This window comes from Chryseobacterium binzhouense, assembly GCF_007474545.1.
Lineage (GTDB): Bacteria > Bacteroidota > Bacteroidia > Flavobacteriales > Weeksellaceae > Chryseobacterium > Chryseobacterium binzhouense.
Genome location: NZ_VKOG01000005.1, coordinates 1 through 57,671 on the forward strand (window position 1 = coordinate 1; position 57,671 = coordinate 57,671).

The 57,671-nt window shown below is 35.3% G+C and carries 44 protein-coding genes (1 of these 44 running past the window's edge); 31 read left to right on the top strand and 13 right to left on the bottom strand.

The genetic code is table 11. From position 1 onward, the window contains the following. The first annotated feature begins 205 nt into the window (after nt 1-205). The 4 genes from FNE73_RS12815 to FNE73_RS12830 all read left to right on the top strand — a co-directional run bounded on the left by FNE73_RS12815 (nt 206) and on the right by FNE73_RS12830 (nt 7,676). Nucleotides 206-1,132 (top strand): tyrosine-type recombinase/integrase, encoded by a 927-nt coding sequence (locus FNE73_RS12815; protein WP_143884978.1) that lies wholly within the window; start codon nt 206-208, stop codon nt 1,130-1,132. A 101-nt stretch (nt 1,133-1,233) separates the two neighbouring features. Then, nucleotides 1,234-4,125: a type I restriction endonuclease subunit R gene (locus FNE73_RS12820; protein WP_143884979.1), complete on the top strand. Its 2,892-nt coding sequence runs from the start codon at nt 1,234-1,236 to the stop codon at nt 4,123-4,125. Nucleotides 4,126-4,206: 81 nt separating this feature from the next. Then, nucleotides 4,207-6,438, top strand: a complete 2,232-nt coding sequence (locus FNE73_RS12825; RefSeq protein WP_143884980.1) for an McrB family protein — start codon at nt 4,207-4,209, stop codon at nt 6,436-6,438. Between the two features lie 2 nt (nt 6,439-6,440). Beyond that, nucleotides 6,441-7,676 (top strand): McrC family protein, encoded by a 1,236-nt coding sequence (locus tag FNE73_RS12830; RefSeq protein WP_143884981.1) that lies wholly within the window; start codon nt 6,441-6,443, stop codon nt 7,674-7,676. Between the two features lie 40 nt (nt 7,677-7,716). On the opposite strand, the gene FNE73_RS12835 is transcribed toward FNE73_RS12830, so the two are convergent. Further along, a complete protein-coding gene (locus FNE73_RS12835; RefSeq protein ID WP_143884982.1) occupies nt 7,717-8,070 on the bottom strand; it encodes a hypothetical protein in 354 nt (117 codons plus the stop codon). Between the two features lie 519 nt (nt 8,071-8,589). Between FNE73_RS12835 and FNE73_RS12840 the strand changes: the two genes are divergently transcribed. From FNE73_RS12840 to FNE73_RS12860, 5 genes are all read left to right on the top strand, one after another. Beyond that, nucleotides 8,590-8,850: a DUF1294 domain-containing protein gene (locus FNE73_RS12840; RefSeq protein WP_143884983.1), complete on the top strand. Its 261-nt coding sequence runs from the start codon at nt 8,590-8,592 to the stop codon at nt 8,848-8,850. 517 nt (nt 8,851-9,367) lie between these two features. Further along, nucleotides 9,368-9,916: a type 1 glutamine amidotransferase domain-containing protein gene (locus FNE73_RS12845; protein WP_143884984.1), complete on the top strand. Its 549-nt coding sequence runs from the start codon at nt 9,368-9,370 to the stop codon at nt 9,914-9,916. A 234-nt stretch (nt 9,917-10,150) separates the two neighbouring features. Continuing rightward, a complete protein-coding gene (gene typA, locus FNE73_RS12850; RefSeq protein ID WP_143884985.1) occupies nt 10,151-11,956 on the top strand; it encodes a translational GTPase TypA in 1,806 nt (601 codons plus the stop codon). Nucleotides 11,957-12,297: 341 nt separating this feature from the next. Further along, the gene (locus tag FNE73_RS12855; protein ID WP_185147343.1) at nt 12,298-13,407 is read left to right on the top strand and encodes a M23 family metallopeptidase; all 1,110 of its coding nucleotides are present in this window, start codon (nt 12,298-12,300) and stop codon (nt 13,405-13,407) included. Nucleotides 13,408-13,514: 107 nt separating this feature from the next. After that, nucleotides 13,515-15,107 carry a glycoside hydrolase family 10 protein gene (locus tag FNE73_RS12860; RefSeq protein WP_143884986.1) on the top strand — a complete coding sequence of 531 codons (1,593 nt, stop codon included), beginning with the start codon at nt 13,515-13,517 and terminating at the stop codon, nt 15,105-15,107. Between the two features lie 45 nt (nt 15,108-15,152). Here FNE73_RS12860 and FNE73_RS12865 read toward each other — a convergent pair whose 3' ends face one another. Then, the gene (locus tag FNE73_RS12865) at nt 15,153-15,713 is read right to left on the bottom strand and encodes a hypothetical protein (RefSeq protein ID WP_143884987.1); all 561 of its coding nucleotides are present in this window, start codon (nt 15,711-15,713) and stop codon (nt 15,153-15,155) included. Nucleotides 15,714-16,324: 611 nt separating this feature from the next. Between FNE73_RS12865 and FNE73_RS12870 the strand changes: the two genes are divergently transcribed. From FNE73_RS12870 to FNE73_RS12880, 3 genes are read left to right on the top strand one after another with little or no spacing between them, the layout of a single operon-like run. Then, nucleotides 16,325-16,696 (top strand): hypothetical protein, encoded by a 372-nt coding sequence (locus FNE73_RS12870; RefSeq protein WP_143884988.1) that lies wholly within the window; start codon nt 16,325-16,327, stop codon nt 16,694-16,696. Nucleotides 16,697-16,700: 4 nt separating this feature from the next. After that, nucleotides 16,701-17,264 carry a hypothetical protein gene (locus FNE73_RS12875; RefSeq protein WP_143884989.1) on the top strand — a complete coding sequence of 188 codons (564 nt, stop codon included), beginning with the start codon at nt 16,701-16,703 and terminating at the stop codon, nt 17,262-17,264. A gap of 9 nt (nt 17,265-17,273) precedes the next feature. Then, entirely contained in the window at nt 17,274-17,795 is a 522-nt protein-coding gene (locus tag FNE73_RS12880; protein WP_143884990.1) for a hypothetical protein, read from the top strand. A gap of 69 nt (nt 17,796-17,864) precedes the next feature. Here FNE73_RS12880 and metG read toward each other — a convergent pair whose 3' ends face one another. Then, nucleotides 17,865-19,898: a methionine--tRNA ligase gene (metG, locus tag FNE73_RS12885; RefSeq protein WP_143884991.1), complete on the bottom strand. Its 2,034-nt coding sequence runs from the start codon at nt 19,896-19,898 to the stop codon at nt 17,865-17,867. Nucleotides 19,899-20,227: 329 nt separating this feature from the next. On the opposite strand from metG, the gene FNE73_RS12890 reads away from it, so the two are divergent. From FNE73_RS12890 to FNE73_RS12975, 18 genes are all read left to right on the top strand, one after another. Continuing rightward, nucleotides 20,228-23,107 carry a SusC/RagA family TonB-linked outer membrane protein gene (locus tag FNE73_RS12890; RefSeq protein WP_185147344.1) on the top strand — a complete coding sequence of 960 codons (2,880 nt, stop codon included), beginning with the start codon at nt 20,228-20,230 and terminating at the stop codon, nt 23,105-23,107. A gap of 10 nt (nt 23,108-23,117) precedes the next feature. Continuing rightward, complete coding sequence (locus tag FNE73_RS12895; RefSeq protein ID WP_143884993.1) at nt 23,118-24,671, top strand: RagB/SusD family nutrient uptake outer membrane protein; 1,554 nt, start codon at nt 23,118-23,120, stop codon at nt 24,669-24,671. Nucleotides 24,672-24,689: 18 nt separating this feature from the next. Next, nucleotides 24,690-25,757 carry a SusF/SusE family outer membrane protein gene (locus FNE73_RS12900; RefSeq protein WP_143884994.1) on the top strand — a complete coding sequence of 356 codons (1,068 nt, stop codon included), beginning with the start codon at nt 24,690-24,692 and terminating at the stop codon, nt 25,755-25,757. Between the two features lie 78 nt (nt 25,758-25,835). Further along, on the top strand, nt 25,836-27,995 hold the full coding sequence (locus FNE73_RS12905; protein ID WP_143884995.1) for a glycoside hydrolase family 97 protein: 2,160 nt from the start codon (nt 25,836-25,838) through the stop codon (nt 27,993-27,995). A 59-nt stretch (nt 27,996-28,054) separates the two neighbouring features. Further along, nucleotides 28,055-28,534 (top strand): DoxX family protein, encoded by a 480-nt coding sequence (locus tag FNE73_RS12910; RefSeq protein WP_143884996.1) that lies wholly within the window; start codon nt 28,055-28,057, stop codon nt 28,532-28,534. After that, nucleotides 28,531-28,890 carry a hypothetical protein gene (locus FNE73_RS12915; RefSeq protein ID WP_143884997.1) on the top strand — a complete coding sequence of 120 codons (360 nt, stop codon included), beginning with the start codon at nt 28,531-28,533 and terminating at the stop codon, nt 28,888-28,890. Before FNE73_RS12910 ends, FNE73_RS12915 begins: the two co-directional genes overlap by 4 nt. 34 nt (nt 28,891-28,924) lie before the next feature. Further along, entirely contained in the window at nt 28,925-30,778 is a 1,854-nt protein-coding gene (locus FNE73_RS12920) for a glycoside hydrolase family 13 protein (protein ID WP_143884998.1), read from the top strand. A 137-nt stretch (nt 30,779-30,915) separates the two neighbouring features. Next, on the top strand, nt 30,916-31,431 hold the full coding sequence (locus tag FNE73_RS12925; protein ID WP_143884999.1) for a nuclear transport factor 2 family protein: 516 nt from the start codon (nt 30,916-30,918) through the stop codon (nt 31,429-31,431). Further along, on the top strand, nt 31,431-32,837 hold the full coding sequence (locus FNE73_RS12930) for an MFS transporter (protein WP_143885000.1): 1,407 nt from the start codon (nt 31,431-31,433) through the stop codon (nt 32,835-32,837). Before FNE73_RS12925 ends, FNE73_RS12930 begins: the two co-directional genes overlap by 1 nt. Nucleotides 32,838-33,035: 198 nt before the next feature. Then, nucleotides 33,036-33,764, top strand: a complete 729-nt coding sequence (locus FNE73_RS12935) for a pirin family protein (RefSeq protein WP_143885001.1) — start codon at nt 33,036-33,038, stop codon at nt 33,762-33,764. Between the two features lie 125 nt (nt 33,765-33,889). Beyond that, on the top strand, nt 33,890-34,441 hold the full coding sequence (locus FNE73_RS12940) for an NADPH-dependent FMN reductase (RefSeq protein WP_143885002.1): 552 nt from the start codon (nt 33,890-33,892) through the stop codon (nt 34,439-34,441). 247 nt (nt 34,442-34,688) lie between these two features. After that, complete coding sequence (gene purM / locus FNE73_RS12945; protein WP_143885003.1) at nt 34,689-35,681, top strand: phosphoribosylformylglycinamidine cyclo-ligase; 993 nt, start codon at nt 34,689-34,691, stop codon at nt 35,679-35,681. 76 nt (nt 35,682-35,757) lie between these two features. Further along, nucleotides 35,758-36,330 carry a phosphoribosylglycinamide formyltransferase gene (purN, locus tag FNE73_RS12950; protein WP_143885004.1) on the top strand — a complete coding sequence of 191 codons (573 nt, stop codon included), beginning with the start codon at nt 35,758-35,760 and terminating at the stop codon, nt 36,328-36,330. A 190-nt stretch (nt 36,331-36,520) separates the two neighbouring features. Beyond that, the gene (gene purH, locus FNE73_RS12955) at nt 36,521-38,038 is read left to right on the top strand and encodes a bifunctional phosphoribosylaminoimidazolecarboxamide formyltransferase/IMP cyclohydrolase (protein ID WP_143885005.1); all 1,518 of its coding nucleotides are present in this window, start codon (nt 36,521-36,523) and stop codon (nt 38,036-38,038) included. An 85-nt stretch (nt 38,039-38,123) separates the two neighbouring features. Continuing rightward, entirely contained in the window at nt 38,124-39,362 is a 1,239-nt protein-coding gene (gene purD / locus FNE73_RS12960; RefSeq protein WP_143885006.1) for a phosphoribosylamine--glycine ligase, read from the top strand. Nucleotides 39,363-39,515: 153 nt separating this feature from the next. Further along, nucleotides 39,516-41,045: a glutamine-hydrolyzing GMP synthase gene (guaA, locus tag FNE73_RS12965; protein ID WP_143885007.1), complete on the top strand. Its 1,530-nt coding sequence runs from the start codon at nt 39,516-39,518 to the stop codon at nt 41,043-41,045. Between the two features lie 108 nt (nt 41,046-41,153). Then, nucleotides 41,154-41,831 (top strand): potassium channel family protein, encoded by a 678-nt coding sequence (locus FNE73_RS12970; protein ID WP_143885008.1) that lies wholly within the window; start codon nt 41,154-41,156, stop codon nt 41,829-41,831. An 88-nt stretch (nt 41,832-41,919) separates the two neighbouring features. Further along, the gene (locus tag FNE73_RS12975; RefSeq protein ID WP_143885009.1) at nt 41,920-42,324 is read left to right on the top strand and encodes a DUF805 domain-containing protein; all 405 of its coding nucleotides are present in this window, start codon (nt 41,920-41,922) and stop codon (nt 42,322-42,324) included. A 67-nt stretch (nt 42,325-42,391) separates the two neighbouring features. Here FNE73_RS12975 and FNE73_RS12980 read toward each other — a convergent pair whose 3' ends face one another. From FNE73_RS12980 to FNE73_RS13025, 10 genes are all read right to left on the bottom strand, one after another. Beyond that, the gene (locus tag FNE73_RS12980; protein WP_143885010.1) at nt 42,392-44,170 is read right to left on the bottom strand and encodes an acyl-CoA dehydrogenase family protein; all 1,779 of its coding nucleotides are present in this window, start codon (nt 44,168-44,170) and stop codon (nt 42,392-42,394) included. A 33-nt stretch (nt 44,171-44,203) separates the two neighbouring features. After that, the gene (locus tag FNE73_RS12985) at nt 44,204-44,749 is read right to left on the bottom strand and encodes a hypothetical protein (protein ID WP_143885011.1); all 546 of its coding nucleotides are present in this window, start codon (nt 44,747-44,749) and stop codon (nt 44,204-44,206) included. Between the two features lie 11 nt (nt 44,750-44,760). Continuing rightward, nucleotides 44,761-45,939, bottom strand: a complete 1,179-nt coding sequence (locus FNE73_RS12990) for a thiolase family protein (protein WP_143885012.1) — start codon at nt 45,937-45,939, stop codon at nt 44,761-44,763. A gap of 102 nt (nt 45,940-46,041) precedes the next feature. Beyond that, a complete protein-coding gene (gene tnpA, locus FNE73_RS12995) occupies nt 46,042-46,506 on the bottom strand; it encodes an IS200/IS605 family transposase (protein ID WP_143885013.1) in 465 nt (154 codons plus the stop codon). Nucleotides 46,507-46,590: 84 nt separating this feature from the next. Further along, nucleotides 46,591-48,984, bottom strand: coding sequence for a 3-hydroxyacyl-CoA dehydrogenase/enoyl-CoA hydratase family protein (locus FNE73_RS13000; protein ID WP_143885014.1), 2,394 nt, complete (start codon nt 48,982-48,984; stop codon nt 46,591-46,593). Nucleotides 48,985-49,050: 66 nt separating this feature from the next. Beyond that, complete coding sequence (locus FNE73_RS13005) at nt 49,051-49,500, bottom strand: MarR family winged helix-turn-helix transcriptional regulator (protein WP_089743772.1); 450 nt, start codon at nt 49,498-49,500, stop codon at nt 49,051-49,053. 163 nt (nt 49,501-49,663) lie between these two features. After that, on the bottom strand, nt 49,664-50,587 hold the full coding sequence (locus FNE73_RS13010) for an ABC transporter ATP-binding protein (protein WP_143885015.1): 924 nt from the start codon (nt 50,585-50,587) through the stop codon (nt 49,664-49,666). Between the two features lie 42 nt (nt 50,588-50,629). Beyond that, nucleotides 50,630-52,825: a B12-binding domain-containing radical SAM protein gene (locus tag FNE73_RS13015; RefSeq protein WP_143885016.1), complete on the bottom strand. Its 2,196-nt coding sequence runs from the start codon at nt 52,823-52,825 to the stop codon at nt 50,630-50,632. Between the two features lie 87 nt (nt 52,826-52,912). Further along, nucleotides 52,913-54,187 carry an aminotransferase class I/II-fold pyridoxal phosphate-dependent enzyme gene (locus FNE73_RS13020; RefSeq protein WP_143885017.1) on the bottom strand — a complete coding sequence of 425 codons (1,275 nt, stop codon included), beginning with the start codon at nt 54,185-54,187 and terminating at the stop codon, nt 52,913-52,915. 74 nt (nt 54,188-54,261) lie between these two features. Then, nucleotides 54,262-55,299, bottom strand: a complete 1,038-nt coding sequence (locus FNE73_RS13025) for a PLP-dependent cysteine synthase family protein (RefSeq protein WP_089743779.1) — start codon at nt 55,297-55,299, stop codon at nt 54,262-54,264. A gap of 221 nt (nt 55,300-55,520) precedes the next feature. Between FNE73_RS13025 and FNE73_RS13030 the strand changes: the two genes are divergently transcribed. Next, nucleotides 55,521-57,671 carry the 5' portion of a glycosyltransferase family 117 protein gene (locus FNE73_RS13030; RefSeq protein ID WP_143885018.1) on the top strand. It continues 1,335 nt past the right edge of the window, so the window shows 2,151 of its 3,486 coding nt (coding positions 1-2,151); it begins with the start codon at nt 55,521-55,523; its stop codon lies off the right edge, out of view.

Genomic DNA, 57,671 nt, shown 5'->3' on the forward strand with positions numbered 1-57,671 from the left:
TTCTTCTGCACATTTTTACATCTCCCACATCACCCAACTTTTTCATTTCCCATTCCCCTTCAAACTCCGGAAATCGTAAATTAGGAAACATAAAGTTCAATTTTCCCCAAGTACATTAGGGAGTTTTTATCTCATTAATTCTCAGTCTTGACGATTTTATGGTAAAGGCTCTAACTTTAGGATTTTAATCTAAACCAAAAAAATTATGACAAGAAAGAAAACATTGGCAGAAATCGCTGAATTATGGAAGAATGACAAAAAGCTGTATGTGAAAAAATCAACCTTTTCGGCTTATGTGCTGTTGCTGGAAAACCATTTATTGCCTGTATTTAAAGACTATTCTGAGATTGAAGATGAAGATGTACAGAAGTTTGTATTTCAAAAACTGGAGCAGGGATTGAGCCAGAAAAGTATCAAAGATATTCTCATTGTTTTGAAAATGGTGCTGAAGTTCGGGGCAAAGAATAAATGGATTGAGTTTATCAATTTCGATGTGCAGTATCCCACAGTTCGCGAAACTCACACCATTGAAGTGTTAAGCAGAACGCATCAGAAAAAAGTGATGAACTATATTCAGGAGCATTTTACTTTTAGAAATCTGGGAGTTTATATCTGTCTTTGTTCGGGAATGCGCATTGGGGAAATCTGTGCCCTGACTTGGGAAGATATTGATACGGACAACGGAATTATCAACATCCGCAAAACCATTCAGAGAATTTATGTGATTGATGGAGGAGAAAGAAGAACAGAATTGTTGATTGATTCACCTAAAACCAAAAATTCCATCCGGGAAATCCCAATGAGCAGAGATTTGCTAAGAATGCTGAAACCCTTTAAGAAAATTGTAAATCCGGCTTTTTATGTACTGACCAATGATTCTAAACCCACAGAACCCAGAACTTACCGAAGCTATTACAAAAACCTGATGCGTTATCTAGAAATTCCGGATATTAAATTCCACGGTTTGAGGCACAGTTTTGCGACACGATGTATCGAAAGCAAATGCGACTATAAAACAGTGAGTGTTTTACTGGGACATTCCAATATCAGTACCACTTTAAATTTGTATGTGCATCCCAATTTGGAACAGAAGAAAAAAGCCATCGACCAGATGTTTAAAGCGCTAAAATAGTTGCAGTTATCACGGATTATTTCTTACATTTGGGAAAACTAAAAAAACTTTGTCAGGGGTTCTGAAGCTTTGACAAAGTTTATAACCAAATTAAAAACCAAATGTCAAGTCAGCCGGAATATATTTTAGAGCAAAAATTAGTAGAACAATTACAACAATTAGGTCATAAAAAAGTTACGATATGTAATGAGGCAGACCTTATTAAAAACCTAAAGAATCAGCTCGAGATTCACAATAAAAAAACATTCTCAGATTCTGAGTTTGAAAAAATCCTCAATCATCTTTCCAAAGGAAATGTTTTTGAAAAGGCTAAAACATTACGTGACCGTTTTCATTTTTTTAAAGATGACGGTACTTCGGAATGGATTGAATTCATCAGTCAGGATCATTGGTGCCAGAATCAATTTCAGGTAACGAATCAAATTGCTCAGGAAGGAAATTTTAAAAACAGATATGACGTAACCATTCTCATCAACGGATTACCTTTGGTGCAGATTGAGCTGAAACGCCGCGGTCTGGAAATGAAAGAGGCTTTTAATCAAATTGACAGATACAGGCATCAATCATTTAATTCAGGGTATGGATTGTTTAACTACGTTCAAATTTTTGTTATCAGTAATGGAGAAAATACAAAGTATTATGCCAACAGCATCAATACCCGTCAACAAATAAGTGAAAGCTTTGAACAAACCTTTTACTGGTCTGATGAAGAAAATAATAATATAACCAAAATTGATGAATTTGCTTCAGCTTTCTTAGAGCCTTGTCATTTAGCTAAAATGATTACAAAATATATTGTACTTAATCAAGCTCATAAAGTTTTAATGGTTTTAAGACCCTATCAATATTATGCTGTTGAAAAAATCGTAGACCGCGTAAAGAATACTAATAAAAATGGTTTCATATGGCATACTACGGGTTCGGGAAAAACATTAACTTCTTTTAAAGCAAGTCAGATTTTAAAAGAAATTCCTAATGTAGAAAAAGTAATTTTTGTAGTTGACCGAAAAGATCTGGATTACCAAACCCAGATTGAATTTAATGCATTTGAAGAAGGAAGTGTAGATACAACAAATAATACAAAAAACTTAGTTCAAAAGCTTTCGGGTAATACTAAATTAATTGTTACAACACTCCAAAAGCTTAATACTGCTATAACGAAAGAAAAACACGGAAATAAGATTGAGCATCTGAGAAATAAAAAGGTAATCTTTATTTTTGATGAATGCCATAGAAGCCAATTTGGAGAAACCCACCAAAACATTAAAAAGCATTTCCAGAAAGCACAAATGATTGGCTTTACAGGAACTCCAATTTCAGAGGTTAATTCTGTTGGATTATTGGATGGAAAACCTGCTACAACCAATCGGTTATTTGAAGAACCATTACACAAGTATGTAATTACTGATGCAATTGGTGATGGAAATGTTTTGAAATTTTCTGTAGAATATGTTGGTCGATATAAAGAAAAAGAAAACAGTAATAATTATATAGACACCGATGTAGAGGCAATAGATACCCGGGAACTTTTAGAGAGTCCACAAAGAATTGAGAAGATAACAGATTATATTATTTCTCAATATAATCGAAAGACAAATAACAGAATGTTCAATGCTATGTTCTGTGTAAGTAGTATTGATGTTTTGCAACAATATTATGACTTGTTTCAAAAGAAAAAAGAAGAGGGAAAGCATAATCTAAAAATAGCAACGATATTCAGCTATGGAACTAACATTCCTGAAAAAAATGCAACCGGAAATTTTAAATTGGAAGATGAAGATGATTTTGTACTTGTTGCTGAGCCAAGAGCTAATTACGGAGATTCTCACGACAGAGTAGTCTTGGAAGGATATATTGGGCATTATAATGAAATGTTCAGTATGAATTACACTACAAAAGATAGCCAAAGCTTCTATGAATATTATAATAATGTTTCTAAAAGAGTTAAAAATAAAGAAATTGACTTACTGATAGTTGTAAATATGTTTTTAACAGGATTTGACAGTAAAACATTAAATACACTATTTGTTGATAAAAATTTAAAATATCATGGGTTGATTCAGGCATTTTCAAGAACTAACAGAATTCTGGACAAGAGTAAATCCCAAGGTAATATTGTTTGCTTCCGCAATCTGAAGTCTGCAACAGATGATGCAATAACGCTTTTTTCAAACAAGAATGCTATTAAAGATATTATTATTCTTCCAATAGAAGACTATGTTGAACTTTTTAATGATGCATTAGAAAAACTAAAGGTTGTTGCACCTGAAATACAAACTGTCAGTACTTATAAATCTGAAGAAGAAAAATTAGAATTCATAAAAGCTTTCCGTGAGGTAATGCGTGTTCTGAATGTATTAAAATCATTTGCAGATTTTAGTTTTGATAAGATTGAAATAGATGAAGATGAATTTGAAGGATATAAGGGTAAATATCTTGATTTATGGAATGAAGTTAGAGTAGGACTGAGTAATGGAAATGGAAAAGTGAGCATTCTTGATGATGTGGATTTTGAGCTAGAACTTATTCATCGTGATGAAATTAATGTAAATTACATCCTATCTCTTTTAGCTAATCTTACCGAATCAAATCTAAAAGGTGATAAATTAGAAAAAAAGAAAAAAGAAATCCGAGATATCCTTTCCGGCGATGCCAAGCTTCGAAGTAAAAAAGAACTGATAGAAAAATTCATTGAAGAAAACCTGCCACATATTTCTGACGGAGATAACGTCAATGAAGAATTTGAAAAATACTGGAATAAAGAAAAAAACTTTGCTTTTGAAAAAATAGCAACCGAAGAATCTTTAAATAAAGAAAAGTTCAGAGATGCTATCGACGATTTTCTTTTTACTTCCAAAACACCCAAGATAAGTGACACCTTAAAACTCCTTGAAATAAAGCCAAAGCTTACTGAACGTAATAATATCGGAAGAAGAATTATTCAGAAAGTGCAGGATTTTGTGGAGGTGTTTATTGATGGGGTGGCAAGTTAAATGGGATACAAAACTATAACAATTATTAAAGATCTAAAAATATCTACAAATTAAACTAAAAGTTAAAAAGAAATAGTATATATGGCAAGTCTACCAAACCAATTGACTAAAGAACAGGTTATTACAGCTTTAGAATATATTATTACTAATAATGTTGATTTAAAAGGTTCTACTAAGTATGATTTAGAATATAAAGGTAAAGCTTATCCTCCAAAAGAAGTTGTCAGATGGGCTGCCAGATTAGCCAATATTAAAGACTGGCAAAAGAAAAGGTTTTATGGTGGCGATAATACTAATGCACCGTTAAGAAAAATGGGTTTTACTATTAAAAACAAACTTAATGAAGATGTTAATCTGAATATAATTAAAAAATATAAAAGCATTGTTTTAGAAGACAATAGAAATGAAATCTATAAATGGAAGTTAATAAACAGTTTTAAAGGACGACCAGATATATTAGCTGATAATTTCGCTTCAGAAATCACATCAGTAAATTATAACAATTTAATTTATCATAGTGGTATTGCTGTAAGAAATCATATCTCTAAGGAGTTTCCAGAAGATTATAGAAATGCATTTAGAATACTATTTAATGAAGATATTCTCTTGCAAGAAAGAATCGTAGAATTTCAAAATGAAGTTTCGGAAATTTATAAAAAGATGGGAGAGAATCTAAATCATCATCACGACGAGCGTACAATTTCTACCTATCTGACTTTTAAATATCCTGAAAAATATACTTTATATAAAAGCTCTTTTTATAAATCTTATTGTGATTTATTAGGAATACCGACAGAAAGTAAAAATAAAAAATATTTACATTATCTCAGCTTAGTTGATAATTTAATATCTAATTACATTGTTAAGGATCAAGAATTACTCAATCTGAAAAATAGATTTTTAACTAAGGATTGTTTTTCTGATAGCAATAATTTAATATTTGCTCAAGATATACTTTACCAAGTTCTTAACTCAATTGATGATACTAACGATGATATTATACCTATTGAAATGATTAATAAAATATCAACACCTCTCAACCAAATCCTCTACGGTCCTCCCGGAACTGGAAAAACATATAACACCATCAACAAAGCAATAAGCATTGCAAATCCTGAATTTAATGTCAATCAAAGCAGAGAAATCTTAAAAGCTGAATACAATCGATTGGTAGAAGCCGGACAAATTGTTTTTACAACGTTCCATCAAAGTATGAGCTATGAAGATTTTATTGAAGGAATAAAACCTGTAATGAATGAAGATGAAGGTGAGTTAAATTATGAAGTTCAAAATGGAATTTTTAAAGAAATATGTAAACATGCTGGAGAAATAAAGGAAGCAATAGTTGTTGATGATTTTGATGAAAGTTGGGAAAAGCTAATTGAATTAGTAAAAGAAAAGATTGCAGATGAAAAACTGCTTAAAATTGGATCGTGGGAATATGGATTATCATCAAAAGAATCATTAAAATACTCGTCATTAAATTCTCCCTCCCAGTATACTTTTACAATTACCAAACAAAATATTCAGGATGCCTATCAAAATAAACAGGCTAGACCTTCGGGAGCATTTCAAAAGGATATGGGTGATATTGTTCAATTTATGAAAGTGAGTTGTGGTTTGCCAGATTATGAACAAAGAGAAGAAAAATTTATAAGCAAACATCAGAATAAGAATTTCGTTCTAATCATCGACGAAATCAACCGTGGCAATATCTCTCAGATTTTCGGTGAATTAATTACCTTAATCGAGGATAGCAAACGCTTAGGAAATGCAGAAGAAATACAGGTTACTTTACCTTACAGCAAAACAAAATTCGGAGTACCATCCAATCTCTACATTATAGGTACAATGAACACCGCAGATCGAAGTGTAGAAGCGTTAGATACAGCTTTGAGAAGACGGTTCAGCTTTGTTGAAATGATGCCAAATTCAAATATTGTGGCAAATGAAACTTTTCAGGATAGCTTTCTGAGAGTTGATGTGATGCAAAAGATTAATCAAAGACTAGAACTGCTTTTAGATAAAAACTATACTTTGGGACATTCTTATTTTCTGAAAGATAATTTCAGGTCATCCTTCAAAAACGAAATTATCCCTTTGCTACAGGAATATTTCTACAACGATTGCGGCAAGATAGGCTTGATTTTAGGAAAAGGTTTTGTAAGAGAAAAAGAAATTTCTAAAGCTAATCAGCACAGTGTATTTGCAGATTTTGATACAAGAAACGAAATTGAAATCATGAAGTCCTATGAACTTATTCCATTTGAAGAAGTTGATTTTGAATTTGCTTTACAATTATTATTAGCGTAGAAATGTTAAAAAAAGATTCTATTCAGGTTTTTGAACACAGTTTTTTGCCAATTGGAGAAAAAGGATTTGAACAACGTCATTTTGTGGCGTTGTCCAAACTCAATGCTCTGCACGATTATCAATATTTTGATTTGAAATATAATGGAGTAGTGTTCAAACAATTTGTAGGTGTCATTCAGGTTGATGGTTTGACGATAGAGATTCTTCCAAAGATAGACCGTAATGAATCTGAAGAGCATAAATCCAAATGGCGGGACGTTCTCATCGAAATGCTTCGGGTTACCAAAAAATTAAAAATCCAGCAGGTCGGTCAGGCGAATGTTTCAAGGCAATCCATCCATCTGTTGGATATTTATTTTGAATGGTTTATAAATGAAGTACAGTTGTTGATTCATCAAGGTTTAATCAAACAATACTACAGAGAAACTGGAAATGTAAAAGCTTTAAAAGGCAAGTTGGAGTTTGCTGGTCATATCAATAAAAATTTGGTTCATAAAGAAAGATTCTACACCACGCATCAGGTTTACGACAAAGACCATTTGATTCATCAGATTTTAGGACAGGCTTTAGATATTATTGAACATCTTTCAAAAGGTACTTACCTCTACAGCAAATGTAAAACTGTACAGCTGGATTTTCCGGAAGTCAAAGTAATAAAAGCTGATAAAACTACTTTTTCCAAAATTCTGAAGTCGAGAAAAACTGCACCTTACGAAACAGCACTATCCATCGCTAGATTGATTATATTGAATTATGCTCCCAACATTTCAAGCGGTTCAGAGAAAATGCTTGCTTTGCTTTTTGATATGAACAGTCTTTGGGAAGAATATGTTTTGGTAAGATTGAAGCAGAGTGTGCAGGAAAGCGATGCCGGGATCGAATTGTACGGGCAGGATTCAAAAGTATTCTGGAATGGAATTAAGATTCGCCCTGACATTGTTTTGAAGAAAAATGGAGAGGTTGTTTTAGTTATTGATACCAAGTGGAAAAATATTGATCAATCACAACCTTCCACGCACGACTTGAGGCAGATGTATGTATATAATGAATATTGGAGAAGTACACAATCTATATTACTATATCCTTCTAAAACTAACAATTTGAATGATTTTAAAAGTTTTGAAAAAATCGGAGAATTAAAAAAACACCAGTGTGCTTTGGCTAGACTGAATATTCTAAATTCTGACAGTAAACTAGATGATACAATTGGATTTCGGTTATTGGAAACTATTGAATAAGCACTACTTTAAAATTAGATATTGCATTTTAAATCACTTTTCAATTCAACAACCCCGACTCCCTAATCCTCACCGCATACTCACTCCCCAAAAACCTCGGATCACCATGTTTCTCAGACCAGAAACCATCCAGCGTATTGGCATTAAGGCAGCGGTAAACCGCAACTCCTTTATATATTTTCTGGTCATCACCTTCGTAGCTGAAATTGATGACCAGAATCTGATCTTTATAGAAGCCTGTGCCATGCTGAACGTGGTCACCAATGATCCATCGGGCAATAATGCGGTTGTTTTTATCAACTTGTAAAGTCAGAAAACCGTGATAGGTACTGCTGTTTTCTTCCTGATTGCTTCCCTGTATCGAATAGTTTCCTGCAAGATCGTGTATAGTCATGCTATTTATTTAAAAATAACAAATGTACTTATCTTTTTATTTAACCTGAGTTCGGGATAACATTATATAAAACGCAAAGCTTAACAAAAGTATTGATCACATGATTTTAAAGATTTAAGATATACAAAGGCGTATAACTTATCGAAGTAATACAAAATTCTTGTATTACTTTGATAAACGAAGTGGCATTGTTTAGCTTGAAAGCATTTCAAAAAAGTAATATTTCTTTGTTTTTCCTTGCGATAAATTAATTTTATTTTGAAAATCAGTCAGTTAAAAATATCTCTTATCTCGAGTTCACGCTATTTAACCTAAATTCAGAAAAAGCAAATATTATAATACTTCTGAGCTTTGTAAATAACCTTTGTCTCCGTTTTGGTGAAAAATGTTGTTAAGTGTAATGCCATTGTCGGTGTTAACGAATTGCAAATCTAATTTCTTTGCTTAACATTGCAACCATCAATACTATGAAATCATTTTAAATAAATCGGCTCTTTCAGGTTGTGTATATTTGCAGCTATGATTTATTATGTATCTGTGATCAGTCTCATTAGTTTTGGGCTGTTTGGATTTGACAAAAGGAAAGCGGTAAAACGTCAGAGAAGAATTTCGGAATCTACTTTATTAGCTGCAGCATTACTGGGAGGAACCATCGGTGCGCTTCTGGGTATGATCCTTTTCAGACATAAGATCTCTAAAAAATCTTTTCTTTTCAAAATAGTATTCGTTATCGCTATACAAATAATGGCTGTAGTGGCTTATAATAAATTACAGAAGTAATCATCAGTAAGTAACTTTTTTCCTCCATTTTCAAGGACCTGCTGATACATTAATTGGATTTGTTCTGAAGAAGTATACGAATAACTTAATCAAACCTGAGTTGGGGATAAGTTTTCTTAAACGCAACGTTAAGCAAAGAGATTCAATTATCAAGAATTCAGCTTTTAAGATATACAAAAGCACTTCGACTACGCTCAGTATAAACTTTAACTTATTAAAATAATACCATTTTTGTCTTTTTTCAATAAACGGAGTGCCTTTGTTTAGCTTAAAAACTTTTAAAAAGTAAAAAATCTTTTGTTTTTCTTTGCAATAAATTAATATGATGCTATAAATCAATTATTTAAATTTATTTCTTATCCTCGAACTGAGGTTAATCAAAGACAATCTATAGAAACTAATGAAAAGTTCAAGAATTAACTTTAACAGTGCATTAACAAAGTTTTAGCATTTCATTTTGGCTGACGGCATTATTTTTTCAAGTCTATGACTAGATAACACCAAAAAATTTAATAGTATGTCAAAAAAAATTGCCATTTTAGCAACACACGGATTTGAAGAAAGCGAACTGAAATCACCAAAAGAACACATTGAGCAGCAGGGATGGACTGCCCACATCATCAGTCCGGAATCGGGAAGCATCAAAGCATGGTCTGAGAAAAACTGGGGAAAAGAATACACTGTAGATAAAACATTAAGCGAAGCATCGGCATCAGATTATGATGCGCTGGTTTTGCCGGGCGGTGTCATCAATCCTGATCAGTTAAGAACCAATGAAGATGCTTTGTCATTTGTTAAAGATTTTTTCAGCCAGCATAAACCGGTTGCTGCAATCTGCCACGGACCGCAGATTCTCATCAATGCTGGTGCGGTTGAAGGAAGAAATCTTACTTCGGTAAAAGCCATTAGCCAGGATTTGAAAAATGCAGGAGCCCAATGGGAAGACAGTGAAGTAGTGGTAGACAGTGGTTTGGTGACCAGCAGAACTCCCGAAGATTTACCGGCATTCAATGCAAAACTTGTAGAAGAAGTAAAAGAAGGGAAACATCAGGAGCAGACGCTGTAAAACAGTAAGGTACACTATACGTTATAGTAAACAGTAAAGGTTTAAGTCCAAATGGATTTAAACCTTTTTTAGTAAAGGTGAAAAATTTAATCTGTATGATTATTTTCAGAATACAAATCTTCCATGTTTTTATTTCTTCCGAATAACTTCTTCATTATTAATTTGTTAAATAATAGACATTGTTGATGTTTAATTCATTAAAAATCACTAATTTCGCACCCGTAAAAATCATTCATGCAAAACATTAGAAATATTGCGATTATCGCACACGTTGACCACGGTAAAACTACCTTGGTTGATAAAATTATTCATGCTACAAACATTTTCAGAGAAAATCAGGAAAGTGGAGAATTAATAATGGATAACAACGATCTTGAAAGAGAAAGAGGAATTACCATTTTATCAAAAAATATTTCTGTTACTTATAAAGACACAAAAATTAACGTAATCGATACTCCTGGTCACGCCGATTTTGGTGGGGAAGTAGAGAGAGTATTGAAAATGGCAGACGGAGTTATTTTGTTGGTGGATGCGTTCGAAGGACCAATGCCACAGACAAGATTCGTATTGCAGAAAGCTTTGGAATTGGGATTAAGACCATTGGTGGTAATCAACAAAGTAGATAAGCCAAACTGTCGTCCGGACGAAGTTCACGATCAGGTTTTTGATTTATTCTTCAACCTGGAAGCGACTGAAGAGCAGCTGGATTTCCCAACATTCTACGGTTCTTCAAAACAGGGATGGTTCAACACATCACTGGAACAGACTGAAGATATTTTGCCATTACTGGATGGTATTTTACAATATGTTCCGGCTCCGAAAATAGAAGAAGGAAACCTTCAGATGCAGATTACTTCTCTTGATTATTCTTCTTTCCTGGGAAGAATTGCGATCGGAAAAGTGACAAGAGGTGAGCTTAAGGAATCTCAGTGGATCGGTCTTGCTCAGGCAGACGGAAAAATTGCAAAAGGAAAAATAAAAGAATTATACGTTTTCGAAGGTTTAGGAAAGAAAAAAGTAACTGAAGTTCAGGCAGGAGATATCTGTGCCGTAGTAGGTTTTGATGCTTTCCAGATCGGAGATTCTTTTGTAGATCTTGAAAACCCTGAACCGTTGGAAAGAACAGCTATTGATGAGCCTACGTTGAACATGACGTTCTCTATCAACAATTCACCTTTCTTCGGTAAAGACGGTAAATATGTAACTTCTAATCACCTGAAAGAAAGATTACACAAAGAATTAGAGAAAAATCTTGCATTGAGAGTTCAGCAGACAGATGATGCCAATACATTCCTTGTATTCGGTAGAGGTATTCTTCACTTATCTGTTTTAATTGAAACCATGAGAAGAGAAGGATATGAAATGACCATCGGTCAGCCGCAGGTAATCCTGAGAGAAATTGATGGTGAAAACTGTGAGCCTTACGAATCTTTGGTAGTGGATGTACCTGAAGAATATGCTTCAAGAGTTATTGATCTGGCTACTCAGAGAAAAGGTGATCTTCACATTATGGAAACAAAAGGTGAAATGCAGCACATGGAGTTTGAAATTCCTTCAAGAGGTTTGATCGGGTTGCGTTCTCAGATGTTGACAGCAACTGCAGGAGAAGCAATTATGGCACACCGTTTCACAGAATACAAGCCTTTCAAAGGAGCAATTCCGGGAAGAAACAATGGGGTATTGATCAGCAAAACTCAAGGTCCTGCTACTGAATATTCAATCAATAAACTACAGGACAGAGGTAAATTTTTCGTTGATCCGGGTGAGGAAATCTATGCAGGAATGATTATAGGTGAACAGAACAAGCCGGGAGATTTGGTGGTAAACATTGTTGAAGCTAAGCAGCTGAACAATATGCGTGCAGCCGGAAAAGATAAAGATACCGGTGTTGCACCAAAAATCTTGTTCTCTCTGGAAGAATGTATGGAATATATTCAGGCAGATGAAGCAATTGAAGTTACTCCTAATTTCATAAGAATGAGAAAGAAAATTCTTTCTGAAGAAGAAAGAAAAAGAGTGGAAAGAACGGCGAAAGCATAAATTTCACACCTATATAAATCAAGCCTCGGAATTCCGGGGCTTTTTTTATGAATGGAGTTTTACTAATCATACCTATCATTAGCGGCTGAATATTTGCATAAAAGTTTTTATCATTTCAGATGATTGAATGTTTCTAATTAAGTTGAATATCCGCAATGAATCATTATAGATTCTGAGTTTACTTCTGTTAAAAATTTTAATACAATTAAAAGCAGACAATCATCATTAATGAAGCGAAATTTATCAATCAGCATAGATTATCTCTTTCCTGACTTGTTTTAGCCTTAAATGTTAAAGATAAGAATAAAATTAATCTGACCAAAAATATACTGACATAGCGTATGAAAATATTCCACTCCTTACTCATTCTTTCTCTTCTTTTTATTCTTCTCATATCATGTGACGGATTAAAAAAAGCGAGAAATATTTTTGAAACTTCAGAACGTATAAAGTATGAACGAAACTTCTCAGGTGCAGACAGTCTTATGACACAGTGGAAAAGCAATTTTGCATCTGCCGCAGATAATCAGCTTGTTGTAAAAGATGGTGATGTATTTTCTGTTCAGGTCAATGAAATCAGCATTCCTGCGTTGGGCTATTCTGTGGAACTTCAGCAGGGACGGCTTTTAGTGGTAGAAGCCATTGCCGGTGATCCCAATGCAAAGATCTTTGTTGATATCAGCAAAAAGGTTTATTCTAAAGAAAAAGCAGAAAGTGCACTCATCAGTAAAGGGAGATTTACAAAAAGAATTGAAAATACAGGATCGTATAAAATTATTGTGCAGCCGGAAATCAATTTTGCCGGAACATTTGTATTGAAGATCTATACGCAACCTTCGCTCAGTTTTCCTGTGGCAGGAAAAGGGAACAGTGATGTTCAGAGTTTTTGGGGTGCAAGCCGTGACGGTGGTGGCAGAAGTCATGAAGGAATAGATATTTTTGCACGAAGGGGCACTCCTGTAACAGCAGTAATCAACGGAACGGTCACAAGAACCGGAAATCAGGGCTTAGGCGGGAAGCAGGTCTGGATGAGAGATCCGGAAATGAATTATTCTTACTATTATGCACATTTAGACAGTATTATTGCAAATAGCGGTCAGCGGGTAAAAGCGGGTGACACATTAGGATTAGTGGGAAGTACAGGAAATGCAGCCGGAGGTTCGCCACATCTTCACTTCGGAATTTATACCTTGGGTGGAGCAGTAGATCCCTATCCTTTTGTAAAAAAGACTAAATTACCTGAATCTGTTTCTCCGCCGTTGAAAATACTTTCTGCAAAGTTTGCCAAAGCGGGATCTGTGATAAGATCCGGACCGGGTACAGAATATACGACTCTTAAAAAATTAGCAGGTAGAACAGCCATAAAAATTCTCGCTGCAGGGAAAGACTGGTGTCATATAAAAACTGATGACGGAACTGAAGGATTTATATATTCAGACAGGCTTGAATAATGCTGTTTGTCATAATTAATGAGTCTAAATGGTTATATCCTTTTTTTGTATTCTGAATTTTATTATCTTGAAATCCTTAATTACAGATCAGTTTGAATTATAGATCAATGAAAATCACTCATATAAAATTAGTATGCCTTTTGGGACTGTTTGCATCTTTCACTACTTCTTGTGCTGTGAGAGAAAAATTGCCTGCAGCAAAACCCGCAAAAACACCAGACAAGACGGTTAAAATTCCAAATCCGGTATCTGTTCCTCCTGTAGCAGCAGTTGAGGAAGAGTTAAAAGTAGATCTTCCGGCTATCAACCGTGAATTCCGTGGAGTATGGATTGCAAGTGTAGCCAATATCAACTGGCCTTCAAGAAATAATTTATCTGTAGAACAGCAGAAAAGAGAAGCCATCAGTATGCTGAATATGCTGCAGGAAAACAATTTTAATGCTGTCATTTTTCAGGTTCGTCCTTCTGCAGATGCGTTGTACACAAGCGAGCTTGAGCCATGGTCATATTTCCTGACCGGGAAAACCGGTGAGCCGCCTTATCCCAATTATGATCCTTTGCAATTCTGGATTGAAGAATCTCATAAAAGAGGAATGGAACTTCATGTATGGCTGAATCCTTACAGAGCACATCATTCTAACGGAGGTGCCGTTACCAATCTGTCTATGGTCAATAAGCTTTCAGATATAACCATCAGATTAAAAAACGGAATGTACTGGTTTGATCCTGCCAATCCGAAAACTCAGGGACACGTGTCTAATGTGGTAAAAGATATTGTAAAAAGATATGATATTGATGCAGTGCATTTTGATGATTATTTTTATCCTTATGCAACGTACAACCGGGGAGCAGATTTCCCTGATCATACCTCCTGGAACGAATATGTAAAAAACGGCGGAACATTAAACAGAGCAGACTGGAGACGGGACAACGTCAATAAATTTGTAGAAAGAATTTATAAAGAAATTCATGCAGAAAAAAATCATGTAAAATTCGGCATCAGTCCGTTTGGGATATGGAAACCCGGTTATCCCGAAGGAATTGTAGGTTCATCACAATATGATGAGTTGTATGCTGATGCTAAATTATGGCTTAATAATGGCTGGGTAGATTATTTTTCGCCGCAGTTATACTGGCCGATTGAATCTAAAGGACAAAGTTTTCCTGCATTGCTGAACTGGTGGAAATCTGAAAATACCATGAACCGCCATCTTTGGCCCGGCTTAAATACAGTGGAAATCAAAGCTTCTGACCGTCCTTCCGAGATCAAAAATCAGGTAGAATTATCAAGACAGATTTTAAATAGCAGCACAGGAACCATCCATTGGAGTATTGCAGGCTTAACGAAAAACGCCGGTATGCTCCCTACACTAAAAAACGGACCGTATAAGGAAAAAGCACTAACTCCAAAAAGTCCATGGATTAAAACACTTCCTTTAGAAAAGCCTACTTTGTTTACCAACGAGAATGGAAGTTTTGTACAGACCAGCTGGAGTTCAAAAAAAATTGGTAATGTATTTCAATGGGTTCTTTTTACACAATACGATGGAGTTTGGAATACTGAAATCCTGACTTTGGAAACACTTTCGAAGGATATTCCAAAGTTTAAAAATGGTAAAACATTAAATGCGGTAGCAATAAAGGCGATAGACCGTTTGGGAAATGAAAGCGATTATATGGCGAAGAAAGTAAAGCAATAATCAATATAATAAGGCTGATGGATTATCAGCCTTATTTTTTTAATCTTAAAAAACCTGTACAATAGTAAATTTTGCAGATCCCGAAGTAATGGTGAACCATTCTCCCTCTAAAGTAGACCTGAACTGGTACGTTTCTGAAGCTCCGTTGCACGAATCATAAGCAGGATCTCCCAATTCCAGCTCTGCACCATAATTAAAGTTGGCGTCTCTCCCAACCATCAGACAGTCAGTCCAGTCGGTTGCTGTTGTGATGACGCTGACATTATTTAATGAAGGATGAGCGGGAGTTCTCCATGTTTGGGGATTTGTTGCTGAAGTTTGCACCAACCATTGGCTAACCGGTGGAGTAGCCGACAATCCCTGATTGAATTGTCTAAATTCCGCAATAAAAGGACTTCCTCCACTTGCGGGATCAAAAGTCAGATTATAATTGCTGTAATCATTACTTGAAACTCTGGGGTAACAACTGCCATTAAGACCATTTGCTTCAATTCTCGCCTCCAGGAAATAGGATGAATAGTTGTAAACGAGCAATGTAGACTGCTGTGCATTGGTATATACTGCAAGCCACAGTACTGAGAATAAAGTTAAGATTTTCGTTTTCATAATATTTAATTTAGTTTATTAGAGTAATACTTCATGTTTCTGATAATAATTAACTCAAATCATTGTTTTAATTGCATTTTTCATTGTTAATTGATTTAACTTAATCCTGTGTTAAACTACTCATAGATATTTAACACCACAAGCTGTTGTTGTAATAATTTATCAATTTATGTTTCTTTCATGGTCAGATATTAAACAATTATACAGTCTGATATATTGCAAGTGGTTTAAAATGAGTTTATTATCAAATGTTTTTTTTAACAAAGCATCAGAGATATTATTTCTTAGTGGTATACTAATGAGGATCGCATGAAATTTAAGTACATATATATATCATTTAAATTTGAATAATAATTTACACTGAAATATTTAATCATGAAAGATGTTATGCAAAGTATTGATTGATAATTATTTGTATTGCAACCATAAGTGTAAATTTATAAATAATTCCCATTATATGTAAATATTTTAGTTTAATCCATAATGATGGAAATAATTTATTGTTAAATTGCAGTACACTTAATTCATTGTTTTTTGAAAATTTAATCCGTTAACTAAAATCTAGAAGTTACAATTCATCAAACCTTTTTAATAACAAAAATTTATTTACTATGAAAAAAATTCTTTTTACACTTAGCCTTTTAATGGTTGTGTTAAATTCTTGCACCAACGAAAGTGCAACTGTTAATACAGTAGAATCTATGAAAACTCCTGAAATGCAAAACTTTGCCAAAGCAATGCGAAGTCTGGGAGATCCCGCCAATAGAGCCACCGAGGAAGAAAAAAGAAGCGGAAGTGCAGAATTAAGCGACAGAAGAAAAAGAATTCTTCTTCCTTCTGCAACAGAACTTATTAAGTCTACCGGAGTTACAGATGCGCAAATCCAGCAGAAAACAAATGGAGATGTTTCTGCGATTTTGGTCTGGGCAATCCAGATTAATCAGGAAAAAATGGCTCAAATAAGAAATAACGTGAAATTGTAATATTATGAAAAAGCATTTTTTAATAATCTGCTGTGCTTTAGGAACCCAGATTTTTGCACAGCAAAGTAAGCTTACCATCAACAATTATTCACCTTACGATTTTCGTGGTCAGTTAATGGCGACTCCATTAGGAACCTGTTATCCTATGGTCAGTATCGGATATCCCGCCGTACCCGATCAACTTCTAGTACCCGCATCCGACAGCTTTTACCTGTCAACGTACAATGATGGTGTGGCAGCAGGTATCAGCTCTTTTTTTGTTACGACCTCACCAACTAATCCTGGTATGCCAAGAATTCCAAACCACCCTACATTATCCCCAATGGGACCTATCTCATTAAATACTGACTGGAGACACACTAAATTTCAAATGTGGTTTGCAGGAACAAATACTCCGGTGTCTTCAGGAGGAACAAACGTACCTGAAACTTATTTTTTAGGAAATTTGGGAGATGGTACTAATAGCTGTTTCAGCGGACCGACCAATGTTTCCAGTGTTTATGGCTATGCTGAATGGTATACTATTACGTCCGGAAGTATAAAATATACTTTTATTGATATTTTTTAATTGAAGATTATGGAAAAGATATTTTTAATGTTCAGCTTATTTTTAAGCACCATTGCATTTTCCCAAGTAACTCCGCTTACAATAAACAATTATTCAAGTTATAAGCTTACAGGGAGGTTGAGAGCTGCTGATCTGACCAATTGTGTTCCGGAACTTTACGTGGGAAATACCTTGTCTAGTGGCAATTTTACAATTCCGGCTTCTTCGAGTACAGAATACGTTAAATATTACACCGCTAATACCGCTACTATTCCCGTATTCGATTACCTTGTAAGAATGTCTAATACGACACCGGCTTCAGTACTTCCTTACAATCATCCGAATGTAGTGGCTATTTCACCTACCACCGACTGGTCATTTTATGCATTTGATTTAAGAGATGCAGCAAATAATATTTATGATCATTTTGAATTAGGAGTAGTTCCTTGTGCAAGCAATTATCCTACCTATGAGATGGGATCGGTTTCGGAGGCGGAATGGTTTACTATTACTTCTGGAGGAACTGTCCACAGCTATATCCAGATTTATTAATTACATTCTCTAACAATAAAAATAGCTCCTTATTTGTAAGGAGCTATTCTATATTATACAAAATTGATCTTATCCAATCTCAATACCATTATCTACCGTTTCGTCAGGCGTTACAAAAGATAATTTTCCGTCCGGTTTTGTGGTTAAAAGCAACATTCCCTGAGATTCGATTCCTCTGATTTTTCTCGGAGCAAGATTTAATAAAATCATTACCTGCTTTCCAATCACTTCTTCCGGAGTAAAGCTTTCTGCAATTCCTGAAACTACCGTTCTTACATCCACTCCGGTATCTACTTTCAGTTTTAACAATTTATCTGCTTTTTCTACTTTTTCAGCTTCTAAAATGGTTGCAGTTCTTAAGTCGATTTTTGTAAAATCATCAAAAGTGATTTCGTCTTTCATAGGGTTGGCGTTAGGGTTTGTTTTTTTATTGTTTTGTTTGGTGCTTTCCAGTTTTTGGATTTGAGCTTCGATAACATCGTCTTCAATTTTTGAGAAAAGAAGAGATGCTTCGTTGATTTTGTGACCAGTTTCAATTAAAACAGATTTAGTTTCAACGTCTTTCCAATCTGTTTTTTGAACATTAAATAGAGTCAATAATTTTTCAGAACTGAAAGGCATAAAAGGTTCACATAATTGAGCTAAAGCAACAGCAATCTGAGCGCCTACAAATAGAGAATGCGCCGCTTTTTCAGGATGGTCTTTAATGGTTTTCCAAGGTTCTTCTGTCTGAAGATACTGGTTTCCAAAACGTGCTAAATTCATTAAAGCTGTTAAAGAATTTCTGAATTCATAGTTTTCCAGAAAACCTGAAATTTCTTTTGCAGCTTTATTGATTTCTGCTAATTCAGGAGTATTTACATCACCTTGAGGAACAATTCCGTCATAGTATTTATGAATTAAAACTGCCACTCTGTTGATGAAGTTTCCGAAAATCCCAACCAATTCTGAATTGTTTTTGGTTTGGAAATCCTTCCAGGTAAAGTTATTGTCTTTTGTTTCCGGAGCCGATGAAAGCAGTGCGTAACGCAAAACATCCTGTTGTCCGGGGAAATCTTCCACATATTCGTGCGCCCAAACCGCCCAGTTTCTTGAAGTTGAGATTTTATCGTTTTCAAGATTCAGAAATTCAAAAGCAGGAACATTTTTCGGCATATTAAAATCGCCGTGAGCTTTCATCATCGAAGGGAAAATAATACAGTGAAACACAATATTATCTTTTCCAATAAAGTGAACCAAATCAGATTCTTCGCTTTGCCAGTAATCTTTCCAGTCTTTTCCGTTTTTCTCAGCCCATTCTTTCGTGAAAGAAATATAACCGATTGGTGCATCAAACCAAACGTAAAGTACTTTTCCTTCAGCATTCGGAAGCGGAACAGGAACACCCCAATTCAAATCTCTGGTCATTGCACGAGGTTTCAAACCGTCATTCAACCAGGATTTTACCTGTCCGTAGACATTCGGCTTCCAGTCGTCTTTATGACCTTCAATGATCCATTCGTTTAGGAAATCTTCGTATTCATTTAATGGTAAATACCAGTTTTTTGTTTCTTTTAAAATAGGAACATTGCCGCTCAACATTGATTTTGGATTGATCAATTCGGATGGTGAAAGGGTAGAACCGCATTTTTCACACTGATCTCCGTACGCATTTTCATTACCACAATTCGGGCAGGTTCCTACAATATACCGGTCTGCTAAAAATTCTCCCGCCTGTTCGTCAAAATACTGCTCAGACATTTCTTCTGTAAACTTCCCTTTTTCATAAAGAACTTTAAAGAAATCCTGACTTGTTTCCCGGTGATTTACAGAAGTTGTTCTTGAATACTCGTCAAAAGAAATCCCCAAATCTGAGAAAGATTTTTTGATGATTTCGTGGTATTTATCAACAATATCCTGCGGCGTAACGCCTTCTTTTTTAGCTCTTATGGTAATAGGGATTCCGTGTTCATCGCTTCCGCAGATAAACGCCACATCTTTCCCTGATCTTCTCTGAAATCTCGCATAAACATCTGCAGGAATATAAACACCTGCCAAATGCCCAATATGAACCGGTCCGTTTGCATAAGGCAAAGCTGCCGTAATCATCTTTCTGTTTGACATTTATAGTATAGTTTTAAGTCTGCAAAGATAAGGTAAATCTTCAAAATTATCTCAATATGAATATTATGAAACAAAATAGGTCTAATTAGTTAATTAATATGATAATAAGTTAAACATTTGTTTAACCTATTGTTAATTTACAAACCATGTTATGTTATGCATATTTTCATTAAATAATTTGTTATCAGTAAATTAAATAAAATTACTTGTTTAATATACATAATTTTATGTTAAATTAAAATAAAATTATGATAATTATAATTTTTTTATAAATTGCACCAAAGCTTAAAGCTAAAGAAAAATAAAGAAACTATATAAAATATAATATTGTGAAAAACTTTACAACGGTATTGAAAATTGCGCCGGCATTTTTATTGGCAAGCTCAATATTGCAGGCACAAAATAACGACTCTCTTACAAAAGAAAAGACTATTGAAGAAGTTGTTTTAGTGGGTTTTGGAGCTAAGAAGAAAACAGATCTTACAGGATCAGTGACTGCTGTAACTGAGAAGGATTTTAACAAAGGTGCAATTGTCTCCGCTGATCAACTGATACAGGGGAAGGCTCCAGGAGTTAGGATAACCAATAACGGAGGTTCACCAGATTCTAATCCAAATATAAGAATTAGAGGAGGATCATCTCTAAGTGCATCTAATAACCCTTTGATTGTTATTGACGGAATTCCTCTTGATGCTACTAATCCAGCAGGAATACAAAACCCTTTAGCTTTAGTAAATCCAAATGATATAGAATCATTTTCAATTCTGAAAGATGCTTCCGCTACAGCGATTTACGGTGCGAGAGCTTCTAATGGTGTAATTTTGATTAAAACGAAATCAGGCGGCGGAAAATTAAAAATGAGTTTCAACACCAATGTTTCTGTTGGAAAAGTTTCAAAATACATTGATGTAATGGACTCTGACCAGTTCGTAGATTTTGTTAAAAACTATTTTCCAAATGATGTATGGAAGCTTGGTGTTGGTGGAGATATCAACAACCCGACTGTCATGGGAAAAGTTTATGACACCAACTGGCAGGATGTAGTTTACAGAACTTCAGTATCTACAGATAACAACTTTAGTGCCTCTGGAAATCTCTTTAATAGATTACCTGTAAGATTATCTTTAGGATATAACAGGACAGAAGGGGTAGTGAGAAATGATGATTTAGAACGATATTCTGCAACCTTAAGACTTACACCAACATTTTTTGATAAACATCTAAAAGTAGATGTTAATGCAAAAGGGTTTAAAGTAGACAAACAGACTGTAGATGCTGGTGGTGCAATAGGAAGTGCATTATCAAGAAATCCAACATTACCAGTATATAGTAGTGATGTTTGGGGCATGAATGGACCTAACTATTTTGGAGGATATTATCAAAATTATTACATTGGAACAAATGGACGTTACAATTTAACAACTGATTCTAATCCTCTTGGTCTCCTTGAGCAGAGATTTAGGCCAGAAAACACAATGCGTTTTTTAGGAAATGTTGAGTTGGATTATAAATTTCACTTCTTACCAGATTTAAGAGCGGTTGTCAATATGGGTATTGAATCTTCAAGAACTAAAATTCGTGAAACTTATGCACCTAATGCCCGTAATTCAGTAATCAATTTAGTATACAATTCTTTGGATGATATCTTATATAATCCAGGCTTGGGATATGCGGAAAACCAGTTTACTAATAATAGAAACTTGGATGCATATTTAGTTTATAACAGAAAAATTAATGACTTTTTTACTAATTTTTTAATTCAGGGAGGTTATACTTATCAGGATTTTAGATATGATGGAAATAAAGAGCAATTCTACGCAGATCCAAGCGGTTCCGGAATTAGAATTCCGCAACCAAACAGAGCTAATCCTACATTTGGATATTTTAATCACCTGAATTTACAGTCTTTCTTTGCAAGGACTAATGTAGATATTAAAAACAGATATTTGTTTACTGCATCTTTCAGAGCAGATGCATCTTCTCTATTTAATGGCTTTGACAACCAGTGGGGATATTTTCCTTCTGCAGCAGTTGCATGGAAAATGCAGGAAGAGGAATTTCTTAGAAACTCATCTGTTGTTAAAGAACTTAAGCTAAGATTAGGATGGGGGCAGACAGGTCAGCAAGATATAACTCAGATTTCTGGAGGTTTTTATCCTTCAAGACCTTTATTTTCTTTAGGCTCTGAAACTGCTCAATACCTTCCTGGTTTTAACATTTATAATGCTTTGCCTTTTAATCAAAATCTGAAATGGGAAACAACGACAAGCTGGAATGCAGGTGTAGATTTCAGCCTATTCAGAAATAATTTAATTTCAGGAAGCATTGATTTTTATGATAGAAAATCTACCGATCTATTACTGAAAGCTCCACTACCACCTGGACAAGGTCTTACTAATGAATTTTCGGATAATGTTGGATCTTTAAGAAATCGTGGGGTAGAAATGAATCTTAATGTAAATCCAATTAAAAATGAAAATCTAAACTGGAATATTTTTGGTAATTTTTCCTATAATAAAGGAGAAATTTTAGAACTGAAATATTATGACAGAATTTCTGCAGGAGGAGATCTTCCAGTAGGAACAGGCGTAAAAGTTGCATATAATGTTGTTGGTTTACAGCCATATTCAGCCTGGGTGTTCCAACAGGTTTATGATGCGTCAGGTAACCCTATTGCAGATTCTTTTGTAGACAGAAATGGTGATGGAATTATCACTAACGAAGATCGTTATGATGCTCAAATGATTCCTAATTTTACTTATGGATTTGGAACATCGTTAACGTACAAAAATTGGGATTTCACTGCTAACCTGAGGGGACAGATTGGCGGTAAAGTGTATGATGGAAGACATGTTGCGCAAGGTTTTGTTAATCAGACCAAGCCGTCAAACTCAGAACATTTAAATAATACTCTTGATTTCTCAAACAATCAGTATTCTATAAATCTTGTTCAGCCAACTGACAATATGTTTTTCTCAGATTATTTCTTGCATGATGCTTCATTTCTGAGAATGGATAATGTTACTTTAGGTTATAAAATTGACAAAATATTTGGCAACAAACTAGATTTAAGAATTTACGGATCAGTAAACAATGCTTTTATTATTACTAATTATAAAGGACAAGATCCTGAGAATTTTGGAGGAATTGATAGTAATTTTTATCCAAGACCAAGAATTTATACTTTAGGCTTTAACTTTAATTTTTAATTGATTTAAAATGAAAAAAACAAAAATATATAGCATATTAGCAATAGCAGGATTATTTCTTGCATCTTGTACCAATGATCTGGTAACTGAACCTAAATATGAACTGACTTTAGAAGAGTTATTGGTAAGAGATCCTAATGCCGTAGAAGGATTACTATCCAGAATGTATTCCACATTTGCACTCTCCAGTGTTTCAGGTCCGGGAGATTCTGATATCGCAGGAGCTAATGCTGGAGAATCACCTTTTATCAGGGGGCTTGTAAATCTTAATGATTTTACGGCTGATGGAATGAAAAATAGGTGGGGAGATAACGGATTAGACCAGTTAACGACAACAACAGGATGGAATTCTAATAATAAATTTTTTAAATATGTATACGACAGAATTTATTATACTATTCCTCAAACTACTAATCTCATTATTATTTTGAAAGAAAAAGTAGACGTTCCAAATGAAGACCAGTATATTAGTGAACTAAGGTTTTTAAGAGCATTATCATATTATTATTTAATTGATTTTTTTGGAAAAGGCCCATTAGTCAATGATGAAAATTATGGTACTCCTAACCCTATTCCTGAAGCTTCAAGGGCTGAACTATTTGCATTTGTAGAATCCGAGCTTAAAGATATCGAATCGAAGATTGCTCCATCAAATAGCTACGGTAGAGCAAATCAGGCTGTAGTTCAGATGTTATTAGCTAAATTATATCTTAATGCTGAGGTCTACACCGGATCCGCAAAGTATAGTGAGGCTGCAACTTATGCTACAAAAGTAATTACAAGTGGTATATATCAGTTAGAGTCTAATTTCGCGAAAAATTTCCGAGCTGATAATAATACTTCCAAAGAAATTATTTTCCCTTTGATTGCTGATGCTAGCAATTCTCAAAGCTTTGGTAATACTACCTATATTGTGAATGGAAATCTGAACTCAGCTACTATGACTTTAGATACATATGGAGCAACAGAAGGCTGGGGCGGGCACCGTGCAACAAAAGGATGGTATGGACTTTTCGCACCCAATGCAGCAGCACTTGCAGCAAGTACAGATGTTAGAGCAAAGCAATTTTGGTTAACAGGCCACAATTATGAAATGGCTGACTATAAAGAGTGGACCGATGGTTATCCTTCAATAAAATTTTCTAATAAGAATTCAGATGGTTCTGGTGCCGTAACATCTTTTTCATCTACTGACTTTCCTCTTTTCAGATTAGCAGATGCCTATCTTATATATGCTGAGTGTGCTTTGAGAGGCGCTTCTACAGCCAATGTAGCACAGGGTCTTACCTATGTTAATCAAATTCGCACAAGATCAAATGCTTCTTCTCTTCCTGCACTTACTTTACAAAACGTATTGGATGAAAGAGGTAGAGAGTTAGGTCTTGAGGGTGTCAGAAGACAGGATTTAATAAGATTCGGAAGATTTACCGGCGCAACTTATCTTTGGCCTTGGAAAGGAGGTGTAGCAAACGGAACATCTATATCAGATAATTATAAGCTTTTCCCAATTCCAGCTTCTGCAATTCAGGCAAATCCTAATCTAACTCAAAATCCAGGGTATTAATTTTTAAATTGTTAAAAAATGAAAAAAATAATTAATATATTATTAACTTCAATGCTGTTTTTATTTATTTTCTCGTGTGTAGAGGAAGATGATAAGATAGTTTTAAATGAAGTTTCAGAAGGAAATATTTCTGCTGATAAAAGCACTTTGGTTCTTAATAACGCTACACCAGAAGTGGAAGCGATAAAGTTTTCATATAAAATTCCTGCTTTTGATGTTTTGGTTGTTCCTCAATATTCAATTGAAATAGCATTGAAAGGCACAAATTTCAATAATTCTCAGTCTATATCGACAACAAAAGATCCAGCTACATTAACTCTTACACACAAAATCTTTAACGAACGATTAGTAGCTTTAGGAGCAAAACCAGGAGAAGAGACTGATATAGAAGTAAGGTTGAGAACATTTTTTAATCAGAATGCAAATTATTATTCTAATGTGCTTTCGTTAAAAGTAACACCTTTTGTTGATCTGAAAAATCTATATCTTGTTGGCGATGCTACAGAAGCAGGATGGAATAACAACAACAACAATCCTGTACTTTTTAGAGATCCGGTTAATGTTAACAAATTTTACTTCAGAGGATATTTTGCTGCCGGAGCATTTAAAGTATTAGAAAAGCTTGGCGAATGGCATCCACAATGGGGAGTAAACGGAAGTGTAGTTTCAGTTAGCAATCCTAACGGATCCAACGAACCAGGTGTATTTAGTATTCCTTCTGCTGGATACTACAGTTTCGAAATTGATATTAACTTGAAAACATTCACTTTAACCCCTTCTACATCTGGTAATGTCTATACAACTATAGGTATTATTGGTTCTTCAACACCTGACGGATGGAACAGTGATCAGGATATGGTTACATCATCTTTTAATCCTCATATTTGGAAGATAAGTAACGTTTCACTTACTGTTGGGGAAGCAAAATTTAGAGCTAATAATGATTGGGGAACTAACTGGGGAAGCAATACTCCTTTTTCGGGAATTGCAACATCTGGCGGTGCTAATATACCTGTAAATGAAGCAGGTAATTATGACGTCTATTTCAATGATTTAGATGGAAGATATATTTTTGTTAAGAAATAATAATAATGGATTTCACATAGCAAAGTGTTGCTTTTCAGCAGCACTTTGTTTATTTTTATACGTTTATAAATAATCATTATGAAGAAAATTACAATGGGAGCAGCTTTGTTCTCCATGATGTTTGCCGGTATCAATGCACAATCCCTCAAATCTCCTGACGGGAAATTTGAAATGAACTTCCAGCTAAAACAGGGGGTTCCATACTATAATCTTAAATACAATGGAAATATTGTTGTAGAAGATTCTAAATTAGGATTAAGAATTTTTAAAGACAAAGCCATAAAATTTGCTTCTGAAATTGCAAAGCCTGAAGATGCTAAGTTCGATTTAAATAGCGGATTTACAAAAATTGCGGAAAAAAGAGATACCAAAAATGAAACCTGGCAGCCTGTATTAGGCGAAAAGAAAAATTACATCAATCATTATAACGAGTTGGCCCTTACTCTTAATCAGGCTTCTACAGAAAGAAGTATTGTTGTTAAATTCAGATTATTTAATGACGGATTAGGTTTCAGATATGAATTTCCTCAGCAGAAAAATTTAAACTACTTCGTCATTAGAGAAGAAGACTCTGAAATAGATCTGACTTCTGATATGAAAGCATGGTGGATGGTTGCAGATTATGATTCGCAGGAATATAAATACCAGGAGACAAAAATTTCTGAAATCCCTTCAAAATGGGCAGGTGCAGCAGATGCAAATGCTTCCCAGACGTTAATAAAAAATGCAGTACAGTCTCCTTTAATGTTGAAAAGAGAAGGTAAAGAACCTTTATACATCAATATTGCTGAAGCAGCAGTGCTAGATTATCCAGCCTCTCATTTAGAAGTTGATGCTCAGAATTTTAAATTTAAAACTCACCTTACTGCAGACAGGCAGGGAGCTAAAGGATATGTTCAGACTCCAATGGTTACCCCATGGAGAACCATTATTGTTTCTCCAAAGGCAGAAGAAGTAATGGCTTCTAAAATGCTTTTTAATCTTAATGAACCCACAAAATATACGGATACTTCTTATATTCATCCTACAAAATACATGGGAGTATGGTGGGAAATGATTATTGGTAAATCTCAGTGGGCTTACGGACAACCGGAATCTAATGTTCGAATTGGCGAAACTGATTTTGCAAAATTGACTCCCAACGGAAAACATGCTGCTAATAATACCAAAGTGAAAGAATATATTGATTTCGCTGCTGAAAACGGTTTCGACGGATTACTGATAGAAGGCTGGAATATAGGATGGGAAGACTGGTTTGGAAATTCAAAAGAATTTGTATTCGATTTTATTACTCCATATCCTGATTTTGACATTAAAATGCTGAATGACTATGCACATTCTAAGGGTATCAAACTCATCATGCATCACGAAACTTCAGGTTCAGCCACAAACTATGAAAGATGGGCAGACAAAGCTTTTCAGCTGATGAATAAATACGGGTATGATGCGGTGAAAACCGGATATGTAGGAGATATTATTCCAAGGGGAGAACATCATTATTCTCAATGGACGATCAATCATTTTTACAGAATTGCTGAGAAAGCAAATGAGTATAAAATTATGATAAATTCACATGAATCGGTTCGTCCGACTGGGGAGAGCAGAACCTATCCAAACTATATTTCGGCTGAAGCTGCGAGAGGAACCGAATATGAGGCCTTCGGCGGGAACAATCCTGATCACCAGACAATTCTTCCGTTTACACGATGGATGGGAGGCTCGATGGATTACACACCGGGGATTTTCCAGACAAAACTGGATTATTATTTCCCTGGAGATAAGCGTTTCGTAAAAACAACGCTGGTAAAGCAGTTAGCGCTGTATGTAGTAATGTATATGCCTCTTCAGATGGCGGCAGATTTACCTGAAAACTACAAAAAGCACATGGATGCCTTCCAGTTTATCAAAGATGTAGCGGCAGACTGGGATGATACGAAAATTTTATCGGCAGAACCGGGCGATTATATCATTACTGCGAGAAAAGCAAAAGGAACAGAAAACTGGTTCGTTGGCGGAATTACCGATGAAAACAAGCGTGATTACACGGTAGATTTCTCATTCCTGAACAAAGGTCAGAAATATGAAGCTACCATTTATGAAGATGGAAAGGATGCGGATTACATCAACAATCCTCAAAGCTATAACATCTACAAAAAGGAGATCACCAGCAAATCTAAAATCAATTTTAAAATGGTACGAAGCGGAGGTTTTGCCATCTCTATCAAGCCTGTAAAATAATTTAATCAACTAAAAAACCTTACAGATTTTTCTGTAGGGTTTTTTTAACACATATTCCTATGATAAAAAAAATTCTTACCCCCATTCAGATGCCATTTTGGTGGCAGGATCTTCTTTTTGCTGTTCCAAGAATAGTTTGCGGATATTTACTCACCAGTGATTTTGGTGCTGCAAAGTTTGGTTTGCCTTGGTCTCCGGCAGACAATAATCTGAAATTTTTTGAAGTGGCTTTCTGGTTTCCGAATGATGTCGCGGAATACGGTGGTCTTTTTGCCATGTTTCCTGCATTTTTTGCATGGATGGGCGCATTCAGCGAAGCGGTGGGCGGAATTTTTTTGCTGTTGGGATTGTTTACAAGACCTTTTGCAGTACTTGTCTTCATTACCATGTTTGTTGCTGTGTTTTTTCAGCAGATGAATCAGGGAGTGTGGAATATGCTGCCTGCAATGGGAATTATGTGGGTAAGTTTATTTTACATTATTTTAGGCTCAGGAAGATTTGGTTTAGATTATATAATTGCTAAAAAAATGATCCGATGAAAAAAATAGTATTTCTTATGATGTGCTGTTTTCTGATGCTCAGTTGTGTTCAGAAAACATATAAACAGACTGTGATTTATACCATTGAAATTCCTGATTCTGATAATGTTACATCTGTAGGAGTCAGAGGGAAAGACAAGCCTCTGAGCTGGGATCAGGATACTGAGCTTAAAAAAATTAATGATAAAGGGATTTATCAGGTTAAGGTAACATATCTTACAGGGTATAAATTTACAGAAGTGAAATTTACCCGTAACGGAGAATATGAACTTCAGGATATGCCAAACAGGAGAATTGAATTTAACAATTCAGGAACGACTCAATACAAAGCAGTTTTTAATAAGCCATTAAAATAAAAACGAAATCATTTATATTACATTTTGAAAAATTATGCGTCATAAACTTTTTTCTATCACATCGCTTTGCGCATCATCTTTATTTTTTTCACAGATCCAGAAAGTAGAACCTGCATTCTGGTGGAAAGGAATGAAAAACCCGGAACTTCAAATTCTGATGTACGGGAAAGATATTGCGAAAAATGAAATTGAACTTTCAGACGGAGTTCAGATCAAGGATATCCAGAAAGTAGAAAATCCAAACTATGTTTTTGTAACCGTTAATACCAATGAAATTAACGTTCCGAAATTCAGCATCAATGTAAAAAACGGAAAGAAAAATGTCGGTTCTTACACGTATGAACTGAAGCAGAGAAATTCAAATTCAGCAAACAGAGAATCCTATTCTTCCAAAGACGTGATGTATCTCATCATGCCCGATCGTTTTGCAAATGGCGATGAAAAAAACGATTCCAGCCCCAATTTAACGGAAAAAGCAAACCGAAATCTTCCTAACGGCAGACACGGCGGAGATCTGCGCGGAATTATCAACAATTTGGATTATATTCAGAATCTAGGAGCAACCGCTGTCTGGCTTACTCCGGTGAATGAAGATAACGAAAAAGTATATTCTTATCACGGATATGCACAGACAGATTTATACAAAATTGATCAGCGTTACGGAACCAACGAAGAGTATAAAGAACTTTCCCAAAAACTGAATCAAAGAAAAATGAAGCTCGTGATGGATTATGTAACCAATCACTGGGGAATTTCACACTGGATGATTAAAGATCTGCCTACAAAAGACTGGATTCACTGGTTCAGCGATGGCGAAAATGGTTTTAAACGTTCCAATTATAAAACAACTACTCAGTTTGATACAAATGCTTCTGAGGTGGATAAAAAATTGGCCTTAGACGGATGGTTTGATACAACAATGCCCGATATTAATCAGAAAAATCCTTTGGTTCTAAAATATTTAACACAGAATGCAATCTGGTGGATCGAATATGCCGAATTGGGAGGTTTCCGTGTAGACACCTATCCTTACAACGACAAGGAAGCAATGGCAAAATGGGCAAAAGCCATTACTGATGAATATCCGAACTTCAATATTGTGGGAGAAGCCTGGCTATATTCCAGTGCGCATATTGCAGCGTGGCAGAAGGATTCGAAAATAGGAGAGGCGGCAAATTATAATTCAAACCTTCCTTCTGTAATGGATTTTACGTTGTATTCTGATCTTCCGAAAGCTTTGAAAGAAAAAGACGGATGGGATTCCGGAATGGTAAAACTATACAACGTATTTACCAGCGATTTCCTGTACCCGAATATCAATAACCTTTTGGTGTTTTTTGAAAATCACGATACCGAAAGATTTAACGAAGTTTTCAATGGGAATCCTGCGGAATATAAACTGGCAATGACCTTAATATCAACAGTTCGCGGAATTCCACAGCTGTATTACGGTTCTGAAGTGGGAATGCGCGGCGACAAAAACAAAGGGGGCGATGCAGACATCAGAAGAGATTTTCCGGGCGGCTGGAAATCAGATAAGATCAATGCTTTCAATTCTTCAACTCAGACTCCTGAACAAAAAGAATTTTACGATTTTACTCAGAAGTTGCTGAACTGGAGAAAAGGTAAAGAAGTCATTCATACAGGAAAAACCAAAAATTTCGTTCCTCAGAATAATGTTTTTGTGTATTTTAGATATAACGAAAAAGAAAGCGTAATGGTCATTTTAAATAATAATGATTCAGAACAAACGATCGACGTGAAGCATTTCGCAGAATCTCTGAACGGTTTTTCAAAAGGGAAAGACATCATTTCCGGCAAAGAATTTCCGGTAAAGGACAATTTTAAAATTCCTGCAAAATCATCGATGGTTATTGAATTGAATTAAAACTAACTTTCACAATTAAAATCTTTGTGATCTTACCTAAGTGAAACGCCTTTGCGAACTTAAAGACAGTTAGTAGTTAAAAAGAAAACTTTGAGCTCTTTGCGTTAAAAAATAAAATTAAAGGTTTATAATTAAAAATGAAAAAAACAACAATATTCTTTACATTCATCCTATTTGTATTGAGTTTTACATCCATTTCTGCTCAGTCAAAATTCGATAAAGAAAAAACAGAAATCGGAACTATGCTCGACGGATTTAATGTCGCGGCAGCAAAAGCAGATTTCACCACCTATTTTAATTATTTTGCCGATGAATCTGTTTTTATCGGGACAGATGCTACAGAAGTCTGGGACAAAAAAGCCTTTATGATTTGGGCAAAACCCTATTTCGATAAAAAGAAAACATGGAATTTTACTTCTCTGAAAAGAAATATTTACTTCAGCAAAGACGTAAAACTGGCTTGGTTTGATGAAGTATTGGATACCCAAATGAAAATCTGCCGAGGCTCTGGAGTTTTAGAAAAAATCAACGGAGTTTGGAAGGTGAAACAATATGTACTTTCTATGACGGTTCCCAATGAAGTTGTTGACAAAGTAGTTGGCGAAAAAACTGCGATTGAAGATGAATTAATTCAGAAATTAAAAACTAAATAATGAAAAAAAATATCAGTGGCTCATTAGAAAGGAGAAAAAAACCGAATCTTTCTATGCTTCAAATTATTAATATGAGCATGGGATTTCTCGGAATCCAGATGGCTTTTGGTCTGCAAAACGGAAATGCAAGCCGGATTTTGGCAAATTTCGGAGCCGATGTTCACGAATTATCATGGTTTTGGCTCGTTGCGCCGGTTACAGGTTTGATTGTTCAGCCCATTATTGGTCATATGGGAGATAATACATGGAGTCCACTTGGGAGAAGAAAACCTTATTTTTTAATTGGGGCCGTTTTATGCGCCATCGGATTGGTAATGCTTCCCAATGCAGCTTCCGCCACACAGATGATGGCAGCAAATGTCTTGTTGATCGCTGTTATTTTCTTAGCAATGATGGATGCGTCTATTAATGTAGCAATGGAGCCTTTCCGTGCTTTGGTAGGAGATATGCTGCCAAAACATCAGGCGACAATAGGCTTTTCAGTTCAGACGATTTTGATAGGAATCGGGGCGGTAATCGGCTCAGATTTACCCAACTGGCTTACCAAAATGGGAATTTCTAATGAGGCTCCGAAAGGATTTGTTGCAGATAATGTTATCTATTCTTTTTACATTGGTGCGGCCGTACTTATTGTATCAATTCTATATACAATTATTACGATCAAAGAGTATTCTCCTGAAGAATTTGCTTCATTTGAAGGCGGAAAGGAAATTGTAGAAGAAAAATCTAAAATGTCAGATATTTTCAAGGATTTTGCCAATGTGCCGTCCCAGATGAAAAAACTGGGCGTGGTGCAGTTCTTCTCGTGGTTTGCCTTATTTACGATGTGGGTTTTTACAACCAGTGCTTTGGCAACCCATCATTTCGGTCTTTCTCCTGAAGATACCCATTCAGCGGAATTTAATAAAGCGGGAGATTTAACGGGAAGTCTTTTTGGAAGTTATAATTTCTATGCTATTTTCTTTGCTTTTGCGCTGACTCCGATTGCCAAATTTATCGGTAAAAAGCAGACTCACGCTTTGGCTTTGGCAAGTGGAGGATTAGGATTGATTTCGATGTATTTTATTAAAGATATAAGTTACCTCTGGATTTCCATGGTAGGATTAGGCTTTGCGTGGGCAAGTATTCTGGCAATGCCTTATGCCATGCTTATTGATTCTATTCCACAGAAAAAAATGGGCGTTTACATGGGAATTTTCAACTTTTTTATTGTAATTCCACAAATCATAAACGGTATATTCGGAGGTCCGATTGTAAGTGGTGTTTTTGGTAAAATGGCAATTGATTATATCATTGTCGGAGGTATCTGCATGTTGTTGGGAGCAGTTTTGACGATGATTTTGGTTAAATCCGGAGGTGATACTCCGAAAGAAATTGAGGAAGAGATTCAACAGGTCCATTTTTAATAATATTTAAAAGTTTCATATATAAAGCGGACTTATTGTTCGCTTTTTTATTTTCTACAGATTACATTTTTGAATTTGTTTAATCAAATACCTTCAAAGCTTTCTTATCTTACGTCAACATTTTCAGGGCTTGCAAGATCTACATTTGTATTGTAATTAATGATAACAATAAAAAATAATTAAATAATAATAAAAGATATGAAAACAGTTTATCACAAAGCAGATACAAGAGGTCATGCCAATCACGGATGGTTAAATTCTTATCACACATTCAGTTTTGCAGGATATCAAAACCAGGAAAGAATTAATTTTGGAGTTTTAAGGGTTTTAAATGATGATACCGTTTCTCAGGGAATGGGTTTCGGAACACATCCCCACAGAGACATGGAGATTATTTCTATTCCGTTGGAAGGAGATCTGGAGCATAAAGATTCTATGGGAACAACTGCGGTTATTAAAAAAGGTGAGATTCAGGTAATGAGTGCCGGAACAGGAGTTCAGCATAGCGAATACAACAAAAATAAAGATGAACCTGTTAAATTTTTACAAATTTGGGTTTTTCCCAGAGAAATTGGCGTTGAACCGAGATATGACCAGCAAAATATTAAAAGTGAAGAGAAGATCAATGACTTCCAGCAGATTCTCTCACCTGATAAAAATGATGCCGGAGTTTGGATACATCAGGATGCATGGTTTAATTTAGCTAATTTCAAAAATGGAAATTCAAAAGACTACCAACTGAATAAAAACGGAAACGGAGTCTATGCATTTGTTCTTAGCGGAACTGCAAAAATTGGTGATCAGATTTTAAACAGCAGAGACGGACTGGGAATTTGGGATACTCAGAGTTTTAATGTTGAAGCACTTGAAGATGCAGAAATTCTTTTAATGGAAGTTCCAATGGAGTTACCGGCGTATCTTAAATAAACCCTAATTTTGAACCACAAAAATTCCCATCCTTCGGAAGGGTGGCGAAAAATCATTGATTTTTTGACGGGGTGGTTGCATAAAAAACCAATAATAAAACATATCAAAATATACAATTAAAATAAATGAAAATTTTAGCAATAGCAGGAAGCAATTCCGATACATCGATCAACAAAATGCTGGTTACTTACGCAGCTTCATTAATTCCAAACGCAGAAGTGGAAATTGTAGACATGAATGCGTTTGAAATGCCTATCTACAAGCATCAGCGTGAAGTAGAAAGCGGAGTTCCGCAGGGCGCAAAAAACTTTGCAGAGAAAATTGACGCATCAGACATACTTTTGGTATCTTTATCTGAACACAACGGAACTTACTCTTCAGCATTCAAAAATGTGTTCGACTGGACTTCGAGAATCAAAGAAAGAGCAGTCTGGAATGAGAAGCCGATGCTGCTAATGGCAACAGCTCCCGGTGGAAGAGGAGGTCTGGGAGTTCTGGAAGCAGCCGAAAAGCGTTTTCCACTTCACGGAGGAAATATTGTAGAAACTTTTTCACTTCCCTTTTTTAATGATAATTTCAACAGAGAAAGTCTAAGTATTTCTAATGAAGAGAAAAACAATGAGTTAAAAGAGAAAATGAGCAAAATTGCTACGTTAGAATCAATACTCGAAAAATAGATTTGAAATTTAACGGAAAATTAATATCTTTGCAAAAAGAAAAAAATGAAGATTCAGTCTACTTTTAATCAATGTTTTTCAAAATATGGAAAAACTGTGGACTCTGAAACTTTCAGATAAAACATCAGCCGATAATCGACCAAGATTGTCGGCTTTTTTATTTTCTTTAAAAGGATAAAAGTAAATGTAAAAAGATAAAGATAACAGTCTGTAATCTGAAATCTTGCATCTAAAATCTAATATAATAATGAGCAACACGTACAAATCAGCAGGAGTAGACAAAGAGGAAGGATACAAAACCGTTGACAAGATCAAAAAAGCGGTGGGCGAAACGCACAATGCAAATGTTTTGAATCATTTGGGAAGTTTCGGGGCATTCTATGAGATCGGAGGATACAAGAATCCGGTTTTGGTTTCAGGAACTGATGGAGTGGGAACAAAACTTAAAGTTGCGCTAGATTCAAAAAAATACGATTCTATCGGAGTAGACTGTTTCGCAATGTGCGCCAATGATATTCTTTGTCACGGCGCAAAACCATTATTTTTCCTGGATTATCTTGCTTGTGGAAAACTGGACTCCGAAATTGCTGCTGAAATCGTTTTGGGAATGGTAGAAGCCTGTAAAGATAATAATTGTGCATTAATTGGTGGTGAAACTGCTGAAATGCCGGGAATGTACCAGCCTGGAGATTATGATGTTGCGGGATTCTGCGTAGGAATCGTTGAAAAAGACCAGATTATTGATGGTTCAAAAATCAAATCAGGGGACAAGATTATTGCTCTTCCAAGCTCAGGTTTCCATTCCAACGGATTCTCTCTGGTAAGAAAAGTTTTCCCGGATTTTAACGAAGAATTTGAAGGTAAACCTTTGTACGAAACACTTTTGGTTCCAACCAGATTATATTATAAAGATATTCATAATATCCTTGAAGAAGTAGAAGTTTCAGGGATTGCACACATCACGGGAGGAGGTCTGTATGAAAACATTCCTAGAATCATAGCTGACGGACTTTGCGCATCGATTGATGCTTCAAAAATAAATATTCCGACGATCATGCTGGAATTGGAAAAAAGAGGGGGAGTTGCCCGTGAAGAAATGTTCGGAACATTCAACATGGGGGTCGGAATGATTGTCGTAGTGGATGCAGAGCACTCCGAAAAAGTATTGCATCTTTTAGACGATGCTTATGAAATCGGAGAAATTACAGAAGGAAGCGAAAAAATCGATTTGAAATTCTAAAGGACATCAGATTTAAGATCTCAGATCTCAGACTTTTATTCTGAAATCTAATATCTGAAATCTATTACCTAAATTAATGAAAAACTTAGTCATACTCGTTTCAGGTTCAGGAACCAATCTTCAGAGAATTATTGATACTATTGATAATGGAGAAATCCGGAATGCAAAAGTATCATTAGTGATTGCTGACAGAGAATGTTACGGATTGGAAAGAGCGAAAAACCATAACATAGAAAATGTTCTCATCCCGAGAGGAAAAAACTTCAGTAAAGAATTGGCTGAAAAAATTCCTCAGAATACAGACTTAATCGTTTTAGCAGGATTTTTATCTATTCTGAAACCTGAATTCTGTGAAAAATGGAGCGGAAAAATAATCAATATTCATCCGGCTCTGCTTCCGAAATTCGGAGGGAAAGGAATGTGGGGACATCATGTGCACAATGCCGTAATTGAAGCAAAAGAAAGACAAAGCGGGGCAACCGTACATTTTGTAACGTCTGGAATTGATGAAGGAGAAGCCATTCTTCAGAAATCATTCGACATTACAGAAGATGATACCCCCGAAACCGTTGCGGAAAAAGTTCATTTGATAGAATATGAAATTTTTCCAATTGCGATAGACAAAGTACTTAATAATGTAACAATCTAATAATTAACAATTTACCAATTTAATGATTGTTAGATTGTTATACTGATAAATTGTTATATTAAAATAAAAGACACATTTAGATTTTAATTATTTCGAAAACAGGAAAATCTAAATAAAAATAAAAGATCGGAGGTGAAAGACCCGGTCTACAGTTTGAAATAACTGTAAAAAGTAAAAAATCGAAAGTAAAATGAGCAAAAAGAGAGTTTTAATCAGTGTTTCTGACAAAAGCGGATTAACCGAATTCGCGCAGTTTTTGGAAGCCCAAAATTATGAATTGATTTCTACAGGAGGGACGTTCAAACATTTGAAAGACGCTGGTTTAAATCCGATTCAGATTGATGAGGTTACCAATTTCCCGGAAATGTTGGATGGAAGAGTGAAAACATTACACCCGAAAGTTCACGGCGGATTGTTGGCGGTACGTTCCAACGAAGAACATATGAAAACCGTTCAGGAACACGGAATTGGACTGATTGACATGGTAATTGTGAATCTTTATCCTTTCTTTGAAAATGTAAACAAAAACATTTCTCTTCACGAAAAGGTAGAGTTCATTGACATCGGAGGTCCTTCAATGCTACGTTCTGCTGCTAAAAACTTTGATTCTGTTACGGTAATTACTGATGTAGAAGATTATGCGACAGTAAAGATCGAAATGGAGCAAAACGGTGACACCTATATCGAAACCCGTAAAAAACTGGCAGGAAAGGTGTTCAACCTTACTTCGGCTTATGACGCAGCAATTTCAAGAATGCTTTTGGATGAAGAATATCCAACCTATCTGAATGCTTCCTACAAAAAAGTTTCTGATCTTAGATACGGAGAAAACCCTCATCAGACAGCAGCTTACTATGTGTCTACTTTCGAAAATGGCGCGATGAAAGATTTCGAACAGTTAGGAGGTAAAGAATTGTCTTTCAATAATCTTCGTGATATGGATCTTTGCTGGAAAGTGGTGAGAGAATTCAAAGAAGAAATGGCTTGTTGTGCGGTAAAGCATTCAACACCTTGCGGAGTGGCAATTGGTACATCAGCTCTGGAGACTTACCAGAAAACTTTTGAGTGTGATCCGGTATCTATATTTGGCGGAATTGTTGCAATGAATTACAAAATTGATGCAGCAACAGCAGAAGAATTAAATAAAACTTTCCTTGAAATTGTGATGGCTCCGGAGTTTGATAACGAAGCGCTTGAAATTTTAAGAAAGAAAAAAAACTTAAGAATCATCAAAATTATCAATCCTGTTTCAGACAAACAGACTTGGGTGAAAATTGACGGTGGAATCCTTGTTCAGGACAACGACAGCATTTTCTCAGACGAAATCAAAGTTGTCACAGAAACGCAGCCGACAGAAGAGCAGAAAAAGGCATTACTTTTCTCTCAGAGAGTGGTAAAATATGTAAAATCAAATGCCATTGTTGTTTCCAACGGAATTCAGGCTTTTGGAATCGGTGGAGGACAGGTAAACAGAATCTGGGCTACTCAGCAGGCGATTGAAAGAGCTAAAGAAAAATTCTCCGGAGAATTGGTATTGGCATCAGATGCATTTTTTCCTTTCCGTGATGTGGTAGACTTCTGCGCTCAGGAAGGTATTACAGCAATCATTCAGCCGGGAGGAAGTGTAAAAGATCAGGACAGCATTGATGCTGCTAATGAACACAAGATCCCGATGATGTTTACAGCCGTAAGACACTTTTTGCATTAAAATGAAATTAAAATAAATATTTAGGATTGTATTTATTGCATTCAAATTATATATTTGTAAAATAGACTAGTTAATAATATAAAATATGAGAATATTAATCATAGGTGAAGGCGGAAGAGAATCTGCTTTAGCAGCAAAACTTCAGAAAGATTCCAGAATTACAAAAATGTTTTTTGCAAACGGGAATGCGACTACTGATGCAATAGGGAAGAATGTACATTTATCCGACATTAAAGAATTGAGAGATTTTGCAATCAAGGAAAAAGTAGATTTAACGATTGTTGGTCCGGAAGCACCACTTGTTGCTGGTTTGAAGGACGAATTTAAGAAACACGGACTTAAAGTTTTCGGACCCAACCAAAAAGTGGCGAGTCTGGAAGGCAGTAAGGCTTTTTCTAAGAAGTTTATGCAGACCTATGATATCAAAACAGCCAAAGCTGTGGTTTTTGATTCTTATCCTGAAGCTAAAGAATATGTACAGACTCAAAACTACCCATTGGTAGTAAAAGCAAGTGGTCTTGCAGGAGGAAAAGGTGTAGTAATCTGTGAAAATCGTGAAGAAGCAGAAGCGACGATTCACGATTTTATGATCAGAAGAATCTACGGCGATGCAGGAATCAGATTGGTTATCGAAGAATATCTTGAAGGTTTTGAAGCATCAATCATTGCATTTTCTAATGGTGAAAAATTATTTCCTTGTATCGCAGCGAAGGATTATAAAAAAGTCGGAAACGGAGATACAGGTGCAAACACTGGAGGAATGGGTGCGGTAGCTCCAAGTCCGGAATTTACACAAGAGCATTTTGCTGATTTTGAAAAGAATATTCTTGAACCAACATTAAAAGGTCTGAAAGCAGAAGGTTTCGGCTTTAAAGGAATTATTTTCTTCGGATTAATGGTTACCAAAAACGGAACGTATCTTCTTGAATATAACATGAGATTTGGAGATCCAGAAACTCAGGTTTTGATGGCATTAATGGAAAACAATCTTCTAGATGTTATTCAGGACTGTATGGATGGAAAAGACATTCAGCTTAAATTTAAAGACGAAAAAGCAGTCTGCTTAGTTATGTGTTCCGGTGGTTATCCAAGAAATATGGAGCTTGGCTTTGAAATAAAAGGTGGAGATAAAATAAAACACAGCCAGCTTTTATACGCAGGAGCTATCAAAAAAGGAGACAAAGTGGTTTCTAATGGCGGTAGAGTATTAAATTTAGTGGCTACAGGTGCGACTTATGAAGATGCTCGTAAGAAGGTTTATGAAGATGCACTTCCTGTACATTTCGATTACAGCTTTTACAGAGAAGACATCGGAAAGTTTTAAAATAAATCACGAAAAAAGATTTGGAGAAATCCAGGTCTTTTTTTGTAAAGAATTTAATAGCAGTAAGCTTTAAGCTATAGGCAATAAGCTTTGAAATTTACAAATAGCCTACTGCTCACAGCCTATAGCCTCAAGCATTAATAAAATTTTAAAATGAACAACGGTATTATCATACTAGATTTCGGATCACAATATAATCAGCTTATCGGAAGAAGAATCCGTGAAATGGGCGTATATTCTGAAATTTTACCATTCAACACACCCTTAGAAACAATTTTAGAAAAACAGCCAAAAGGAATTATTCTTTCCGGAGGACCTAGTTCTGTGAATGCAGAAAACGCCCATCTTGTTGAAAAAGAATTGTACGAACAGGGCATTCCAGTTTTGGGAATCTGCTACGGAATGCAGCTTACGGCTCATCTTTTAGGCGGTAAAGTTCATAAAGGCGTAAAAGGTGAATACGGAAAAGCTCACCTTGAAATTGTAAACGAGTCATCTCTGTTGAAAGGAGTTACCAATAATTCTATAGTTTGGATGAGTCATTTTGACGAGGTCGGAATGCTGCCTCCAGGTTTTGAACTTAATGCACAATCCGGAGTAATTGCCTCTATTGCAAACGAAGAAAAGAAAATCTATTGTGTACAGTTTCATCCTGAAGTTTCTCATACGGAAGAAGGTGGAAAAATGCTTGAAAATTTCGTTTTCGGAATTTGTGATGCAGAAAAAAACTGGAAACTGACGAATTATATTGAAAAAACCGTTGCAGAAATCCGTGAAAGAGTAGGAGATCAAAAAGTAATTTTAGGTTTATCCGGCGGGGTAGATTCATCTGTTGCAGCAGTTCTCATTCACAAGGCAATCGGGGATCAGTTAACTTGTATTTTCGTTGATACAGGTTTGCTCAGAAAAGATGAAGACAAAAAAGTAATGGATAATTACGGCGAGCATTTCCACATGAATATCAAATTGGTAGATGCTAAAGAAAGATTTTTGTCAAAGTTAGCCGGAGTAGAGGATCCTGAAACCAAAAGAAAAATCATCGGAAATGAATTTATTCACGTTTTCGACGAAGAATCTCATAAAATTGAAGGCGCTAAATTTTTAGCACAAGGAACAATTTATCCGGACGTTATTGAAAGTCAGTCTGTAAACGGACCTTCTGCGGTAATTAAATCCCATCACAATGTGGGCGGTCTTCCTGAGGAAATGGAGTTTGAACTGCTTGAACCATTAAGAGAATTATTCAAGGATGAAGTAAGAAAAGTAGGGGAAGAATTGGGAATTCCTCATCATTTGGTGCACAGACATCCTTTTCCTGGTCCTGGTTTAGGAATTAGAGTATTGGGAGCTGTAGATGCAGAAAAAGTAAGAATTTTGCAGGAAGCTGATGATATTTTTATTGAAGAATTGTACAAAAACGATCTGTATGAAAAAGTTTCTCAGGCTTTCGTAGTACTTCTTCCGGTAAAATCTGTAGGAGTGATGGGCGATGAAAGAACGTATGAATACACAGCAGTCGTTCGTTCTGCAAATACCATCGACTTTATGACGGCAACTTGGAGCAGACTTCCTTATGAATTTTTAGATACTGTTTCCAGCAGAATCATCAACGAAGTAAGAGGAATTAATAGAGTAGCCTACGATATTTCCAGCAAACCACCTGCAACTATTGAGTGGGAATAGTTTTGCTCTGAATTAAATAATAATCCTGTCTTTACTAGACGGGATTTTTTGTTTTTAGTATTTTTGTTGATTAAACTTACACTGTTAATTTTAAAAAAACACTATAAAATGAAGATTAAAATTTTTTTAAATAAAAGAAAATACGAATTGCTTTTAGCGGCACTTATTCAGCATCTTTTTATTGGCATTATTGTAAAAGACACTACTTTTTATACCGAAGTTCTTTGGCCTGTGAATATGCTCATTTTGGGTTTGGCAAGTATTGGAGTTTTCATTGAAAAAGGAAGACTTAAAAATATGACTAAAAATTTTTTAACGATTTTGGTTATTGTTCTGCCCATTATACTGTCATTTTTTAAGGGTGTTCCTGAATTCATGTTTTTTCTTAACATCAGCTATGTCGTATTTTATTTTTTTATTTTTCTTGAGGTTTTCAAATTTTTGGTAAAACCAAGCTATATTAACACAGATATTATTTCCGCTTCAGCGTGCGGATTATTATTGCTGTTAGAAGCTTTTGTCTTCATGTTTCAGATTTATGCATATTCAGATACTCACTCTTTTAAAGGATTAAATTATTCCAGTCCGGCGCATACATTTATGGATCTCGTATATTTTTGCTCCGTTACCCTAACTACCATTGGTTACGGTGATATTACTCCCAACTCGTATCAAACCAAACTCATTACTTCACTTATTGGAATTGTCGGACAGTTTTATTCCGTTGTTTTAGTGGGAATTATTATCAGTAAATTCTCAAATAAAATAAATAATAATTTACATTAGAATATATATTTTATATTTTAAAATTGCGATAATGATTTATTGTCAAAAAAAAATTATATTTTTGGATTTAACTATTAAAAAAACAACTATGAAATGGTATTTAAAAGTACTTAAACAGTACGCAGATTTTAACGGAAGAGCTAGAAGAACTGAATATTGGATGTACATTCTATTCAATATGATTTTTGCAATAATAGCTGCAATTTTAGACAATATTTTAGGATTAAAATTTTCTTCTGAAAGTCCATACGGATTTATTTATATGGTTTATGCTTTGGCTGTATTTATCCCTGGATTAGCGGTTTCAGTAAGAAGATTGCATGATGTTGGGAAAAGTGGTTGGTTTCTTCTAATTGCATTTATTCCTATAATTGGAGCTATCTGGTTATTGATTTTGTACTTTACAGAAGGTGATTCTGGGACAAACCAATATGGTTTAAATCCTAAAGAAAATTTCAGCGAAATAAATGAAATTGGCACAAAGGAATTTTAACTTATAATCACATAAAAGCGCTTCAATATTTTGAAGCGCTTTTCTTATTCACTATATATTTATGTTTTTAGTAATGTCCTTTCGCAATATAATGTGCTGCAACCTTTTCAGTCAGAGCAACCACATTAGGATTATTGGTATATTTTGTAAATCTTCTTAATCCTGAAAGCATCATTCTCTGTTCATCGCCTTCTGCGAAAGAGATAATCCCTTCTTTTGCTGCCACGATAATTTTTTCAACCGCTTTGTAAAGGTTTAACTGAGCCATTGCTGCTTCTACAGAATCAGCAGAGAAGTGTTTTTCAGCTCTTAAAACTGTGGATTCTGCCATGTAAATCTGATTAAGAATTTCCGAAGCATTTAACAGTAAATGCTGCTGTTTTTCAATATCCATCATGTATTTCTGAAGCGCTGCTCCGGAAACCATTAAGAATACTTTTTTAAGATTCGCAATAATTGCTTTTTCTTCGCTCATGAATGCTGAATAATCCGGAACTTCGAATGAAGGAATTCCCATTAATTCTTTGCTGATTGCCATTGCCGGAGATAATAAATCTAATTCTCCTTTCATCGCTCTCTTAATCAGCATTCCCACGGCTAAAAGTCTGTTGATTTCGTTGGTTCCTTCATAAATTCTGGAAATTCTGGAATCTCTCCATGCAGCTTCCATCGGCGTATCTTCAGAGAATCCCATTCCTCCATACACCTGAATTCCTTCGTCTGCGGTGTGCTGTGCAAGATCTGAAACGAAAACTTTAAGAATTGAACATTCTACTGCGAATTCCTCAACACCTTTTAATTCTGCCGCCTGATGATCCATTCCTTCTGCAACCAGTTCATCAATTTTATCCTGAATATTTTTTGCTGCTCTGTAAGATCCTGCCTCACTTACAAAAACTCCGGTTGCCATTTCAGCAATTTTCTTTCTGATTGCCCCGAAAGTTGAAATAGAAACCCCGAACTGTTTTCTCTCGTTAGAATACTGAATAGAGTGGTTTAAAATTCTTCTCTGAGCATCCAGACAAGCTGCAGCTAATTTAATACGCCCAACGTTCAGTGCGTTTAAAGCGATCTTAAATCCGTTGTTTCTTTCTCCTAAAAGATTTTCCACGGGAACTTTCATGTCATTAAAGAAAACCTGACGGGTAGAAGAGGCGCGAATCCCTAATTTATGTTCTTCCTCACCAAAAGTAAGACTCTCAGGATTTTCCAGCTCAGAACGGTTGATTACGAAACCTGTGATGTTTTTATCGTCATCAATTTTGGCAAACAAAGTAAAAGTATCGGCAAATCCTGCATTTGAAATCCACATTTTCTGTCCGTTGATGATGTAATGCTTTCCGTCTTCGGACAATTTTGCTCTTGTTTTCCCTGAATTGGCATCAGAACCAGCATCCGGTTCAGTTAAACAATAAGCTCCGAATTTTGTTCCCGCAGCTAAATCCGGAAGGTATTTTTGTTTCTGAGCTTCTGTTCCGTAAAGAACGATCGGAAGGGTACCGATTCCTGTATGCGCTCCGTAGGCTGTTGCCAAAGAACCAGTAACTCCGGAAATGTAATCGCAGGCAAGCATAGTGGTTACGAATCCCATTCCAAGACCGCCGTAATTTTCAGGAACGGCAATTCCCAATAATCCCATTTCTCCAAGCTTACGCATTACTTCTTCCGTAAATGCATAATCTTTTTTCTCGAAACGTTCTTTTTGCGGAACGACTTCTCGGTCTATAAATTCTTTCGCAGAATCGCGAAGCATTTTTTGTTCTTCATTCAGTTCTTCAAGACTGAAAATTTCGTTTGCAGGAATTTCTTTAATTAAGAATTCTCCACCTTTTACTATATTTCCCATTTAATATTTGATTTTTTTCTTTTTAGTATTAAATTATTTTGTTATTTCGAACATATCTGGATGTACTAAAGAATATTTTACATTAATTTTTTGATTTCTTTTATACATTCCATTTTCATTTCTCAATTCAAATTCGAAGTCTTTATTTTCAATTTTGTAGTTTAAATATGCAACAGGTCTTTTTCCATATCTTAATGGAATGCTGTCAAGTCTTGAAATTACACCTGCAACTTTATTTGTCTCAGAAGAATCCAGGAATCTTTTTTTTCTTTGTGTTGACAGTTCAAAAGAGATTATTAGTGTAGCAAATAGCAAAACCAACAAAGTAACTATCGATACAGCGTTTAAAAAGACATATTTAATTTTTTTCAACGGTTGGAAAAAGAAATTTCCAGGATTTTCTCCAACAATTCTTTCATAAGTAGACAATGTAAGTCCAATATAGCTAAACATGAGCAGTAGAAAAAGTATTATTGATATCCCAAAACTATTATGATACTCATAGTTATATCCAAAAAAGTATATTAATATTATTATTAAAATTATAATAATAGTTGAAACTTTTTTTCCTGTTGACATTCAGTTTCATTCTAAAGAAGTTCAAAAATACTCGCTGCTCCCTGTCCTGTTCCAACGCACATAGAAACCAAACCATATTTATTTCCGCGTTTTCTCATTTCGTCAAGAAGCTGAACCGTTAATTTTGTTCCGGTACATCCAAGAGGGTGACCTAAAGCAATGGCTCCACCGTTTACATTTAAAATATCCGGATTTAATCCCAGTTCTTTTTTGATTGCAACTGATTGTGAAGCAAATGCTTCGTTCAGTTCGATAAGCTCAATATCTTTTAATTCCAGACCTGCCTGTTTTAAAGCTTTTGGGATTGCATAAATTGGTCCCATTCCCATAATTCTTGGTTCCAATCCTGCTGCGGCGTATGCAACAAGTCTTGCTTCAGGTTCAAGTCCCAATTCTTTTACCATTTCTTCGCTCATAACCATTACGAAAGCGGCTCCGTCGCTCATCTGGGATGAGTTTCCGGCAGTTACACTTCCTCCGTTGGCAAAAACTGGTCTTAATTTAGCCAGACCTTCAAGTGAGGTATCTGCTCTCGGACCTTCGTCTATTGAAAAGTCAAACTTTTTAGTCTGCATTTTCTGGTTTTCATCCAAAAAATTATATTCAACAGGAATCGGAACAATCTGATTTTTAAATTTTCCTTCTTGATTTGCTTTTAAAGCTTTCATGTGAGATTCAAAAGCAAACTGATCCTGTTCTTCTCTTGTAATTTTATATTGCTTGGCAACTTCTTCTGCAGTATAACCCATTCCCCAATAATAATCAGGATTGGTTTTGGCAATCTGAGTTTCAGGAACCGGTTTGTAACCACCCATCGGAATATAAGACATGGATTCTGTACCTCCCGCAATGATGCAGTCTGCCATTCCTGCCTGAATTTTTGCTGAAGCAATCGCAATGGCTTCACTTCCGGATGCACAGTATCTGTTTACGGTAACTCCGGGAACTTTATCAGTATTAAGCCCCATTAAAGAAATCAGACGTGCCACATTTAAGCCCTGTTCAGCTTCCGGCATCGCATTTCCTACGATAAGGTCATCGATTCTGTTTTTGTCTAATTGCGGAAGTTCAGCCATTAATTTTTCAATTACGGTTGCCGCCATTACATCGGGTCTGGTGAATCTTAAACTTCCTTTTGGAGCTTTTCCAACGGCAGTTCTGAACCCTTTTACTATATATGCTGTTTTCATATGTTTATTTAATTAAATTTTTTTGAGAATTTTTTGCCTCATAGAGGTAAACTGTTAATAGTTGTTTGTTTTTGCTTTGTGGAGCTCCGTAGGAGCGACCTGTTAATCTTTAATCCATTCAAATACATATTCCGGATTATATTCAATTTCAAATTTTTCCATAAAATCCAAATATTCTTCTTTAAATGTTTTCTTTTTATGATGTTCTTCCTGATTTAAAATATATTTAATAACAGAATCTACACTGCTTTTAGAATAGGAAAAAGCTCCATATCCTTCCTGCCAATTGAATTTTCCATTTGTCCATCCTTTTTCATTAATGAATTTTGATGAACCTGCTTTAATATCTCTTACTAAATCCGAAATTGTAACTGTCGGACTAATACTTACAAGAATGTGTACATGATCCGGCATTGCAAAAACAGCTAATAATTTTTGATTTCTGTTGGAAACAATACCTGTAATCAATTTATGTAATTCTTCTCTGTTTTCTTTTGAAATCAGATTTTGTCTTCCTTTAACAGCGAAAACAATTTGAATATAAATTTGAGTGTATGTATTTGCCATAAAACTAACAGGTCGCCTCTACGAGGCTCAATGTCTTTCTAAAATTATTCTGCTATTATCAGTTCGCTCCTACGGAGCTCCCTATTAATTTCTCAGCGGTTTACCATTTTGTAACATATACTGAATTCTTTCCAGTGTTTTTCTTTCACCGCAAAGCTGTAAGAATGTTTCTCTTTCAAGATTCAATAGATATTGTTCTGTGACAACGGTTGGTTCAGAAAGATTTCCACCCACCATTACGTTGGCTAATTTGTCCGCAATTTTCTTATCGTGTTCAGAAATATAATTTCCGGTCAACATCTGGTCGGTTCCTACGTAGAACATTCCCAATGCATCTTTACCCAGAACTTTTACTTTTTGTTCGATAGGTTGTGTGTAGCCGTGTTCTGCTAAACTTTTGGCAAGCATTTTTGCAGTTTTGATCTGGGTTCTTTTATCTACTAAAACAATATCTTTTCCATGTTCCAAAATTCCCATGTCGTAGGCTTCGTAAGCGGAAGTTGCTACTTTACCCATGGCGATATTCATGAAAGCCTCACGAAGTCTGTTATTTTTAACGTCATCGCTGTGGAATTCTCTTGATGTTCTTAACGTTAATTCCTTGGTTCCTCCACCACCTGGAATAACCCCAACTCCAGTTTCTACCAATCCGATGTATGTTTCTGCTGCAGCAACCACTCGGTCTGCATGCATGGTCATTTCGCAACCACCACCTAATGTCATTCCGTGGGGAGCAACCACTACAGGAATAGAAGAGTAGCGAACTCTCATCATCGATTTCTGGAAGTAGGCAATCGCCATATTGAGATCATCCCAATCCTGTTCGATTGCCATCATTAAAATCATTGCCAAATTGGCTCCAACAGAGAAATTCGTGCCCTGATTTCCGACAACCAATCCGTCATATTCTTTTTCAGCTAAATCAATCGCTCGGTTTAGTCCATCCAAAACTTCACCTCCCAAAGAATTCATTTTAGAACGAATCTCGAAATTGATGATTCCGTCACCTAAATCTTCAATCGCCGCTCCCGAATTACTCCAAAGCGTTTTATTTTTTCTAATATTATCCAGAATAATGAATGAATCCTGTCCCGGAATTGTATTATATTGTCCTGAATTTTTATCCACATAAATACTTTGACCTTCTTCATTAACTTTATAGAAAGTCTCTACATTGTTTACCCAGTCTGAAACTTCGTAACCTGCTTCTTTAGCCAGTTCAATACCTTTTTGAACTCCTACTGCATCCCAAATCTCATACGGACCGTTTTCCCAACCGAAACCAGCTCTCATTGCATCGTCGATTTTATATACTTCATCAGAAATCTCCGGAATTTTATGTGAAACATAAGCGAATAATGCTCCTAATGATTTTCTGTATAGTTCTCCTGCTTTATCTTTTCCACCGATTAAAACTTTAAATCTGTCAATCGGCTTATCAATATTTTTCGTTAATTCTAAAGTTGGGAAAGAAGATTTTCCCTGAAGCTCATATTCTAAAGTATCCAGATTTAATCCGTGAATTTCAGATTTTCCTTCTGCATTTTTTACTTTTTTATAGAAACCCTGCTGTGTTTTTGAACCTAACCATTTGTTATCAACCATTTTCTGGATGTAATCGGGCAGGGCGAAGACATCATTGAAATCATTGGCTTCTGCACCGCTTTGACGGACACCATTTGCTACCATTACTAAGGTATCAAGACCTACAACGTCTGCTGTTCTGAATGTCGCAGATTTTGGACGACCAATAACCGGTCCTGTTAATTTATCTACTTCAGAAACGGTTAAACCCAACTTCTGAACATTGTGAAGGAGATCCATCATCGAGAAAACTCCAATTCTGTTGGCAATGAACGCAGGAGTATCTTTTGCTAAAACGGTTGTTTTTCCTAAGAATTTTGCTCCGTAGTTCATGTAGAAATCAATAACTTCAGGAGCGGTATCGTTTGTAGGAATAATTTCTAAAAGAGGAAGATATCTTACCGGATTAAAAAAGTGTGTTCCTGCAAAATAATGTTTGAAATCATCACTTCTTCCTTCTGTTAATAAATGAATAGGAATTCCGGAAGTGTTGGAAGAAATCAGCGTTCCCGGTTTTCTGAACTGCTCAATTTTCTCATAAACAGACTTTTTGATGTCCAGTCTTTCAACAACAACTTCAATAATCCAGTCTGTATTTTTTATTTTCGGTAAATCATCATCAAAGTTTCCAACCTTTATTCTGTCTGCAAATTTTGGAGAATAGAGTAGTGCAGGACTTGCTTTCTTCAGTTTTTCAAAGTTTTCTGAAGCGATTCTGTTTCTCACCGCTTTGTCATCTTTGGTCAAACCTTTTTTCTGTTCTGTTTCAGAAAGTTCAAAAGGAACGATATCCAACAGCGTAACTTCTACGCCAATATTGGCGAAATGCGCTGCAATACCGCTTCCCATAATTCCTGAACCAAGAACCGTAACGTGTTTGATTCGTCTTTTCATATGTAGATATTTTTTGTTTTTAATGGTAATATATTAATGCCCGGATTCCTCAAATAATATGGATGTTTATTTTTTATTATTAAGGTCATGAGAAATTTTCATAATTTCTGTCATTACTTCCTTGAATATTTCCAGTTTTTCCGGTGAAATTTTCTCCATCACTTTTTTATTGAAATTCACGACTACTTCTTTTGAAAGGTTTCTGGAGTTAAGTCCTTTCTCTGTAAGTTTTATAATAACTTCACGCTTATCTGCTGTAGTTTTTTCTTTGTAGATATAACCGTTATCTTCCAAAAGTTTGATAATTCTGGTAAGCGAAGTCGGCTCAATTGCCATTTTTGGACCCAGATTGGTGCTTCTTGTACCTTCTTTAGGATCAATTTTCAATAATGTGAGTGCTTGTACTGCGGTAGAATCATATTCCTGCGCCAAATCTGAGTACATTTTCTGTACCGAAATCCACGTTTGTTTCAGAATAAGATCAATATTTTCTATTTTTTCTTTATTTGGTTCCATACTTTTTGTGTCATGGTTTACCCAAATTTAGCAAATATTATGCATGCATAATATTTATTTTCGTTAAAATTTGTTAACTTATTGAAAATTAATAGATTAATTTATATGAAAAGCATAATACTATGCATGCATAGTATATGAAAGTAATAAAGGATTTACTGTATTAATGAATGGTTCTTAAAAAATTAATGATTTCTTCAAAAGATTCACATTCACGCTTTCCGCTTTCATGTGTTATAATCCATTTTTGATCATTCCATTCGAAAAATAAATTCGAAAGATTTTTTTCAAAGTTTTTCTGAAGCAAAGAGAACAGCATTTCTTTATAAACATCTGGTGCAACGATGTGCGGAGCAACAAATTGCTCGTTTATTGTAAAAAGTGAGGCATTGGTAAGTTCTTCATGTTGAAGCAGAACATCTTCAACAATTCCTGAATAGAGATTTTGATCTTTCAAGTACCATATTTTATCGGCAAATTCTTTTGCCAATCGCCAGTCATGAGACGAAAAAAGAATAAGTTTATTTTGCTTTTTTGCAAGTTTTCTGAGTGTTTGAAGGATGATAACTTTATTTTTTTCATCCAGATGTGTTGTGGGTTCATCCAGAATGATAATTGGGGAATTCTGCGTAATTGCTCTTCCTATAAAAGCTTTCTGAAGATTTCCGTCTGAAAGATTTTTAAGCAGTATATTTTTATATTGAACGATGCCCAATTCTTCAATAATGTGGGAAACTTCTTCTCTGTCTTCTTGATTCAATTCAAAATAAAAAGGATAATAAATGTATTTTCCTAACGAAATAAGATCCTCTACAGTGTAATTCTGAGGAATAACCGACTTGGAAAAAACAACGGCAATCTGCTCGGCAATTTCTTTTACCGAAAGACTTTTGATATTTCTTCCGCTAATAAAAATTTCACCGTTCAAAAGCGGAATCTGATGTAGAATAGATTTGATTAAAGTAGTTTTCCCGACACCGTTATTTCCAATCAAAAGACAGACTTCCCCCAGATTCAAACTGGCATTCGCTTCTGAGATTAATTTTTTATTGTAGCCAATATCTGCTTGTTTGATTTGAAGATGCATGAGATTGTTAAAAAATAACTTATTGATTTAAATATACAAAAATTATAAGCTCAGAATAATTCCGTTTTCCTTTAACTGCTGAATCGGTTTTGAGAACCAGAATAGCTCAAAGTTTTCAAACTCCTCTTCAAATCCTTCCTTCATTTGCTTCAAAGTCATTTTATGGCTGTTTTCTAAAGAATTGGTTTCTATAATTCTGATTAGCCAGCTTGCCATTTTCTGTTCAATATCTATGGTGACAATATTGTTTTTTAAATGAAAAGTAACTTTAGAATAAGACCAGGAGTTTTGCTTTTTTGTTTTAATATAATTTTCAACAACCATATTTTTAGCTAAAAATATAATTTTTGAATCAGGCTTAAAAACAAAGGAGTCTTCTTCTAAAAGACAATCGTGGATATAATCCGGATGAACTGTAGATCTAGGTATTTTGAAATCAAACCATTCCTGTAATGGAATTTCAAAATTGATTCCGTGCATATAGTTAAAAAGCGATTTTTTTAAACCAAAACTGAATTTACTGTGATCAATCCCTGTTTTATCTTTAAAATCAATATCATTATTGGCAAATTTAATCTCCTGCCGTATCGGAATTACTCCAAATTCTTCCGGATTCTTTCCTACAGGTGAATGTGCGGTCATTGCAAACTGATGCCAAAAACCACTTTGCAAAATTCCCATTTCAAAAAGCTGACGAACCATTTCTAATGAATCTACAGTTTCCTGCACGGTCTGAGTAGGATAACCGTACATGAGATAAGCATGAACCATGATTCCGGCTTCTGTAAAATTTCTTGTAACTTTTGTGACCTGATTTACAGAAACTCCTTTGTCAATTAACTTTAAAAGTCTGTCACTTGCCACCTCCAGTCCACCGGAAACAGCAACGCATCCTGACATTTTAAGCAAAAAGCATAAATCCTGTGTAAAACTCTTTTCAAACCGAATATTTGTCCACCAAGTTACTACAAGTTTTCTGCGTAAGATTTCCAGTGCAACTTCCCGCATCAAAGCAGGAGGCGCAGCTTCATCTACAAAATGAAAGCCTGTTTCTCCGGTCTGAAGAATTAGTTCTTCCATTCTGTCGACCAGAATTTTAGCAGAAATAGGCTCGTAAATCTTAATATAATCTAATGATATATCGCAAAATGTACACTTCCCCCAATAGCAACCGTGTGCCATCGTCAATTTATTCCATCTTCCGTCGCTCCATAAACTGTGCATCGGATTGGCAATTTCGATCACAGAAATATACTGATCTAACTGTAAATCTGTATAATCAGGAGTTCCAATTTCGGATTGTCTGTAATCTTGTCTTTCAGCATTATTTTTGTAAACAACTTTTTGATTTTCAAAGAGGAATGTTCGTTTGAACTGAGACTCCTGAATTTTTTCCGGATTACAAATGTTTTCATAAAGCAACTCAATTGGCAGTTCTCCATCATCTAAAGTAATGAAATCAAAAAACTCAAAAACTCTTTCATCTTTCAGATCTCTGAGTTCTGTGTTTGGAAAACCGCCTCCCATTGCTGTTTTAATATGAGGATAGTTTTCTTTGATAAATTTTGCAGAACGAAAAGCAGAATATAAATTCCCGGGGAAAGGAACTGAAAAACAAATGAGCTTTGGCTTAACAGATTCAATCTTTTGCTGGAGAATTTCCAAAGTAAAAGTATCTGTGAAAGTAAAATCCTGATGTAATTTAGAATACAATTCATCAAACGAATTAGCTGATTTTCCCAATCTTTCTGCATATCTGCTGAAACCAAAATCGGCATCTGTATTTTCTACAATATAATCAGAAATATCTTCCAGATAAAGTGTTGCCAAATGCTTTGCTTTATCCTGTAAACCCATATTCCCAAAAGCAAATTCCATATCATCAAGCTGATTGAAACGGGAAGCTTCGGGAAGGAAATTCATAGAACAGATCTGTCTTGCTAAAGTAGGATTTTTTCCCTGCAGAAAAAGAATAACCTGATCAATGGTTTTAATATATTCTTCTCTTAAAGTAAAAATTCTTTGTGAGTTTTCGGATATATTATTCTGTTCCTGACTTTTCGCAAAAATTTTCTGAAATCCGTCTTTTGAAAATAGTTTTAATATTACTTCAATTCCCAAATCAACCTGATAGCTTGAAATACCTTTAGTATTCAAAAAACCTTTGATATAAGCAGTTGCAGGATAGGGTGTATTGAGTTGCGTAAAGGGCGGCGTAATAAGAAGAATATCTTTCAAAAGAAAAGCTTTATTGATGTTTTTTTAAATTCGTACAATTAATGATGGAAAAAAACCTCAGAAATTTCTGAGGTTTTGTATTCTAACTTAAATTTCTTTGAAATTTAAACCCTGCTCAGCAAGCAGTTTCTGCTCCTGATCTTTATAGAATCCGCTTGTAAGCTTATCATGTATTGCTTCAAACGCAGCCAGTGTTTCATCAATTTCTGCATCGGTATGAGAAGCTGTAGGAATTAATCTTAATAAGATCATTCCTTTTGGAATAACCGGATAAACGACTACCGAAGTGAAGATTCTGAAGTTTTCTCTTAAATCTTTTACCAACAGAGTTGCTTCTACAGGAGTTCCCTGCATCATAACAGGTGTTACACATGTATTGGTATCACCAATATTGAATCCTCTATCTAAAAGACCTTTTTGAAGTTTATGAGTGTTTTCCCAAAGTTTAGCTTTAATTTCCGGCTTTGTTCTTAATAATTCAAGTCTCTTTAAACCACCGATTACCATTGGCATCGTTAAAGATTTTGCAAAAATCTGAGATCTAAGGTTGAATTTTAAGTATCTGATGATTTCTTTGTCTCCGGCAATAAAAGCTCCGAAACCAGCCATAGATTTTGCAAAAGTTGAAAAATAAACATCAATTTTATCCTGACATCCTTGTTCTTCTCCGGCTCCGGCTCCTGTTTCACCAAGAGTACCAAATCCATGGGCATCGTCTACCAAAAGTCTGAACTGATATTTAGATTTCAGATCACAGATTTCTTTTAGTTTACCTTGCTGTCCTCTCATTCCGAAAACGCCTTCAGTAATTACCAAAATTCCGCCGCCTGTTTCTTCAGCCACTTTTGTTGCTCTCTGAAGGTTTTTTTCAAGGCTTTCAATATCATTGTGTCTGTAAGTAAATCTTTTACCGGAATGAAGTCTTACCCCGTCAACAATACAAGCATGAGAATCTACGTCGTAAACTATTACATCATTTCTTCCAACCAAAGCATCAATAGTAGAAACCATTCCCTGATAACCGAAGTTTAACAAATATGCTGATTCTTTCTGAACAAATTCTGCTAATTCTCTCTCAAGCTGCAAATGCTGATGCGTTTCTCCCGACATTGCTCTTGCTCCCATCGGATAGTACATTCCGAATTCTGCTGCAGCTTTTGCATCTGCTTCCAAAACTTCAGGGTGATTACACATTCCTAAATAGTCGTTGGCGCTCCAAAAAATGACTTCTCTTCCCTGAAACTGCATTCTCGGACCAATAGGTCCTTCAAGTTTAGGAAAAATAAAATATCCTTCACCATAATCTGCAAACTGCCCCAACGGACCAGGGTTCTGCTTTATTCTTTCAAAAATATCTAACATTATGTTGTAGTTTTTAAGTAAAAAAGCCTTTTGTGAATTACAAAAAAGGCTTACTTTTTATCAGTTTAAAATTTTTATTTGATAATTTCTGTCTTGAAGACTTCTTCATAATTGTGAAAACAGTTATTAATGAAGCCCTGCTCTTCCATCCATTTATCGCTGTAAACCTTTGTAATATATCTGGAACCATGATCCGGATAGATCAATACTACAAAATCGTTCTCAGTAAATTGGTATGAATTAGCATATTGAATCAATGCCTGAGTTACGGCTCCTGTAGTATATCCGCCCATGATGGCTTCTTTTAAAGCAATTTCTCTGGTTCTGTAGGCAGACATCTCATCATTCACTCTCACAAAATGATCTACTTTATCAAAAAGAAGAGCAGAAGGAATTAAATTTTTTCCCATCCCTTCGATCTGATAAGGATGTACATCTTCTTTATGTATTTCCCCGGTTTCATGATAACTTTTAAGAATAGATCCGTCTGCATCTACCCCTATAATCTTTATATCAGGATTTTTTTCTTTTAAAAATTTGGCAGATCCGGAAAGTGTTCCTCCAGTTCCTGTGCATGCAAAAAGATGGGTTATTTTTCCCTGAGTCTGCTCCCACAATTCAGGACCAGTGGTCTGATAATGTGCATCAACATTCAGCTCATTAAAGTATTGGTTGATGTAAATAGAATTTGGAGTTTCAGCAGCAATTCTTTTTGCTACCTCATAATAAGATCTCGGGTCATTCGCAGGAACATTCGCAGGACATACATAAACTTTTGCTCCTAAAGCTTTAAGGTAAGCAATTTTCTCAGGCTTAGTTTTATCACTCACTGCCAGAATACATTTGTAACCTTTAATAATACAAACCATGGCGATGGAAAAACCTGTATTTCCGGAAGTGGTTTCTACTACCACAGAATCTTCCTTTAATAAACCTTTTTTTTCAGCGTTTTCTATGATATGAAGTGCGATTCTATCTTTTGTGGAATGTCCAGGATTATATGATTCTAACTTAGCATAAACAGTTGCAGGTATGTCTTTTGTAACGGTATTTAGTTTTACCAAAGGCGTGCTCCCGATTAAGCCAAGAATATTATCGTAAACATTACTCATTATTTGTTATTTTTCAATAAAAATCTGTCGGCAAAAATACAAAAAAATAAATACTATTTAAACTTTTACTCAATTATAAGTTTGTCGATATGCAAAAATGTAATTTATTTCTGCTTACAGCAATGCGAAACAGACAAAAATTGCGCCGTATTTTTTAAAATTTGTTAAAATGAAGATAAACTAATCTAAAAACCTTATTTTCGCATCATTGATTTTATACTATGAAAAACTGGACTTTTAGGCAATGGAATACCATTCTCGGATGGGTGATTTTCGTTATTGCATTTTTCACGTACTTATCAACCATAGAACCCAATTTTAGTTTTTGGGACTGTGGTGAATATATTTCTTCAGCAGTAAAACTGGAAGTAACACATGCTCCGGGCGCTGCATTATTTCAGATTATAGGAGCTGTTGCTGCTATTTTTGCTTTTGGACAAGGCGAAAATTACTCTGTTGTCATTAATGGAATGTCAGCTTTATTCAGTGCACTTACCATTTTATTTTTATTCTGGACGATCACTCATTTTGTGCGAAGACTATTGAATAAAGATTTTGAAGAAATTACCAGACATCAGGAAATTGCCATACTTTTTGCCGGTGTTATCGGTTCTTTATGTTTCACATTTTCAGATACTTTTTGGTTTTCTGCGGTAGAAGGTGAAGTTTATTCTATGGCATCCATGTTTATTGCATTGCTTGTATGGCTGATTACCAAATGGGAAAATGAATATCTTGAGAAAGACAGTGAAAGATGGATTATTTTAATTTTCTTTATTCTTGGGCTTTCTGTAGGTGTTCACATGATGTGTATGTTGGCTATTCCTGCCGTTTGTCTCGTTTATTATGCCAGAAATTATAAGTTCACTTGGATGAACTTTCTTTGGGCTAATACCATTACTTTGGGAATTTTAATTATTGTATTTAAACTTATTTTCCCTATCATCATGACCTTGTTCGGAAGACTTGAAATCTTCTTCGTAAATGGCTTGAGTCTGCCATTCCATTCAGGAACAATTGTTGGATTTATCATTATGATCGGGCTTTGCTATTTAATGATTAAATACGCAAAAAAAGCGAAAAGAAATATTTATCAGACCATTGCTTTATCCGTAGTTTATATGATTATTGGTTTTTCTTGCTGGATGGTTATTCCGATCAGGGCTAATGCAAATCCGCCGATGAACCTTAATGATCCTGATACTGCCATCGGGATGCTTGATTATTACAACAGAGAGCAATACGGTGACTGGCCAACAATTTACGGACAAAACTACACCGCATTTTTAGATGCCAACGGAATTCAGAAGAATGAAGACGGAAGTTTCAAAACAACTAAGAAAGGTGATGTTTATGAAAAAGACGAGAAAACAGGAAGATATATAAAAACCAGTGAGCGTTTCAATTACGTTTTCGATAAGTCTCATGTGAGTCTTATGCCGAGAATGTTTAATGATGATAAAGACGTAATGAATAATTACATTTCCATGTACGGAGCTCCTGATTTTACATTTAATTATGACAATGAAGATGTTGCAGACAGCCCTGAAGCTCAGGAAATTTTCAGTGAACTGAAAGCAAAGTATAATGATGGTGATATTACCGCAGCAGATTATCTGAAAGTAAGACCATACAACCTTATTAAAGTTCAGAAACCTTCTTTGATGCAGAATATGGATTATTTCATTACATTTCAGAATGGTTATTATTTCTTAAGATATCTTTTATGGAATTTCGCCGGAAGGCAAAATGATCTGGAAGGTTCTACAGACGATTTAAGAGGAAACTGGATCTCCGGAATCTCTTTTATTGATGATGCAAGACTTGGGAATCAGGATGCAATGCCTGCCAAATATAAAAATGACAGTACTGTAGCTTTTTTCTTTTTACCTCTTATTTTAGGAATTTTGGGATGCTACTTTCAGTTTAGCAGAGATTTCGGAAGATTTTATGCAATATTATCATTGTTTGTCCTTACAAGTGTCGGAATTATCTTCTATACTGGTGTAAAACCTTTTGAGCCGAGAGAAAGAGATTACGCAATGGTAGGCTCATTCTATGCTTTTGCAATATGGATTGGTCTGGGAGCAGGAGCAATTCTTTGGTATTTACAATCAAAGGTAAAATCAAATGCAGCCAATATCGGATTTGGTATTGTTCTATTAGGAATTCCTTTGATGATGGGCTTTCAGAATTATACCTCTCATGACAGAAGCGAAAGATACACAGCGTATGATTACTCTTATTCGGTACTAAAATCGTTGCCGAAGAATGATATATTATTTGTATACGGTGATAATGATACATATCCGGTTTGGGCAATGCAGGAAACTGAAAGATTCAGAGATGATGTGAAAGTAGTTAATTTTACC

Bases quoted from the DNA above. Each gene is read 5' to 3' on its own strand.
- FNE73_RS13005 (WP_089743772.1), bottom strand. From the start codon at position 49,500: ATGGAACCAAATAAAGAAAAAATAGAAAATATTGATCTTATTCTGAAA.
- FNE73_RS12860 (WP_143884986.1), top strand. From the start codon at position 13,515: ATGAAAATCACTCATATAAAATTAGTATGCCTTTTGGGACTGTTTGCA.
- purN (WP_143885004.1), top strand. From the start codon at position 35,758: ATGAAAAACTTAGTCATACTCGTTTCAGGTTCAGGAACCAATCTTCAG.
- tnpA (WP_143885013.1), bottom strand. From the start codon at position 46,506: ATGGCAAATACATACACTCAAATTTATATTCAAATTGTTTTCGCTGTT.
- purH (WP_143885005.1), top strand. From the start codon at position 36,521: ATGAGCAAAAAGAGAGTTTTAATCAGTGTTTCTGACAAAAGCGGATTA.
- FNE73_RS12935 (WP_143885001.1), top strand. From the start codon at position 33,036: ATGAAAACAGTTTATCACAAAGCAGATACAAGAGGTCATGCCAATCAC.
- FNE73_RS12865 (WP_143884987.1), bottom strand. From the start codon at position 15,713: ATGAAAACGAAAATCTTAACTTTATTCTCAGTACTGTGGCTTGCAGTA.
- FNE73_RS12840 (WP_143884983.1), top strand. From the start codon at position 8,590: ATGATTTATTATGTATCTGTGATCAGTCTCATTAGTTTTGGGCTGTTT.
- guaA (WP_143885007.1), top strand. From the start codon at position 39,516: ATGAACAACGGTATTATCATACTAGATTTCGGATCACAATATAATCAG.
- FNE73_RS12910 (WP_143884996.1), top strand. From the start codon at position 28,055: ATGATAAAAAAAATTCTTACCCCCATTCAGATGCCATTTTGGTGGCAG.
- FNE73_RS12990 (WP_143885012.1), bottom strand. From the start codon at position 45,939: ATGAAAACAGCATATATAGTAAAAGGGTTCAGAACTGCCGTTGGAAAA.
- FNE73_RS12940 (WP_143885002.1), top strand. From the start codon at position 33,890: ATGAAAATTTTAGCAATAGCAGGAAGCAATTCCGATACATCGATCAAC.
- FNE73_RS12820 (WP_143884979.1), top strand. From the start codon at position 1,234: ATGTCAAGTCAGCCGGAATATATTTTAGAGCAAAAATTAGTAGAACAA.
- metG (WP_143884991.1), bottom strand. From the start codon at position 19,898: ATGTCAAACAGAAAGATGATTACGGCAGCTTTGCCTTATGCAAACGGA.
- FNE73_RS13025 (WP_089743779.1), bottom strand. From the start codon at position 55,299: ATGAGTAATGTTTACGATAATATTCTTGGCTTAATCGGGAGCACGCCT.
- FNE73_RS13010 (WP_143885015.1), bottom strand. From the start codon at position 50,587: ATGCATCTTCAAATCAAACAAGCAGATATTGGCTACAATAAAAAATTA.
- FNE73_RS12915 (WP_143884997.1), top strand. From the start codon at position 28,531: ATGAAAAAAATAGTATTTCTTATGATGTGCTGTTTTCTGATGCTCAGT.
- FNE73_RS12980 (WP_143885010.1), bottom strand. From the start codon at position 44,170: ATGGGAAATATAGTAAAAGGTGGAGAATTCTTAATTAAAGAAATTCCT.
- purD (WP_143885006.1), top strand. From the start codon at position 38,124: ATGAGAATATTAATCATAGGTGAAGGCGGAAGAGAATCTGCTTTAGCA.
- FNE73_RS12895 (WP_143884993.1), top strand. From the start codon at position 23,118: ATGAAAAAAACAAAAATATATAGCATATTAGCAATAGCAGGATTATTT.
- FNE73_RS12835 (WP_143884982.1), bottom strand. From the start codon at position 8,070: ATGACTATACACGATCTTGCAGGAAACTATTCGATACAGGGAAGCAAT.
- typA (WP_143884985.1), top strand. From the start codon at position 10,151: ATGCAAAACATTAGAAATATTGCGATTATCGCACACGTTGACCACGGT.
- FNE73_RS12875 (WP_143884989.1), top strand. From the start codon at position 16,701: ATGAAAAAGCATTTTTTAATAATCTGCTGTGCTTTAGGAACCCAGATT.
- FNE73_RS12855 (WP_185147343.1), top strand. From the start codon at position 12,298: ATGAAAATATTCCACTCCTTACTCATTCTTTCTCTTCTTTTTATTCTT.
- FNE73_RS13000 (WP_143885014.1), bottom strand. From the start codon at position 48,984: ATGAAAAGACGAATCAAACACGTTACGGTTCTTGGTTCAGGAATTATG.
- FNE73_RS12870 (WP_143884988.1), top strand. From the start codon at position 16,325: ATGAAAAAAATTCTTTTTACACTTAGCCTTTTAATGGTTGTGTTAAAT.
- FNE73_RS12825 (WP_143884980.1), top strand. From the start codon at position 4,207: ATGGCAAGTCTACCAAACCAATTGACTAAAGAACAGGTTATTACAGCT.
- FNE73_RS12920 (WP_143884998.1), top strand. From the start codon at position 28,925: ATGCGTCATAAACTTTTTTCTATCACATCGCTTTGCGCATCATCTTTA.
- FNE73_RS12815 (WP_143884978.1), top strand. From the start codon at position 206: ATGACAAGAAAGAAAACATTGGCAGAAATCGCTGAATTATGGAAGAAT.
- FNE73_RS12830 (WP_143884981.1), top strand. From the start codon at position 6,441: ATGTTAAAAAAAGATTCTATTCAGGTTTTTGAACACAGTTTTTTGCCA.
- FNE73_RS12930 (WP_143885000.1), top strand. From the start codon at position 31,431: ATGAAAAAAAATATCAGTGGCTCATTAGAAAGGAGAAAAAAACCGAAT.
- FNE73_RS12900 (WP_143884994.1), top strand. From the start codon at position 24,690: ATGAAAAAAATAATTAATATATTATTAACTTCAATGCTGTTTTTATTT.
- FNE73_RS12905 (WP_143884995.1), top strand. From the start codon at position 25,836: ATGAAGAAAATTACAATGGGAGCAGCTTTGTTCTCCATGATGTTTGCC.
- FNE73_RS12970 (WP_143885008.1), top strand. From the start codon at position 41,154: ATGAAGATTAAAATTTTTTTAAATAAAAGAAAATACGAATTGCTTTTA.
- FNE73_RS12845 (WP_143884984.1), top strand. From the start codon at position 9,368: ATGTCAAAAAAAATTGCCATTTTAGCAACACACGGATTTGAAGAAAGC.
- FNE73_RS12975 (WP_143885009.1), top strand. From the start codon at position 41,920: ATGAAATGGTATTTAAAAGTACTTAAACAGTACGCAGATTTTAACGGA.
- FNE73_RS12880 (WP_143884990.1), top strand. From the start codon at position 17,274: ATGGAAAAGATATTTTTAATGTTCAGCTTATTTTTAAGCACCATTGCA.
- FNE73_RS13020 (WP_143885017.1), bottom strand. From the start codon at position 54,187: ATGTTAGATATTTTTGAAAGAATAAAGCAGAACCCTGGTCCGTTGGGG.
- FNE73_RS12985 (WP_143885011.1), bottom strand. From the start codon at position 44,749: ATGTCAACAGGAAAAAAAGTTTCAACTATTATTATAATTTTAATAATA.
- purM (WP_143885003.1), top strand. From the start codon at position 34,689: ATGAGCAACACGTACAAATCAGCAGGAGTAGACAAAGAGGAAGGATAC.
- FNE73_RS12925 (WP_143884999.1), top strand. From the start codon at position 30,916: ATGAAAAAAACAACAATATTCTTTACATTCATCCTATTTGTATTGAGT.